Annotated in this window: 46 protein-coding genes (2 of these 46 running past the window's edge); 25 read left to right on the top strand and 21 right to left on the bottom strand. The window is 69.9% G+C overall.

Translation table 11 applies throughout. The annotated features are described in order from the left end of the window. Positions 1-693, top strand: the 3' portion of a protein-coding gene (locus JGU66_13355; GenBank protein MBJ6761756.1) for a GDP-mannose 4,6-dehydratase. The gene continues 243 nt to the left of window position 1, outside the view; the window shows 693 of its 936 coding nt (coding positions 244-936); its start codon lies beyond the left edge, outside the window; the stop codon is at positions 691-693. A gap of 24 nt (positions 694-717) precedes the next feature. Here the strand turns inward: JGU66_13355 and JGU66_13350 are convergent, their stop codons facing one another. Next, positions 718-1,446 (bottom strand): hypothetical protein, encoded by a 729-nt coding sequence (locus tag JGU66_13350; GenBank protein MBJ6761755.1) that lies wholly within the window; start codon positions 1,444-1,446, stop codon positions 718-720. A 113-nt stretch (positions 1,447-1,559) separates the two neighbouring features. Between JGU66_13350 and JGU66_13345 the strand changes: the two genes are divergently transcribed. After that, a complete protein-coding gene (locus tag JGU66_13345) occupies positions 1,560-2,063 on the top strand; it encodes an NADAR family protein (protein ID MBJ6761754.1) in 504 nt (167 codons plus the stop codon). Here the strand turns inward: JGU66_13345 and JGU66_13340 are convergent. Beyond that, positions 2,050-3,147, bottom strand: a complete 1,098-nt coding sequence (locus JGU66_13340; GenBank protein MBJ6761753.1) for a glycosyltransferase family 4 protein — start codon at positions 3,145-3,147, stop codon at positions 2,050-2,052. The two genes, JGU66_13345 and JGU66_13340, sit on opposite strands and share 14 nt — an antisense overlap. A 42-nt stretch (positions 3,148-3,189) precedes the next feature. On the opposite strand from JGU66_13340, the gene JGU66_13335 reads away from it, so the two are divergent. Beyond that, positions 3,190-5,430: a glycosyltransferase family 4 protein gene (locus JGU66_13335; protein ID MBJ6761752.1), complete on the top strand. Its 2,241-nt coding sequence runs from the start codon at positions 3,190-3,192 to the stop codon at positions 5,428-5,430. Then, positions 5,427-6,113 carry a hypothetical protein gene (locus JGU66_13330; protein ID MBJ6761751.1) on the top strand — a complete coding sequence of 229 codons (687 nt, stop codon included), beginning with the start codon at positions 5,427-5,429 and terminating at the stop codon, positions 6,111-6,113. Before JGU66_13335 ends, JGU66_13330 begins: the two co-directional genes overlap by 4 nt. Positions 6,114-6,318: 205 nt before the next feature. Here the strand turns inward: JGU66_13330 and JGU66_13325 are convergent, their stop codons facing one another. Then, positions 6,319-8,214 (bottom strand): hypothetical protein, encoded by a 1,896-nt coding sequence (locus tag JGU66_13325; protein ID MBJ6761750.1) that lies wholly within the window; start codon positions 8,212-8,214, stop codon positions 6,319-6,321. Positions 8,215-8,228: 14 nt separating this feature from the next. Then, the gene (locus tag JGU66_13320; protein MBJ6761749.1) at positions 8,229-8,963 is read right to left on the bottom strand and encodes a class I SAM-dependent methyltransferase; all 735 of its coding nucleotides are present in this window, start codon (positions 8,961-8,963) and stop codon (positions 8,229-8,231) included. Positions 8,964-9,440: 477 nt separating this feature from the next. Here JGU66_13320 and JGU66_13315 point away from each other — a divergent pair, with 477 nt between their 5' ends. Then, positions 9,441-13,220: an FAD-dependent oxidoreductase gene (locus tag JGU66_13315; protein MBJ6761748.1), complete on the top strand. Its 3,780-nt coding sequence runs from the start codon at positions 9,441-9,443 to the stop codon at positions 13,218-13,220. Positions 13,221-13,270: 50 nt separating this feature from the next. Here the strand turns inward: JGU66_13315 and JGU66_13310 are convergent, their stop codons facing one another. Next, on the bottom strand, positions 13,271-13,927 hold the full coding sequence (locus JGU66_13310; GenBank protein MBJ6761747.1) for a hypothetical protein: 657 nt from the start codon (positions 13,925-13,927) through the stop codon (positions 13,271-13,273). A gap of 187 nt (positions 13,928-14,114) precedes the next feature. Here JGU66_13310 and JGU66_13305 point away from each other — a divergent pair, with 187 nt between their 5' ends. After that, positions 14,115-14,669, top strand: a complete 555-nt coding sequence (locus JGU66_13305; GenBank protein MBJ6761746.1) for a histidine phosphatase family protein — start codon at positions 14,115-14,117, stop codon at positions 14,667-14,669. Positions 14,670-14,685: 16 nt separating this feature from the next. Then, on the top strand, positions 14,686-15,018 hold the full coding sequence (gene cyaY, locus JGU66_13300) for an iron donor protein CyaY (protein ID MBJ6761745.1): 333 nt from the start codon (positions 14,686-14,688) through the stop codon (positions 15,016-15,018). Here cyaY and JGU66_13295 read toward each other — a convergent pair. From JGU66_13295 to secA, 6 genes are all read right to left on the bottom strand, one after another. Then, entirely contained in the window at positions 15,006-15,941 is a 936-nt protein-coding gene (locus JGU66_13295) for a diguanylate cyclase (GenBank protein ID MBJ6761744.1), read from the bottom strand. The genes cyaY and JGU66_13295 overlap by 13 nt on opposite strands. Next, entirely contained in the window at positions 15,941-16,498 is a 558-nt protein-coding gene (gene frr / locus JGU66_13290) for a ribosome recycling factor (protein MBJ6761743.1), read from the bottom strand. Before frr ends, JGU66_13295 begins: the two co-directional genes overlap by 1 nt. Before the next feature lie 27 nt (positions 16,499-16,525). Beyond that, positions 16,526-17,269 (bottom strand): UMP kinase, encoded by a 744-nt coding sequence (locus JGU66_13285; protein MBJ6761742.1) that lies wholly within the window; start codon positions 17,267-17,269, stop codon positions 16,526-16,528. 187 nt (positions 17,270-17,456) lie between these two features. Continuing rightward, positions 17,457-18,110, bottom strand: coding sequence for a translation elongation factor Ts (gene tsf / locus JGU66_13280; protein MBJ6761741.1), 654 nt, complete (start codon positions 18,108-18,110; stop codon positions 17,457-17,459). Positions 18,111-18,272: 162 nt separating this feature from the next. Further along, positions 18,273-19,229, bottom strand: coding sequence for a 30S ribosomal protein S2 (gene rpsB / locus JGU66_13275; protein MBJ6761740.1), 957 nt, complete (start codon positions 19,227-19,229; stop codon positions 18,273-18,275). Between the two features lie 368 nt (positions 19,230-19,597). Beyond that, entirely contained in the window at positions 19,598-22,423 is a 2,826-nt protein-coding gene (gene secA, locus JGU66_13270; GenBank protein MBJ6761739.1) for a preprotein translocase subunit SecA, read from the bottom strand. A gap of 329 nt (positions 22,424-22,752) precedes the next feature. Between secA and rlmM the strand changes: the two genes are divergently transcribed. Next, positions 22,753-23,772, top strand: a complete 1,020-nt coding sequence (rlmM, locus tag JGU66_13265; GenBank protein MBJ6761738.1) for a 23S rRNA (cytidine(2498)-2'-O)-methyltransferase RlmM — start codon at positions 22,753-22,755, stop codon at positions 23,770-23,772. A gap of 42 nt (positions 23,773-23,814) precedes the next feature. Further along, positions 23,815-24,513, top strand: coding sequence for a GGDEF domain-containing protein (locus JGU66_13260; GenBank protein MBJ6761737.1), 699 nt, complete (start codon positions 23,815-23,817; stop codon positions 24,511-24,513). Between the two features lie 59 nt (positions 24,514-24,572). Here the strand turns inward: JGU66_13260 and JGU66_13255 are convergent, their stop codons facing one another. The 4 genes from JGU66_13255 to JGU66_13240 all read right to left on the bottom strand — a co-directional run bounded on the left by JGU66_13255 (position 24,573) and on the right by JGU66_13240 (position 31,781). Beyond that, positions 24,573-25,487, bottom strand: coding sequence for a M23 family metallopeptidase (locus tag JGU66_13255; protein MBJ6761736.1), 915 nt, complete (start codon positions 25,485-25,487; stop codon positions 24,573-24,575). A gap of 228 nt (positions 25,488-25,715) precedes the next feature. Next, positions 25,716-26,513 carry a Stp1/IreP family PP2C-type Ser/Thr phosphatase gene (locus tag JGU66_13250; protein ID MBJ6761735.1) on the bottom strand — a complete coding sequence of 266 codons (798 nt, stop codon included), beginning with the start codon at positions 26,511-26,513 and terminating at the stop codon, positions 25,716-25,718. Positions 26,514-26,617: 104 nt separating this feature from the next. Beyond that, entirely contained in the window at positions 26,618-28,354 is a 1,737-nt protein-coding gene (gene recN / locus JGU66_13245; protein MBJ6761734.1) for a DNA repair protein RecN, read from the bottom strand. A 154-nt stretch (positions 28,355-28,508) separates the two neighbouring features. Further along, positions 28,509-31,781, bottom strand: a complete 3,273-nt coding sequence (locus JGU66_13240; GenBank protein ID MBJ6761733.1) for a DEAD/DEAH box helicase family protein — start codon at positions 31,779-31,781, stop codon at positions 28,509-28,511. Positions 31,782-32,124: 343 nt separating this feature from the next. Between JGU66_13240 and JGU66_13235 the strand changes: the two genes are divergently transcribed. The 13 genes from JGU66_13235 to JGU66_13175 all read left to right on the top strand — a co-directional run bounded on the left by JGU66_13235 (position 32,125) and on the right by JGU66_13175 (position 48,153). Next, positions 32,125-32,667, top strand: a complete 543-nt coding sequence (locus JGU66_13235) for an adenine phosphoribosyltransferase (GenBank protein ID MBJ6761732.1) — start codon at positions 32,125-32,127, stop codon at positions 32,665-32,667. A gap of 91 nt (positions 32,668-32,758) precedes the next feature. After that, positions 32,759-33,589 (top strand): alpha/beta hydrolase, encoded by an 831-nt coding sequence (locus JGU66_13230; protein MBJ6761731.1) that lies wholly within the window; start codon positions 32,759-32,761, stop codon positions 33,587-33,589. A gap of 79 nt (positions 33,590-33,668) precedes the next feature. Continuing rightward, positions 33,669-34,277 carry a TetR family transcriptional regulator gene (locus tag JGU66_13225; protein ID MBJ6761730.1) on the top strand — a complete coding sequence of 203 codons (609 nt, stop codon included), beginning with the start codon at positions 33,669-33,671 and terminating at the stop codon, positions 34,275-34,277. Continuing rightward, entirely contained in the window at positions 34,274-35,488 is a 1,215-nt protein-coding gene (locus tag JGU66_13220) for an MFS transporter (protein MBJ6761729.1), read from the top strand. Before JGU66_13225 ends, JGU66_13220 begins: the two co-directional genes overlap by 4 nt. Further along, positions 35,485-35,982 carry a pantetheine-phosphate adenylyltransferase gene (gene coaD / locus JGU66_13215; GenBank protein MBJ6761728.1) on the top strand — a complete coding sequence of 166 codons (498 nt, stop codon included), beginning with the start codon at positions 35,485-35,487 and terminating at the stop codon, positions 35,980-35,982. Before JGU66_13220 ends, coaD begins: the two co-directional genes overlap by 4 nt. Then, entirely contained in the window at positions 35,979-36,725 is a 747-nt protein-coding gene (locus JGU66_13210) for a ribonuclease Z (GenBank protein ID MBJ6761727.1), read from the top strand. The genes coaD and JGU66_13210 overlap by 4 nt, the downstream gene beginning before the upstream one ends. Before the next feature lie 188 nt (positions 36,726-36,913). Further along, complete coding sequence (locus JGU66_13205; GenBank protein MBJ6761726.1) at positions 36,914-38,527, top strand: bifunctional metallophosphatase/5'-nucleotidase; 1,614 nt, start codon at positions 36,914-36,916, stop codon at positions 38,525-38,527. 133 nt (positions 38,528-38,660) lie between these two features. Further along, positions 38,661-38,987 (top strand): hypothetical protein, encoded by a 327-nt coding sequence (locus JGU66_13200; protein ID MBJ6761725.1) that lies wholly within the window; start codon positions 38,661-38,663, stop codon positions 38,985-38,987. 284 nt (positions 38,988-39,271) lie between these two features. Next, on the top strand, positions 39,272-40,465 hold the full coding sequence (locus tag JGU66_13195; protein ID MBJ6761724.1) for a TolC family protein: 1,194 nt from the start codon (positions 39,272-39,274) through the stop codon (positions 40,463-40,465). Continuing rightward, entirely contained in the window at positions 40,462-41,679 is a 1,218-nt protein-coding gene (locus JGU66_13190) for an efflux RND transporter periplasmic adaptor subunit (GenBank protein ID MBJ6761723.1), read from the top strand. Before JGU66_13195 ends, JGU66_13190 begins: the two co-directional genes overlap by 4 nt. 13 nt (positions 41,680-41,692) lie before the next feature. After that, positions 41,693-44,794, top strand: coding sequence for an efflux RND transporter permease subunit (locus tag JGU66_13185; protein ID MBJ6761722.1), 3,102 nt, complete (start codon positions 41,693-41,695; stop codon positions 44,792-44,794). 150 nt (positions 44,795-44,944) lie between these two features. Continuing rightward, complete coding sequence (locus JGU66_13180) at positions 44,945-46,708, top strand: chromosome condensation regulator RCC1 (protein ID MBJ6761721.1); 1,764 nt, start codon at positions 44,945-44,947, stop codon at positions 46,706-46,708. Further along, positions 46,705-48,153: a c-type cytochrome gene (locus tag JGU66_13175; GenBank protein ID MBJ6761720.1), complete on the top strand. Its 1,449-nt coding sequence runs from the start codon at positions 46,705-46,707 to the stop codon at positions 48,151-48,153. Before JGU66_13180 ends, JGU66_13175 begins: the two co-directional genes overlap by 4 nt. On the opposite strand, the gene JGU66_13170 is transcribed toward JGU66_13175, so the two are convergent. Both JGU66_13170 and JGU66_13165 read right to left on the bottom strand, forming a co-directional pair. Further along, entirely contained in the window at positions 48,154-48,930 is a 777-nt protein-coding gene (locus JGU66_13170; GenBank protein MBJ6761719.1) for a YdcF family protein, read from the bottom strand. Between the two features lie 10 nt (positions 48,931-48,940). Next, on the bottom strand, positions 48,941-49,786 hold the full coding sequence (locus JGU66_13165; GenBank protein MBJ6761718.1) for an NAD(+)/NADH kinase: 846 nt from the start codon (positions 49,784-49,786) through the stop codon (positions 48,941-48,943). A 128-nt stretch (positions 49,787-49,914) separates the two neighbouring features. Here JGU66_13165 and JGU66_13160 point away from each other — a divergent pair, with 128 nt between their 5' ends. Beyond that, positions 49,915-51,255, top strand: coding sequence for a replication-associated recombination protein A (locus tag JGU66_13160; protein ID MBJ6761717.1), 1,341 nt, complete (start codon positions 49,915-49,917; stop codon positions 51,253-51,255). A gap of 10 nt (positions 51,256-51,265) precedes the next feature. Here JGU66_13160 and JGU66_13155 read toward each other — a convergent pair whose 3' ends face one another. From JGU66_13155 to JGU66_13145, 3 genes are all read right to left on the bottom strand, one after another. Beyond that, positions 51,266-52,729, bottom strand: a complete 1,464-nt coding sequence (locus JGU66_13155; protein MBJ6761716.1) for a sigma-54-dependent Fis family transcriptional regulator — start codon at positions 52,727-52,729, stop codon at positions 51,266-51,268. Next, positions 52,726-54,306 (bottom strand): response regulator, encoded by a 1,581-nt coding sequence (locus JGU66_13150; GenBank protein ID MBJ6761715.1) that lies wholly within the window; start codon positions 54,304-54,306, stop codon positions 52,726-52,728. Before JGU66_13150 ends, JGU66_13155 begins: the two co-directional genes overlap by 4 nt. A 164-nt stretch (positions 54,307-54,470) precedes the next feature. Continuing rightward, positions 54,471-55,448, bottom strand: coding sequence for a diguanylate cyclase (locus JGU66_13145; GenBank protein ID MBJ6761714.1), 978 nt, complete (start codon positions 55,446-55,448; stop codon positions 54,471-54,473). A gap of 106 nt (positions 55,449-55,554) precedes the next feature. Here JGU66_13145 and JGU66_13140 point away from each other — a divergent pair, with 106 nt between their 5' ends. Both JGU66_13140 and JGU66_13135 read left to right on the top strand, forming a co-directional pair. Then, positions 55,555-56,349, top strand: coding sequence for a glycosyltransferase family 2 protein (locus tag JGU66_13140; GenBank protein MBJ6761713.1), 795 nt, complete (start codon positions 55,555-55,557; stop codon positions 56,347-56,349). Positions 56,350-56,354: 5 nt separating this feature from the next. Continuing rightward, positions 56,355-57,182 carry a ChbG/HpnK family deacetylase gene (locus JGU66_13135; protein ID MBJ6761712.1) on the top strand — a complete coding sequence of 276 codons (828 nt, stop codon included), beginning with the start codon at positions 56,355-56,357 and terminating at the stop codon, positions 57,180-57,182. On the opposite strand, the gene JGU66_13130 is transcribed toward JGU66_13135, so the two are convergent. Continuing rightward, positions 57,175-57,671, bottom strand: the 3' end of a protein-coding gene (locus tag JGU66_13130) for a hypothetical protein (GenBank protein MBJ6761711.1). 631 nt of this gene lie beyond the right edge of the window; the window shows 497 of its 1,128 coding nt (coding positions 632-1,128); the start codon falls outside the window, past its right edge — the gene reads right to left on this strand; its stop codon occupies positions 57,175-57,177. The two genes, JGU66_13135 and JGU66_13130, sit on opposite strands and share 8 nt — an antisense overlap.

Raw genomic sequence — 57,671 nt, 5'->3', positions numbered from 1 at the left:
TCCCGCGTGTTCGCCGTGAACACGCTGGGCGTGGTGCACCTGCTGACCGCCCTGCGCGAGAGCGCGCCCAAGGCCCGCGTGCTGCTGGTGGGCTCGGGCGAGGTGTATGGCCCCGTCCGCGAGGGCACGCGCGCCACCGAGGCCCATCCCCAGGTGCCCCTGAGTCCGTACGCGGCCTCGAAGACGGCGGCGGAGCTGGCCGGCGAGCAGTTCCACCGCAGCTACGGCATGGAGGTGGTGCAGGCCCGGCCCTTCAACCACCTGGGCGCGGGGCAGGACCCCACCTTCGTGGTGCCGTCCTTCGCGGCGCAGATTCGCGCCATCGCGCTGGGCACCGTGGATCCGGTGCTGCGCACGGGCAACCTCGACGCCATCCGCGACTTCTCCCACGTGAAGGACGTGGTGGAGGCGTACCGGGTGCTGCTCACGAGCGGCGTGCCGGGCCAGTCGTACAACATCTGCTCGGGCGAGGGCCGCACCATCCGGAGCCTGCTCGAGGAGATGCTCGTGCTCGCGGGTGTCGACGCGCGCATCGAGTTGGATCCCGCGCGGCTGCGCCCCTCGGACATCCCGAGCCTGGTGGGTGCGCCGGACAAGCTGCGCGCGCTGGGTTGGCGTCCCACGCACACCGTGGCGGATGCGCTCCGCGACGTGCTCGGGCCCAAGGTTCCGCGCGTCGCGCAGCTGGGCTGAGTGAGGCATCTCGCGCTGGGGGCTTCACGCTCCCGGCGCGGCGCGCGCCCAGGCCTCCAAGCGACGGTCGAGCGCGGTGAGGGCCCAGAGGTCGGCGGGATTGTCTGGATGCACCGCCTCCAGCGCGCGCTGGAGGGCGGGACGGGAGCGGACCTCGCCCCACTCCGACAACACCCGCAGCGCCATCAACGACGGGACGCGCTCCAACACCTCCAGCAGCACGTCCACCACCCGCGCGCTGCGCTCGCCCGCCGTCAGCCGCTGCACGGCTTCGTGTCGCTCCTCCGGTGAGGAGTCCGCTCCGCTCACCATCGCCGCCAGCGCGTGGAAGCGCGCCTCCTCCAGCAGGCCGCGAGGCCCAGGAGCGGTCCACGACTCCACCGTCACCCGCGTGCGGCCGAACAGCACGTGCTCGCGGCGCACGCCGTCGTCTCCGAACACATCCAACACGTCTTCAGGCGCGGGAACGCCGCCCTCCAGCACGCCTCGCGCGCATGCGGCCAGCTCGGGCGAGTTGCCCAGCATGTGCACGCGCAGCACCGACGCTTCCGCCTCGGCCATGGGCTGCCGTCGTCCCCACTTGAGGAAGACCTCGGCCAGCCCCGCGCCCTGCACGTACCAGCGATACTCCAGCCACACGGCGCTCGGCCGCAGGGCGAAGCGCGAGTCCGAGGGCTCGTGCAGCCGTGGCGCGCCCTCCGCCATTCCCGCGAAGCAGCGGTCCAACCGGGCTTGGGCATCCTCGAGGCGCATGCGAGTCCGGGCCGCAATCTAGCCCGCTCGCCCGCCCCCAACGCGAGCCTTCGCGTCAGGTCTCGCGTCGCCCGCACGTTCGTGTAAAAATCACACCAACCACGGAGCGCTCCATGGGCGGCAAGGCACGCAAGTTCACGTTCTTCTGGCGAGAGGGCTCGCCGTTCTCTCAGTGGCATCCCTCGCGGTTCGTGGTGGAGGGCAAGACGTACGGCTGCGCGGAGCAGTACATGATGGCGGGCAAGGCGCGGCTCTTTGGTGACGCGGAGCACGAGGCCGCCATCCTGGCGAGCGGCTCTCCCAAGCGACACAAGGCGCTCGGTCGCAAGGTGCGCGGGTTCGACGCCGCGCGCTGGGAGCAGGAGCGCGAGCGAATCGTCTACGAGGGCAACCGCGCGAAGTTCACGCAGGACCCCACGCTGTTGGCGACCCTCCTGAAGACCGCAGGGACGGAGCTTGTCGAGGCCAGTCCGCTGGATCGCATCTGGGGCGTGGGCTTGAGCGAGGAGGATCCCCGCATCCAGGATCCTTCTCGTTGGCGAGGGCTGAACCTCCTGGGCAAGGTCCTCACGCAGCTGCGCGATGACCTGCTCGCGGAAGGCTTCACCGTCCGCTGAGCACGGAGTCGTACAACGCCAGCGTCTGCTCGGCGTTGCGTCGCCACGTGTAGCGGGCCGCGTGCTGGCGCCCCTTCTCTGCCAGCGCGGCCCGCTCCTCGGGAGAATCGAGGAGCCGCGTGAGGGCCAGGGCCAGTCCCTCGGCGTCATCGGGCCGCACCGCGAGGGCCGCGTCGCCGCAGACCTCCGGAAGCGCCCCCGCGTTGGACACGATGGTGGGCGTGCCCAGGTGCATGGCCTCCAGCGGAGGCAGGCCGAAGCCCTCGTAGCGAGACGGGAAGACGAACACCGCGGCGCGGCGCATCAGCTCATAGAACACGGCGTCGGATTGGTAGCCGAGCGCGCGCACGTCCAGCCCCTCCGCGCGCATCCGAGCGATGCGCGACTCCACCCGGCCCGAGCCGAACCAGCTCTGCCCCGCGAGCACGAGCGGGACAGCGCGACCGCGCGCTTGCAGCCGCTCCAGCGCATCCAGCACCAGCTCCACGTTCTTGCGGACATCGAGCGAGCCCGCGTACAGCACGAAGTCCCTGGGCAGCGCGAGCGCTCGGAGGAAGTCCTCGCTGGTGGGGTCCAGCTGGGGCGCCACCACGTGGTCCACGCCGTTGTGCACCACCACGGCCTTGGCCTCGGCCTCCGGGTAGCGTGCGACCAGGTCCTTGCGGGTCCGCTCGCTCACGCACAGGACCCGGTCCGCCAGTGTGAGGCTGCGGCCGAGCCACAGGCGGAACTGCCACCGGAACGCCTTCGACACCGTCTCTGGCATCTGGAGCGGGATCAGATCATGCACGGTGACGACATAGGCCGTGCCCGCAACGCGTGTCAGCGGAAGATTGAAGTTGCCTAGGGCATGGAACAGCGGCGGCGCGGTGCGCTGGAGCACCTGAGGCAGCCGGGCCAGCGTCCACGCGGTGCGGCCCTGCGCGCCCCGGGGCGCCTCCCCGCTCGTCCTCGCCCCCAATCGCTCCACGCGGACGCCCAGGGATTGCAGCGCTTCGCCCAGACAACGCGTGTACAGGCCGATGCCTGTCGTGGGCTCGTCCCAGAGGGTGGCGTCGAGGGCGATGGGTCCGGTGGTGGACACGGAGCCGCCTCATACCACGGGCGTGTGATAGGCAGGGCGGACATGGCAGTCCACCAGTTGATACCGAGCTTCGTCCCCGGCGACGCCACCGGACAGGCCGCGTTGCACCTTCAGCTGCTGCTCCGCCGGCTGGGCCACTTCGGCGAGCTGTACGCCGATGAGGTGGGCTCCGGGCTGGAGGGCCTCGCGCGCCCTGCCTCCGACCTGCGTCCCCAGGCGGACGACCTCGTGCTCTACCACCACGGCATCGCCTCCGCGCTGAGTGGACGGCTGATGCACCTGCCGTGCAGGCGCGGGCTCGTCTTCCACAACATCAGCCCCGAGCGCTTCTACGGCGGAACGCCCCTGGCGAATGCCCTGCGCGCGGGCCGCGCCCAGCTGGCCGCCATGGCGCCCTTCGTGGACGTGGCGCTCGGCGTCTCCGACTACAACGCCGCCGAGCTGCGCGCCGCCGGCTACCGCAACGTCCACACCGTCCCGCTCTTCATCGAGCCCCAGCGCTTCTCCACCACCTGCGCGGATCCGCGCATGACGGGCCAGTTGGCGGGAGCCGGCCCGGTGATGCTGTCCGTCAGCCGCGTGGCGCCGCACAAGCGCTTCGAGGACCTCATCGCGCTGCACCGCGAGCTGCTGCGCCTGCGGCCCCGCGCGCGACTGCTGATGGTGGGCGGCTACGAGCCCGGCAGCCGCTACTTCAAGTCGCTCCAGCGCGAGGCCCGAGGCCTCACGGGGGTGCACTTCCTCGGGCGCCTGTCGCATCCCGAGCTGGTGGCGGCCTACCGCTCCGCGTCCGTCTTCGTCTCCATGAGCGAGCACGAGGGCTTTGGCGTGCCGCTGCTGGAGGCGATGGCCGCCGAGGTGCCCGTGCTCGCCTACGGCGCCGCGGCCGTGCCCGAGACGATGGGCGGCGCGGGCATCACCTTCGACCAGAAGCGCTTCGCGTTCCTCGCCGAGCTGGTGCTGGACCTGAGCGAGGACCTGGCCCTGCGCGACGCCGTGCTCGCCGGACAGGCGCGGAGGCTGCGGCACTTCTCCGCCGAGTCCGCGCAACAAGCGCTGGCGCAAGCCCTGGCGGATCCGACCGCGCCCGCCCGCCGGGCCCGCCCCCGTGCCCCGGTCCGTCGCCCGCGCGTGGCGGTGGTGGTGCAGCGCTACGGCGAGGTGACAGGAGGCGCCGAGCGCCACGCCGCGCAGGTGGCCGAGCACCTCTCCGCGCACTGGGACGTCACGGTCCTCACCACGTGCGCGAAGAACCACCTCACCTGGGAGAACGTCTTCGCGCCCGGGCCGGACCGCGTGGACCGCATCAAGGTCCTGCGCTTCCCCGTGACGCGCGTGCGGCACATCCGCCCGTTCAACCACCTGTCGCGGCAGGTGTTCGACCGGCACAACGAGCGGCTGCGCGAGGAGCAATGGGTCGCCGAGCAAGGCCCGCTGTGTCCGGGGCTATTGAGCCACCTGGCGCACTCGCGCGGGGCCTACGACGGCTACCTCTTCTTCACGTACCTCTACGCGCCGACGGCGTGGGGCCTGCCGCTGGTCGCGGACCGCGCCATGCTCGTCCCCACCGCGCATGACGAGCCGCCGCTGCGCTTCGGCGCATACTCGGACACGTTCGAGCGCCCCCGGGTGCTCATGTGCAACACGCCCGAGGAGATCTCCCTCATCGAGCGCTTCTATCCCGGGCACGCACGCGCGCGCGTGGTGGGCGTGGGCGTGGACGCGCCTCCGTCCGACAGCGCCCGCTTCCGCGAGAAGCACGGCGTGCATCGCGAGTACCTGCTCTACGTGGGACGGCTGGAGCCGGGAAAGGGCATCCCCGAGCTGCTCTCGTACTACCGCACCCTGCGGGCACGGTACGCGGATGCGCCGGACCTCGTGCTGGCGGGCGAGGCGAACATGGAGCTGTCGGGCGAGGGCGTGCGCCACCTGGGCCGCATCGACGAGCAGGACAAGCACGATGCGCTCGCGGGCGCGCTCGCGGTGGTGGTGCCGTCGCGGTACGAGAGCCTCTCGCTGCTCACGCTGGAGGCCTTCGGTCAGGGCACGCCCGTGCTGGTGAATGGGCGCTCGGATGTGTTGGTGGGCCAGGTCGAGCGCAGCGGCGCGGGGCGGGCGTACATGGACCTCGCGTCGTTCATCGAGGGGCTTCGAGAGGTCGGCAGCGAGCGTGGGCCCATGAGCAAGAAGGGGCGCACGTACGCGAAGCGACATGGGTGGCCGCAGGTGGTGGCGGCGTATCGGGAAGAGATGAATCGCATCCTCGAGGAGAAGCACCGATGAAGCTGCTGGGACGAGACATTCCCGCGCGCGAGCTGATTGCCCGCATCGAGGAGCGACTGCGCACGCGCGGCCTCCCCACCTCCGAATCGGTGGCGGTGCCCGTGGAGGGCGTGGAGCCGCCCGTGGATCCGCTGTCGTTCAACCTGCACTCGCTGGAGGAGAACGCGGACGCCACGCGCCCGCTGCCCCTGCACACGCACCGCGGTGGCGTCGGTCAGGTCGTGCTCGTGGCCAAGTGGGCCTTCCGCACCTCGTGCCAGGTGTTCATCAACGAGGCGTTCGGCCGTCAGCGCGTCTTCAACGGCGTCGTGCGCGACTCCTACGCGCAGCTCTCCGCGGAGGTCATCCGCCTGCGCCGCGAGGTCGAGGAGCTGCGAGCACAAGCCGCCATGCATCCGCCCGCGGGCACCTCGCGGATGACCGCGCCTTCGCGCGCACCCGAGTCAGAGGTCCGCGCGCCCGCGAGTCCTTCGCGCACGGGCTCACACCCTCGCGCCCCCGAGACCGCGCGCACGTCCGCCCCCGCGCACCCTCCCGAATCCGCCGCGCTCACGACCTCGGGCCCGAGCGGACACAGCCCGACCCACCGCCCTCCCGCGAACGAGCCGGCGAAGCGCACCGACGAGCGCCAGGTTCGAGCACGCGGCAGCGCCAAGCGCTCGCGCCGCCCCAAGCAAACGTGACAGCCCCTCATCGAGGTGCAGCGCTCCGCACCTCGCTCCAGGCCCCTCCACACGAGTCCCCCCACGCCGCCTCCAGTCCCACGGCGTGGGGCCCGCACGAAGGAGCGCATCGCCGAGGAGGACGCGGGTGGACCCATCCAGAGCCCCGCCTCGCGCGACGCGGCTCATCGCCCCGTGTGGCGCGACGAAGCGCGCGCCCCTTCGCTCACGGGAAGCGGTACACGGTGACGTAGCCGTCGCTGTGGACCAGCTGGCCACCCAGCTCCTCCACCACGAAGCGGTGCCGCACCGGGTGGAAGTAGTGCGAGACGTACCAGTGGAAGTGGTTCTCCTGGAGGTACGCACGCATCTGCGCGCGCTCCTCGTCGGAGACGGGTCCGAAGGCGCCGTTGAGCCCCTCGAGCGCCTGGAAGAGGCGCTGGTTCAACATGGCCGCCTCGCGCACCGGCAACCGCGACAGCCGCGCGAAGGACACCGGCTTGCCATGGAAGATCTGCTCCCATTGGCCCACCACGTGGTCGGTGAAGACCGCGGAGGGCATGGGGTCATCGTGAATCTGCTGGAAGACCGGCGGCAGGTTCGGCAGCGGCGGCATGGGCAGCGGCTGGCCGCGGTACTCCAGGCTCGGCACGGCGACGAGCGCCAGCGCGGCCAGGGCTCCCGGAGCAGCCTGTCCCGAGCGCCGTCCCACCCACTCGCCCAGATAGACGGCCGCGAAGGACGCGAGCACCGCCAGCGACAGCGTGGTGAGCAACTCGAAGCGCACCGGCATGCCGCCTCGCGAGAACAACGGCACCACGTGCTTGAAGACCACGTAGGGCATCGGAATCGCCACCCGCAGCGGCTGCCCGAACGCGGTGAGCGGCGTGGCGACAGACAGCGCGGTGGCCAATCCCAGCACCACCAACACGTCCCGGCGCCACACCCGCTCGCGCCACGCGGGCAGGAGCGCCACCAACCCCGTGAGCATGATGAGCAGCACCACGGGCGACAGGTGGTCCTCGCCGCCAATGTTGAGCACGGTGCCCATGGACAGCGCCGCGAACCCCAGGCCCATCCCCGCCCAGCGGCGACCGTCTGGCACGCCTCGCCAGAGCGCGAACACCGCCAACAGCGGCGTCACCCAGCCGAGGAACGTCCCGGCCTCCTCGCGGTTGCTCGCCATCTTCGCGCGCACGATTCCCATCGAGAAATCGCGCAGGGCCGCCGGGAGATCCGGCAGCCACGCGGACAGCGAATCCGGAACGAAGAACGCGTACAGGTCCGTGTAGTAGTCGGAGTCGCCGTGATGGATTTGCAGCGGCGCGGGGAAGGCATGCAGCAGCAGCGGCACCACGGGTGGCACGCACGCGAGCCCCGCCGCGAGCCCCGCCCACAGCGCGCGCCGCACGAGCGGATCCCTCCACGACTCCAGCGACAACAGCGGCCCGCGCCGCCAGCGCTCGGCCACCACCCAGAGGAACGAGAACAGCGCGCTGTAGAGCAGGTAGTAGTAGTCGCACAGCAGGACGTACAGCGCCGTCAGCGCCAGCCCCACCAGCCACCGCCGGCGGCCCTCATCCAACCAGCGGAAGAAGAAGTACAGGTAGAGGGGGATGCCCTCCAGCGCCACCAGGTTCAGGTGCGCCATCGCGTGGCTCAGGTGGTAGCGCGAGAAGTCGAAGACGCACGCCCCCACGAGCGCCGCCGCCGCGGACACCCACGGCCCGTGGCCCGCGCGCTCCAGCAGGTAGCGCACGAGCAACCACGTCGTGTAGCCCGTCAGCACGAACGAGCCGAACAGCACCAGGTTGTACGCCGTCTCCACCGGAACGAAGGGCAGCAGCACCGCGCCCCACAGCGTCTTCGCCGGCGCGAGCGTGTGCCAGTACAGCTCGGCCCCCAGCGGCCAGTGCAGCATCGGCGCGAAGAAGGGGTTGTGCCCCTCGGACACCACCTGGCGCATCCACCAGAGGTGCCACATGTTCATGTAGACGTCCTCGCGCCCTCCCACGACGTGGCCGCGCAGGTTCGCGACCAACGGCCAGGTGTGGAACGCGGACAGCACGCCGAACGCCAGCAGCACCACGGGGTGCAACAACCGACGCAGCAGAGGAGACATGGAGGTCGAAGAACTCAGAAGGGCCGCTCGGCGGCCATCAACATGTTGTCGCCCAGGTTGAACGGGATGGACCACTCGCCCGGCATCCCGCGCCGCACCAACTCCAGCACTGGCGCGGCGGGCCGGAAGCTCGCGGACACCTTCCGCAGCAGATAGTCCGCCGAGATGATGTGCGTGTACGTCCGGACGTCCGTCACCCGGAAGCCCACCTCTTCCAGCATCATCGCGAGCGTGCGCCGGTCGAAATAGAAGAGGTGCATGTCCATCAGCCACGGCCACTGGCCGCCCAGCATCCGGGCCACCAGGCTGCCCACGTCGATGGTGGACAAGTAGACGCGGCCACCCGGGCGCACCAACTGGAAGGCGGCGGCCAGCTCCTCGCGCGGATCTGCGAAGTGCTCCACCACGTCCCACAGCGTCACGACGTCATAGGTCGTTCCGCGCGTGGCCAACTCCTTGAGCGGCACGCCGTGCACGGTGAAGCCCAGCTGGCGCGCATGCCCCGCGGCCCAGCGCGACAGCTCCAACCCCTCGGGACGGAAGCCGCCCTCGCGCGCCACATCCAGGAAGTAGCCGCAGTAGGCCCCCACGTCGAGCAGGCTCCGGTCCTGGGCCGACCCCAGCTCCTTCAGCACGCGGCGGAAGGTGCGGTAGCGGTTGTCCTTCTCCGCCACGTAGAGCGGATCCTCCACGTCCTGGTACGCCTGGAGCAGCGCCTGCGCCGAGCGCATGGGCCACTGGAACAACATGCCGCAGTCCTCGCACCCCCAGATGGGCGGGTGGTGCCGATGACCAAAGGACGTGCAGTTGTAGGCCGCGGCCCCATCCGGCCCCGCGCCCCCTCGCGCCGAGTGGCGCAGCTTCAGCCGCCCGCCCCGACACAGGTAACAGGCATCGGGGACAGGAGCCAGGTGGAGCTCCGAGGAGCGGCGGGCTGCGGGATCCGTCATGGGCGGCGAACCGTATCCGCAAGGTCGGGCCGTCTCAACACGGCGTTTACAGGGAAGCCGTGACCCTTAGCCGCCGGGGGCGCTACTGAACGGACGCCCCGCCGGGCCGCGCGCGGTGGGAGGGCCTGGCGCGTCGGTTGACGCACTCCGCCCTCCAGCCAGGCAGATTGCTCCCATCACCCCCGGTGACGAGCCCGCTTGCTTTCCGGGCGGCTCGCCGCGAAATAGGCCCCGTCCTGGAGCCGTTGTCCACGGTTCCTCTTCTCCTTCAGTGACATGCGCGCCTTGACCGACCTGCAAACCGATACCGGCCCTTCCCTCACCCTGGGCATGCCGGGCTTCACGTTCGAAGACCTGTACCGTCCGCGCGGCCTGCGGCGGCTCATGGAGCGCTTCGACGCGCAGCTCGCCGAGGCTGAGCCCGACCTCTTCCAAACCTTCGACGCCTACCGCCAGTCCGGAGGCACCAGCCTCTCCGGTCCGCAAGAGGCGGACGTGCTCGTGCGCGTGGCGCGCCACGTCTCGCGCTTCATCAGCCAGCTCTTCCGCATCGAGACCGAGTCCCAGCGACTGGCCGGGCACCTGCGCGGCGAGCTGCCCCTCTTCGACTTCAAGCGCGAGTTCATCACCCGCCGCGTCTTCAAGAAGGGCGCCCCCGAGCGCCCGTCGCTGTCCGAGTTCCCCTCGCTCGACGCGCGCATGCGCCTGCTCATGCAGCTGGGCTTCCCGGACGCACTCGCGCACGGGGACCTGGAGCGAGGACTCGCCGAGTCCATCCTCACGCTGCTCGATCTGGAGCGCCTCTTCGCCGGCAGCCTCCCGCCCGAGTCCCAGCCCCGCGCCGAGTCCCTCCGCGCCCGCTGGACCACGCTGCGCACCGCGCTCCTGTCCACGCCCGAGGGGCGCGACAGCTTCGGCTCCAGCCTCGTCTCCAAGGGCGATGACGCGGCGGAGCTGCTCGCCGTGCGCGCGCTCGTGTCGCTGGCGGACCGGTGGACCTACGCGCGGGCCCTGCACCCGGAGACGAAGGACGTCTTCCACTCGTGGCCCACGCACCGGCTGCCCAAGCCGCTGGTGTTCGATCAGCTCGTCCAGCTCCAGCGTCCGGACGCCGAGCTGCCGGAGAAGACCGAGGGCCTGGAGCACCACCTGCGCCACCGCGACGGCTTCAAGCTCACGGACCGCCGAGGCACCCAGCGCGACGTGATGAGCGAGGTGGACTACTGCGTCATCTGTCACGAGCGCCAGAAGGACTCGTGCTCCACGGGCTTCCCCGCCAAGGATCCGGTGGCCGAGGGCCACACGTACAAGAAGAACCCGCTCGGCATCCCGCTCACCGGCTGCCCGCTCGACGAGCGCATCTCCGAGGCGCACCTGCTCAAGCGTGAGGGCGACTCGCTGGGCGCGCTCGCGATGATCACCCTGGACAACCCCATGTGTCCGGGGACTGGCCACCGCATCTGCAATGACTGCATGAAGGCGTGCATCTTCCAGAAGCAGGAGCCGGTGAACATCCCGCTGGCGGAGACGGGCGCGCTCACGGACGTGCTCGACCTGCCGTGGGGCTTTGAAATCTACGGACTGCTGACGCGCTGGAACCCGCTCAACATCCGCCGGCCGTACGCGCTGCCCTACGTGGGCCGCAACGTGCTGGTGGTGGGCCTGGGCCCCGCGGGCTACACGCTGTCGCACTACCTGCTCAACGAGGGCTTCGCCGTCACCGGCATCGACGGCCTCAAGGTCGAGCCGTTCCCCGATGAGCTGGTGGGTCGCGGCGGCCAGGGACTCCAGCCCATCCGCGACTGGCGGGCGCTGACGCGGGAGCTGGACGAGCGCGTGCTGGAGGGCTTCGGTGGCGTGTCCGAGTACGGAATCACCGTGCGCTGGGACAAGAACTTCCTCACGCTCATCCACCTCACGCTGGCGCGGCGCGAGGGCTTCCGCATCTACGGCGGCACGCGCTTTGGCGGCACGCTCACCATCGACGACGCGTGGTCGCTGGGGTTCGATCACATCGCCATCGCGGCCGGCGCGGGGCGCCCCACCATCATCGGGATGAAGAACAACCTCATCCGGGGCATCCGCAAGGCGAGCGACTTCCTCATGGCGCTGCAGCTCACTGGCGCGTTCAAGAAGGACTCGCTGGCCAACCTCCAGGTGCAGCTGCCGGCCATCGTCATCGGCGGCGGACTCACCGGCGTCGACACCGCCACCGAGCTGATGGCGTACTACCCGGTGCAGGTGGAGAAGGCGCTCGACCGGCACGAGAAGCTCGCGGCGGACCTGGGCGAGGACGCCATCCTCGCGAAGCTGGACGCCGAGGAGCGCGCCACCTACCAGACCTTCCTGGAGCACGGCCGCGCGGTGCGCGCCGAGCGGCAGCGCGCGAAGGAAGAGGGCCGCACGCCGGACTTCATCAAGCTCGTGCGCGCCTGGGGCGGCGTGAGCCTGGTGTATCGCCGCGGCCTCACCGAGTCCCCCGCCTACCGCCTCAACCACGAGGAGGTCTCCAAGGCGCTGGAGGAAGGCATCCGCTTCATCGAGCGCATGAGCCCGGTGGAGGCGCTGCCGGACGCCACGGGCGCGGTGCGCGCGCTGCGCTTCGAGCGCATGGTGACGGTGGACGGCAAGCTCAAGGGCAGCGGCCAGTTCTTCGAGATGCCCGCCCGCACGGTGTGCGTCGCCGCGGGCACCTCGCCCAACGTCACGTACGAGAAGGAGTACCCGGGCACCTTCCAGCTCGACTCCTCCGGTGACTACTTCCAGGGCCACGCCCTGAAGGAGACCGCCGAGGGCTTCGCGCTCGAGTCCATCGAAGCCGCCGAGGACATGTCCGCGCGCGTGGGCTTCTTCACCTCGTACCAGAAGGACGGGCGCTTCATCAGCTTCTACGGCGACAACCACCCGACGTACGCGGGCAACGTGGTGAAGGCCATGGCCAGCGCGAAGGATGGTCACCCGGAAGTCGCGCGCCTGTTCGCGCGGGACGTGGCCGCCCTGGACGTCCGCGACGAGCTGGACGAGGCCCGCCGCGAGGAGCGCCGCGCCGCGCACTTCGCGAAGCTGGACGAGGCGCTGCTCGCCACGGTGGTCGCGGTCAACCGCCTGACGCCCACCATCGTCGAGGTCGTGGTGAAGGCGCCGTTCGCGGCGAGCCACTTCGAGCCCGGCCAGTTCTACCGGCTGCAGAACTTCGAGCGGAACGCGCCGGTGGTGGATGGCATCCGCCTCACCATGGAGGGCCTGGCGCTCACCGGGGCCTGGGTGGACAAGGAGCGCGGGCTGATGGGCACCATCGTGTTGGAGATGGGCTCATCCTCGCGCCTGTGCGCCGCGCTCAAGCCCGGCGAGCCGGTGGTGCTCATGGGCCCCACGGGCGCGCCCACGGAGATCGGCCGCAACGAGACCGTCGTCCTGGTGGGCGGAGGCCTGGGCAACGCGGTGCTCTTCTCCATCGCGCGCTCGCTCAAGGCCGCGGGCTGCCGCGTCGTGTACTTCGCCGGCTATCGGCTGAAGGCGGACTCGTTCAAGCACGAGGAGATCGAGGCCGGCACGGACCAGGTCATCTGGTCGGTGGACTCCGGCGAGCCGCTTCCCGCGCGACGGCCGCAGGACGCGTCCTTCCAGGGCAACGTGGTGCAGGCCATGGTCGCCTACGCGCAAGGGAAGCTGGGCGTGGCGCCCGTCGTCTCGCTGAGCGACGTGGACCGCATCATCGCCATCGGCTCGGACCGGATGATGCGCGCGGTGGCCGAGGCGCGGCACGGCGTGCTGCAGCCGTACCTCAAGCCGGGCCACGAGGCGATCGGCTCCATCAACTCGCCGATGCAGTGCATGATGAAGGAGATCTGCGCCCAGTGCCTCCAGAAGCACGTGGATCCGACCACGGGCAAGGAGACGTGGGTGTTCTCTTGCTACAACCAGGACCAGCGCCTGGACCACGTCGACTTCGTCAACCTCAACCAGCGCCTGCGCGGCAACACCGTCCTGGAGAAGGTCGCGGACACGTTCCTCGCGCGACTGCTCAAGACCGCGCCGCACCTCAAGCGCGTCTGAGGACCCGCCAGGTCGCCCGGGCCTTCAACGCCCGGGCGGCCCACCGGCCTTCAGCGCCGGAGTCCAGCAAACGCCTTGAGCATGTCCTGGTAGTTCTTCGTGAGGTCCTCTTCACGCGCGAGCACCGCATCCACGCTCGCGTCGCCAAACTGGGCCCGGACCTGCGGCAGCTTCTGGAACGTCTCCACCTGACGCCGCATGGCCTCCACTTGCGGCGCGAGCTGCGAGCGCTGCTCTTGCGGCAGCCGGGCCTGGAGCGCCTCCAACTTCTTGAGTTCCTCCTCGAACTGAAGCGTGCGCCCCATCTGCCGCTGGCTGATGACGGCGGTGACGATCTCCGCGATGCCGTTGACGTCGTCCTCGCTCAGCCCCGCGGCCTGTCGCGCCTCGACCTCCGCCTTGGCCTTGCGCTCGATGAGCTTGAGTCCGGCGCGCGCCTCGCCCGTGCCCGCGTCCATGAGCGAGCCCATGTCCTGCAGGCCGCGCATCAACGAGCCGTACACCTCCAGCATCCGGCGCTGATACCCCACGTAGGCGTCCAGCTTCTGGGGAGTCACCGCATAGGGGCGGGGCTCCTCGGACTCGCCCGGCGTGGTCGGACGCGACGCCGTGCCTGCTTCAGCGGCCTGGGACTCGCTCGCCCGTTCGTCCTTCTTACAAGCCGAGAAGGCCAGTGCCCCCAGCAACAACCACGACACCTTGCGCATGCGTTCTCCTCCGGTCCGCGCCGGGGGAGATGAAGTATATGCTCCCGACCTCGCGCGCGAGCGCCGGTGCTCGAACCCCGCTAGAAGAGAGGCTCTTCCGGGCACTGAACAATCGCAGCATTCCCTTTGACCAACCCGCCTGCGGTCGTGTACGAACCGCGGTCCTGTCGAGAGCAGTGGAGGGACTTTGAGGATTTTCCTGGTGAGGCACGGCGATGCGGACGCAGAGATCCCCGAGGGTCTCGGCGACGAGGCGCGCGCGCTGACCGCGAAGTCCCGCGCCAACACCGCGCTGCATTTCGCGGCGCTGGCGGAGCGGATGGGGCCCATCGGGCTCATCCTCACCAGCCCGTTGGTGCGGGCGGTGCAGACGGCGCAGATCCTCTCCACCGCGACCCGCCACGAGGGCCTCCTGCGCGTGCACCGGTGCCTCCTGCCGGACATGCCGGTGGGCGCCGTGGAGCCCGTCATCCTCGAGCACGCGGATCAGAACATCGTGCTCGTGGGGCACCAGCCGTCCATGGGCGCGCTCGCCGCGCACCTCCTGGGGATGCAGTCGTTCCCCAAGCCGGTGAACCCGGGCACCGTCATCGCCATGGAGCGTCCGGAGACGCCCATCGATGACGACGCGATGCCGGCCATCAACGACAAGCAGGGCGAGAACGCGAACGCGGCCGCGCAGCAGCTCAAGTTCCTGTTCTACGCGGCCCCGGGTCAGCAAGTCCTCGACGTCATCCAGTGACGTCGCGAGCGCGGCCATGATGGACGAAGCCCGCTTCAATCAGCTCACCGCCGCCGTCTTCAAGCGCATCATCGCCGCGGCGGACACCTTGGATCCGGACGTGCTCGAAGCCGAGAGCACCGGGGACATGGTGACGCTGACCTCTCGCTCGCGTGAGAAGTGCATCATCAACACGCAGCGCGCGGTGCGGCAGCTCTGGGTCGCCGGGATGAGCCAGGGCATCCACTTCGACTACGACGAGGCCACCCGCACCTGGAAGGATGACAAGGGGCGCGGGCTGGAGCTGCTGTCCTTCGTCGCGGAAGCAGTGAAGTCCCTCACCGGGCAGGACCTCCCCTACCCCGCCTGAGCCACTCCCGTCGCGCCGGCGGTCGCTTCCACGCGGTCGCCTCCCGCGGCCTGCGCGCGCCGCAGCGCCTCGCCGGCCTCCTTGAGCATCCCGCCAAAGCTGACGCCCTGTCCCTGCGAGGGCGAGGCCTTGGTCATGGTGGGCTCGGACACCGCCACCCCCACGGACGCACTCACGCCCGGCAGCGAGCGCAGCGACTTCACCTTCGCGCGCAGCCGCTCGGCGACCACCAGTGCGCCCGTGCGAGGCGTGTGCGGGAGGAAGATGCCGAAGCGGCCATCCGCGAAGGGCACCGCCACGTCGATGTCGCGCACGCCCGCGATGAGCAGGCCCAGCACCTCGCCCAGCACCGCGGTGCGCTCCGCGAGCGGAAGCGCGGCCACGCGCGTGGAGAAGGCATCCAGTTCCACCACCAGCAACGCGATGGGATAGCGGTAGCGGCGGCTGCGCTTCACCTCCAGCAGCAGCAATCGCTTGAGGAACTCGAAGTCCGCGGACGCTGACGCTGCAGCCGCGGTCGGCAGCGGCGCGGCTGGCGCGGGGGCTGGCTTCCGGCGTGCCTCGACGAGCTTCGACAGCAACCTCACGCACCCGAGGAGATTGCCACGCTTGAGTGGCCCCACCAGGCACGCGTCCGCGCCCACGGAGGCGGCCCGCTCATCCGCGTGCTCCTCATCGGGCGGATACAGCAGGAGCACGGGCACATCCGAGCCCTGATCCCGCAGGCTGCGGCAGAGCGCCTCGCCGTCCCAGCCCCCCGTGGCCGAGGCCACGACGAGGGACGGAGGAGGCTGCGCCAACGCGTGGCGCAGCGCCTCCTCGAGGCTGGCCGCGGTGGTGACTTCCTGCGCGGCAACATCCAGGAAGCGCCGCAGCGCCCCCGCCACGGGAGCGGAAGGTTCGGCCAGGAGGACGGAGGCCATCAAACCGACATGATCTCCTTCTCCTTCGCGGCGACGATCTGATCGACCTGAGCGATGCCAGCGTCCGTCTGCTTCTGCACGCTCTCGGTGATGCGCTTGTGGTCGTCCTCGGTGATCTTCTTGTCCTTCAGCTGCGTCTTGAGGGACTCGTTCGCGTCGCGGCGGACGTTGCGGATGGCGACCTTGTGGTCCTCACCCTTCGTCTTCACCTGCTTGGCGATGTCCTTGCGGCGCTCCTCGGTGAGCGGCGGGAAGGGCAGGCGGATCATCTCCCCGTCGTTCATGGGGTTGATGCCCAGGTTCGCCTCGCGCAGGGCCTTCTCGATCTCCTTGAGGAGGTTCTTCTCCCACGGCTTGATGACGATGAGCCGGGGCTCGGGCGCGTTGACGCTGGCCACGCCGGACAGCGGCGTGGGGGTGCCGTAGTAGTCCACCCGGACGCCATCCAGGATGGCGGTGCTGGCCCGGCCCGTGCGCACCTTGGACAGCTCGCGGCGGAGGTCCTCCAGCGACTTGTCGATGCGGCCCTTCAGTTCGGCGACGACGTCTCCGTTCATTGCATTCTCCTCAGCACCGATTTGGGTTCAGGCCCAGGCCGTCTCGGCCGCGCCCACCACCGTACCAATCTCGCCATTGCCCAGCACCGCGCGCTGGATGTTTCCCCGCGTGGTGAGGTCGAACACGATGATGGGCAGCTTGTTGTCCATGCACAGCGAGATGGCGGTGGAATCCATCACGTTCAGATTCTGCCGGAGGACATCCATGTACGTCAGCGTCTTGTAGCGGCGCGCCGTCGGCTCCTTCTTCGGATCCGCGCTGTAGACGCCATCCACCTTGGTGGCCTTGAGGATGATCTGCGCGTTGATTTCCATCGCGCGCAGCGACGCGGCCGTGTCGGTGGTGAAGTAGGGGTTGCCCGTGCCCGCGGCGAAGATGACCACGCGGCCCTTCTCCAGGTGCCGCACCGCGCGCCGGCGGATGTAGGGCTCGGAGATCTGCTCCATCTTGATGGCGGACTGGACTCGCGTGTGCAGCCCCTGCTTCTCCAGGGCGTCCTGCATGGCCATGGAGTTGATGCAGGTGGCGAGCATGCCCATGTAGTCGGCGCTCGCGCGGTCCATGCCCTCCGTGGCGCCGGCCACGCCTCGGAAGATGTTGCCGCCGCCAATGACGACGGCCAGCTCCACTCCCGCTCGCGACAGTTCCGCGATCTCCTCCGCGATGCGAAGGAGCGTGGGCGGATGGATGCCGTACTTCCCCTCACCCATCAGGGCTTCACCCGAGAGCTTGAGGAGGACGCGCTTGTAGGGAAGGGTCGTGTCTGGCATGCGCGACCGCTTGTATCGCCCGGCCCGCGCCCAATCAACGATGGAGTCTCCCCCGCCACCCACATCGTTGGCTGTCTTGCGCCTGGGGTCCAGCAGCCCCCTGGAACAGCGAAGGCCGCGAGCCCCCGCTCCCTGAAAGGGAGCCGGCGCACGCGGCCCTCGGCACGACGACGGGTGAGACGGGCGCTTAGGCCTGGCCCAGCGTCTTGGCGACCTCGGCGGCCAGGTCGTCCTTCTTCTTCTCGATGCCCTCACCCACCTCGTAGCGGGTGAAGCGGCGCACGGAGACCTTCTCGCCAATCTTGGCCGCGCGCTCGGTGATCATGTCACCGACCTTCTTCTTGTCGTCCTTCACCCAGAGCTGATCCACCAGGCAGACGAGCTCGTAGTACTTCTCCATCTTGCCCACGAGGATCTTCTCCAGCATCGCCTCGGGCTTGCCCTGCTGCTTGAGCAGCTCGCGCTGGATCTCCTTCTCCTTCTCCATCGCGGCGGCGGGGACTTCCTCGCGGCGGACGTACTTGGGGTTGGCCGCGGCGATCTGCATCGCCACGTCCTTCACCAGGTCCTGGAAGTCGTCGTTGCGGGCAACGAAGTCCGTCTCACAGTTGACCTCCACGAGGACGCCGATGCGGCCACTGTGGATGTAGCTGCCAATGAGACCCTCGGCCGCCACGCGGCCTTCCTTGCCGGCGGCGCGGGAGATGCCCTTCTTGCGAAGCCACTCCTCCGCCTTGGTGAAGTCGCCGCCCGTCTCGGCGAGCGCCTTCTTGCAGTCCATCATGCCCGCGCCGGTCCGCTCGCGGAGCTCCTTCACCATCTGGGCGCTGACCTCGGCCATGTTCTTCTCCAGCCTCCGCGGTGCCACGACGCCATGCGCCATGCGCGGAGCAATCAGGTTCAAGACGACTGATACGGAACGAAAAATGGAGACGGCCAGGCAGCAGGCCCTCGCGGTTGCCGCCCGGCCGACTCCGGGAACTTCAGGTGGAGAGGGGGACGATTACTCGCCGCCCTGACCGCCCTCACCCTCGGTGGCCACGGGCTCGGCCGCAACCGGCGCGCCCTTCATCTCCACGAGCGGACCCCGGCGGTCGCCGCCACGGTCACCGCCGCGGCGATCGCGGTCACCACCCCGGCGCGGACCCCGACGGTCGTCGCGGTCGCGGCGGTCATCACGGCCCTCGCGCTCCTCCTGCTCGTCGCGCTCGGCGGCGCCAGAGGCGCGGTAGCGGGCGCCACCCTCGAGGCAGGCGTCGGCGATCTTCGAGGTGAAGAGCTTGATGGAGCGGATGGCGTCGTCGTTGCCCGGGATGACGAAGTCGATGCCGTCCGGGTCGCAGTTCGTGTCCACCAGGCCGATGACCGGGATACCCAGGCGGGTGGCCTCGTGGATGGCGATGTGCTCCTTCTTCGGGTCGATAACGAAGACGCAGCGGGGCAGCTTCGACATCTCCTTCACGCCGCCCAGGTTCTTCTCGAGCTTCTCGCGCTCACGGTCCAGCGCGGCGACCTCCTTCTTGGGGAGGCGCTCGAAGGTCCCGTCCTCGGCCATCTTCTCCAGGGTCTTCAGCCGGTCGATGCCCTGCTTGATGGTCTTGAAGTTGGTCAGCGTGCCACCCAGCCAACGGCTGGTGACGAAGAACTGACCGGCGCGCAGCGCCTCCTCGCGGATGACGTCCTGCGCCTGCTTCTTCGTCCCGACGAACAGCACCGAGCCACCGCGCGCCGTGATGTCCGCCACGAAGCGGAAGGCCGCCCGGGCCATCGTCACGGTCTTCTGCAGGTCGATGATGTAGATGCCGTTGCGGGCACCGAAGATGTACGGCTTCATCTTCGGGTTCCAGCGCTTCGTCTGGTGGCCGAAGTGAACGCCGGCCTCCAGGAGCTGCCGCATCGTGATGCCGCTCGCGGCGGCCATGGCCTGCGCCTGGGTCTGCGTATCCTGCGTCGTTTCCATGTGTCTACGCTCCGGTTGTTCCGCCACGCCCGAGTGAATCCGGCCGTCGCTCCGAGAAGGAGGCTCCACCCCGAAAGGTGGTGCCTCACCCGCGAGAGCACCGGTGGCCGGTACGTGCGTGTGTGAAGTAGGTACCGCTTGTTGGTCCTGGGGCTTGCGCCCCACCCCGATCCTCCAGGGCGCGGGGTCCTTAACAGAACCCTCACATGGGGCGCAAGCTTCGCAAGCCCCCACGTCCGGGCACGGACGCCCCACCCTGCCCGGCGGCTCCGCTTCCAGCCAAGTCCGCCATCTGGAAGACAACCGGCGCGGCCTCCACTCCCTGGAAGGAGGGCGACCGCGCCGGAAACTGCTTCACCACGAGTCCGCTAGACGCTGGCCTCGGCGGCGCCGTGGCACTTCTTGTACTTCCGGCCACTGCCGCAGGGGCAGGGGTCGTTGCGGCCCACGCGCGGCCCGTCGGCCTTGGCGGCGGCCGGGCGAGCAGCGGCAGCGACGCTCGCCTCGTCCAGACGGCCCTCGGCGTCGCCGCGGCCCTCCACGGCCTTCTTCTGCTGCTGGGCCAACTGCTTCTGGATGCGGGCAGCCTCCTCGGCCGCGCTCGACGCCGAGCGGGCCTGCACCCGCATCATCTGGCTGACGAACTGGGTCTTGATGGCCCCGAGCATCTGGATGAAGCCCTCGTAGCCTTCCTTCTTGTACTCCTGCTTCGGGTCCTTCTGGCCGTAGCCGCGCAGGCCGATGCCCTGGCGCAGGTGGTCCATGGCCAGCAGGTGGTCCTTCCAGAGCTGATCGATGGTGGCCAGGTAGCGGTACTGCAGGAAGCGCATGAAGTCCTCGCCGAACTCCTTCTCGCGCTCGACGAAGATCTTCTCGGCCGCCTGGTAGATCTGCTCCTGGAGTTCCTCGCGGTTGCCCGTGCCGCCGAATTCCATCTCCAGGTTGAAGGACTCCTTCACGGCGTTCTGGAGCGACACGACGTCCCAGCTGTCCGAGCTGCGCGTGGGCGCGTAGGTGTCCGTCAGTGAGACGATGACGTCCTCCACCGCGTCGAGCACCAACTCGCGGAAGTCCGCCCAGCTCACCGTGCGCTCCGAGCGCGACTTGACCCGCGTCTTGGGGTCCTCCTCGTACTCGACCAGCGGCATGCCCGCGCCCGCCGCGAGCACCTGACGCCGCAGCTTGTAGATGGTGCGGCGCTGCTGGTTCATCACGTCGTCGTACTCGAGCAGGTTCTTGCGGATGTCGAAGTTGTGGCCCTCGACCCGCTTCTGCGCGCTCTCGATGGCCCGCGACAGCCAGATGTGCTCGATGACCTCGCCCTCTTCCATGCCCAGGCGCTCCATGAGGCCCTGGATGCGCTCGGACCCGAAGATGCGCATCAGGTCGTCCTCGAGCGACAGGAAGAAGCGACTGGCGCCCGGATCACCCTGGCGACCCGCGCGGCCGCGCAGCTGGTTGTCGATGCGGCGCGACTCGTGGCGCTCGGTGCCGATGATGAACAAGCCACCGGCCGACATCACCTCGGCGCGCTCCGCCTTGGTCTGCTCCTCGAACTTCTGCTTCGTCTCCGCGAAGGTCTTCTCCCAGTCCGCCAGCGCCTGCTGGTAGCCGGTGAGGTCCAACGCCTGGCCCTCCACGGGCTGCGGCATCTCGGGGGGCGCGCCCATGGCGGCCTTCGCCATGATCTCGGCGTTGCCGCCCAGGAGGATGTCCGTTCCGCGGCCGGCCATGTTCGTGGAGATGGTCACCGCGCCCTTGCGGCCCGCCTGCGCCACGATGTCCGCCTCGCGCTGGTGCGCCTTGGCGTTGAGGACGTTGTGCGGCACGCCCCGCTTCTTGAGGAAGTTGGCCACCACCTCGCTCTTGGCGATGGACACCGTGCCCACGAGCACCGGCTGGCCCGCCTTGTGGAGCTCCTCGATCTGCTCGGCGACCGCCTCGAACTTCTCGCGCTCGGTCTTGTAGACCACGTCCTGCTGATCCTGCCGGACCAGGCCCCGGTTGGTCGGGATGACGCGCACGTCGAGGTTGTAGATTTTGGCGAACTCCTCGGCCTCCGTATCCGCGGTGCCCGTCATGCCGGACAGCTTGGAGTACATGCGGAAGTAGTTCTGGAACGAGACCGTGGCGAGCGTCTGGTTCTCGTTCTCGATCTTCACGCCCTCCTTGGCCTCGATGGCCTGGTGCAGACCGTCCGACCAGCGCCGGCCCGGCATGAGGCGGCCGGTGAACTCGTCGACGATCATCACCTCGCCGTCCTTCACCACGTAGTCCTTGTCGCGCTTGTAGAGCGTGTGCGCGCGCAGGGCCTGCTCCACGTGGTGGAGCGTCTCGATCTCACCGGGGTCGTACAGGTTGCCGACGCTCAGGCGCTTCTGGAGCTTCTCGATGCCGTCGTCCGTGAGCGCCACCGCGCGGTGCTTCTCATCCAGGGTGTAGTCCTGGTCCGGGACGAGGCCGGGGATGACCTGATCCACCCGGTAGTACTTGTCCGTGCTGTCCTCAGTGGGGCCCGAGATGATGAGCGGCGTGCGGGCCTCGTCGATGAGGATGGAGTCCACCTCGTCCACGATGGCGTAGTTCAGCTCGCGCTGGACGTAGTCCTGCAAGCGGAACTTCATGTTGTCGCGCAGGTAGTCGAAGCCGAACTCGTTGTTCTGCCCGTAGGTGATGTCCGCGCGGTACGACTCTTGGCGCTGCTTGTCGTTCAGCTCGTGCAGCACGCAGCCCGTCGTCATGCCCAGGAAGCGGTAGACGCGGCCCATCCACTCGGCGTCGCGGCGGGCGAGGTAGTCGTTGACCGTCACGACGTGCACGCCGCGGCCCGACAGCGCGTTGAGGTAGCTGGGCAGCGTGGCGGTGAGCGTCTTGCCTTCACCGGTGCGCATTTCCGCGATGCAGCCCTCGTGCAGGAACATGCCGCCGATGAGCTGAACGTCGTAGTGGCGCTGGCCGATGACGCGCCGGGCAGCCTCGCGCGTGAGCGCGAACGCCTCGAACATCGTGTCGTCCAGGGAGCGGCCGTTCTGGATTTCCTGCTTCATCCGGGCCGTCTCGCGAGGGAAGTCCTCGTCCGAAAGGGCCTTCATCCGGCTCTCGAGCTCGTTGACCCGGATGACCTTCGCCCGGGCCTTCTTGAGCTCGCGCTCATTCTTGGTACCGATGAGCTTCTTCAGCGTCCATTCAATCATGCGTTCGACTCTCTCACCGGTGAATCCACGGAGGACGGCGGCGAGTGAAGGGAAGTCCCAGGAGATGTAAGGGAGAACCGGATGTAAACCATCAGAACCACGGGCGTCCCCCAAAAACTCCACTCGGCTGGCCGCCCAGTACGCGGCGGCACAGAGTAAAGCGGAACCGAGCGCACGCAATGTCCCCTCACAGAAATCAACGCCGCCGGTCGGACCGGCCATCTGCCCCCCGCCCCTCTCGAGGCCCCGCTGGCCGACCTCCGGCCGCCCGAGCCCCAGTCCCCCCGCCCGCAGCCCCCTCCATCCCACCTCGGGCGCGGATGCCCGCCATGCCCCCACACCTCCTGGCGCCTCGCCCGGGCCGGTGGCTGTGGACGTGCCGAGCAGGCTTCGAGGCGCATCTCTACGAGGAGCTGGCCTGGGCCGGCGTGCAGCCCCGGCTGCTGGGCGAGGCCCTGGTGGAGAGCGACGGCGCCCCCGGGTTGAAGCCCGCGTTCGCGCGCGCGGGGCACCGGGTGGTGACCCCGCTGCTGGAGGGGACTCCCGAGGCCGTGGCGCAAGCGGCGGCGCGGGCCGTGGCCGCGCTGTCCACCCGAGGGCCGTGGGTGGTGCAGGCCTTCACGCCGGACACCCCTCGGGGCAACACCCAGGCGGCCCGGGCGGAGGCCTTGGAGGCGGCCGTGCGGGCGCAGCTCCCAGCGGATCGGCTACTGGATGACGAGCAGCGCGCGCGGGAGGCGGGCGCCCTGCTGGTGGGGCTTTGCGTGGCACCCGAGGGCGTCGTGGTGGGCGCCGTGGCCGCGAGCGAGGCGCTGTCGCTGGCTCCGGGCGGACGGCGGCGAATGAAGCGCGCGGGGGAGTCTCCGTCTCGCGCGGCAATGAAGCTGGAGGAGGCTCTGGATGGGCTGGCCTTCGAGCCCGGCCGAGGCGACGTCTGCGTGGACCTGGGCGCCGCGCCCGGCGGGTGGACGCAGCGGCTCGTTTCCCGAGGCGCGCGCGTGGTGGCGGTGGATCCGGCGAAGCTCATGCCGGAGCTGACCTCGCACCCGCGCGTGCGGCACATGCAGGAGAGCGCCTTCGCCTACGCCCCGGAGGAGCCGGTGGACTGGCTCTTCTGCGACATGGCGTGGCGTCCCCTGGAGGTGGCTCAGCTCTTGGCCAAGTGGGGGCGCCGCGGGTGGGCGCACCATCTGGTGGCCAACATCAAGCTGCCCATGAAGGACAAGAACCCCCTGCTGATGCGCGTGCGCCACACGCTCGCGGGGGAGGGCGGCTGGGAGGGCATCTTGGTCCGGCAGCTCTACCACGACCGCGACGAGGTGACCGTCACCGCGCACCGCATGCGCTGAGCCCCTGCGCTTCGACTCCCGCCGCGATAGAGAGGCCCCACGATGCCCTACCCGCTCGACGACGCCAGCGCCACGGCGCTCATCTCCCTCTTCCCCCGCTCCGTGCGGCCCGGCCGTCCCCAAGAGTCGGTGCAGGCCGCGGCCGCGGAGCTCATCACCGCCGAGCAACAGCGGCGGGGTCAGCCGGATCCGCGCACGGGCGCCTTCCATGTGCTCGCGCTCACCCAGGGCGCGCTCCTCAAGGAGGAGTTCGACCTGTCCACCCACGCCCACCATGATGGGTGGCGCGTGGGCGCGGTCATCGCCGATGTCCGAGAGCTGATCCGCTTCAACGCGAAGTTCGGCTTCCCCGCCGGCGACGCGCTGCTCGCGGCCACCGCGCGCTCACTCGCGGCGCAGTACCCGGGAGCCAAGGTGGTCCGCGTCCAGCCAGATGCCTTCGCGGCCCTCCTCGTCCCCACCTCACAGCTCACGGTGGACGCGTCCATGGGGGCGACCACGCGCGAGCGCCTCATCCAGGACGCGCGCAAGGCCCTGCCCGAAGGGGCCTCCGCCGAGGACGCGCCGGACTACACCGTGGCGCTCCTGGAGCTGACCGTGGATCAGCCCTCGCACTGGCAGGTGCTGGGGCCGCTGCTCTGGGGCGAGTTGGAGCGGGCCTACGTCATGGAGCGCTCGGGGCGAGCCCAGGGGCTCCAGCACCGGCGCATCCACTTGGACGCCTTCATCCCGCCCGCGTAAGGCCCGAGGGACGGGGGCCCGGCGCGCGACTCCCGCGCGCCCGGGATGCCACAGGAGGACTACTCCTCCAGGATGAACTTGCGCGGGTTCTGCGGGATGCCGTTCACGCGGACTTCGTAGTGCAGGTGGGGACCCGTGGAGCGGCCCGTGTTGCCCACCGCCGCGATCAGCGCGCCGCGCTTCACGCGGTCGCCGGCCTTCACCATCAGCTTGGACAGGTGGCCGTAGCGCGTCTTGATGCCATAGCCGTGGTCGATGACGATGACGTTGCCATACCCGCCCTCGAGGCCCGCGAACACCACCGTGCCATCCGACGGCGCGTGCACTTCCTTGCCGTGCTCCGCCGCGATGTCGAGGCCCGCGTGCATCACGCGATCCGCCGTGTACGGATCCAACCGCTGACCGAAGTCACTGGTCACCCAACCCCGCGCGGGCCAGACGGACGGAGTGGAGGCCAGCATCGACTTCTGGTCCTGGAAGTAGGCCTGCAGCTCCTGGAGGCTCTGCTCCTGCCGCGTGGCCTCCGCGCTCAACCGGTCCAACCGCCCCATCATCGCCTTGGGCGTTTCGGTGGTGGTGAGCTGCGTGAACTGCGTGTCCGTGGCCTGCGCCGTGCCCGCCTCGGGCTCGGTGGGGCCCATGGCCAGATTGCGCTGAGGGTCTGACAGGAGCGTGACGGCGCGCAGCTTCTGGTCGAACCGCTCCACCCGGTCCAGCGTGGAGCCGATGTGCTCGATGCGCTCCCGCACGGACTTCAGCTGGGAGCGGAGCGTGAGGTTCTCATCCCGGAGGATGCGGTTCTCGGACGCGTCCGCCGCCACCTGGAAGTAGTGGATGCTTCCCGCGACTCCCAGGCCCACCACCAGCATCACGCCCATGGCCACCTGCGTGAGCCAGGAGCGCTGGATGGTGTAGCGCTTCACCGGAGCGTCGTGATCCGGGATCACCATCAGGGTGAAGGACTTTTTCGCCACGGACAGCTCCCTGTGAGTCTCTACTCCGCGTGGGACATCAGCCGCGAGAAGCTATGTCGCTCTCCTCGCGCGCAACACCTCCCCCCACCGCACCACCCCGAGCGCTTCGTCGCCCCATCGGCATTTTGCCGATGGTGGAAACGTTTGGGCAGCTACCATCCGTGTTCCGAGAGTGTCAAGGTCAACAGACCCGGGGGAGGTCCCCAGGGACATGTGACTGACGGAGTTTCACGCCGCCACGCGCACGACGATGACGGTGATGTTGTCGTCTCCGCCGCGCTCGTTGGCCAACTCGATGAGGCGCTTGGGGGCGTCATCCAACGAGGCGGACTGCGCGACGACCTCGTGAATCTCCCTGTCCTCCAACATGTTCGCCAACCCGTCGGAGCACAGCAGGAAGACGTCGCCGGGCTCGGACACCAGGCCCATGACGTCCACCTGCACCTCCTCCTCGAATCCGACGGAGCGGGTGATGATGTTCTTGTACCGGGAGTGCTTCGCCTCCTCGGGGGTAATCATCCCAGCCTTGATCTGCTCATTGACCAGCGAGTGGTCCTCGCTGATCTGCTGGATGAGGTCCCCACGGACGAGGTAGGCGCGACTGTCGCCCACGTGCGCGAAGAAGGCGTGGCCGTCACGGACCACCAAGGAGATGACGGTGGTGCCCATGCCGGACAGCCGCGCGTCCTCCTGAGCCGTCGTGAAGATGGCCAGACACGCCTTCTCCACGGCGGTGCGCAGCGACTCGGGGATGGGCGAGTCCTGGAGGTTGGGGACCGTGATGAACGGGTTGTCCTTGCTCTCTCTGGCGCGCCGCAGCTCTTTGTCGATGGTCTCGACGGCGATGCGCGACGCGGTGCCACCACCCGCGTGCCCACCCATGCCGTCCGCCACGACGTAGAGCTGAAGCTCATCGTCAATGAGGAAGCTGTCCTCGTTGTGCGTGCGCTTGCGCCCGACGTCCGTCAGGCCTGCGGAGATCACTTTATGATGGGGGGCCGCGGTCTGCCCTGCGGTGCTGGACACACCCGGGATGCTATGTGAGCCATCCTAATGGGGCAAGGACGCGAAACAGCTTGCGGGCCCCTGAACGACTTTTTCTGGAAGTCCGTTCATACCCCCCTCCCAGGTCAGGCGGTCCGACGCAGACGTCCCCGAGGTCCTCCCTCGGGTCCTGTCTCGCGTCGCGCGCGCGGAGGCAGGGCGCGATGCGCCGAGCGGACCAGGGCCTCGGCGGCGCCCATCGCCTCGCGCGTCACCTCCATGCCCGACATCATCCGCGCCAGCTCCCGCGTGCGCTCGGCCCCCGCCGCCAGCGGGACGACCTCGGACACGGTGCGCTCGCCCTTGAGCCCCTTGCGGATGAGCAGGTGCGCGTCCGCGTAGGCCGCCACCTGGGGCAAGTGGGTGATGCAGAGCACCTGCCGGTGAGAGCCCACCTCGCGAATCATCCGGCCCACCACGTCCGCGATGGCGCCGCTCACGCCCGCATCCGCCTCGTCCAGGACGTAGCAGCCGCACCCGTCGCTGTCCGCCAGCGCCCGCTTGAGGGCCAGGAGCAGACGGCTCGCCTCACCGCCCGACGCCACCCGAGCCAAGGGCCGCGGCGGCTCCCCTGGGTTGGCGCTGAAGAAGAACTCCACGTCGTCCATGCCGTCCGGACGGAGCGCCGTCCCGGGCGTCACCCGCACCTCGAAGGCGGCCTTGCCCATGGCCAGTCCACCCAGCCCGTCGCGCACCTGGGCGGAGAAGCGCACCGCGCTCGCCGCGCGGGCCTTGGACAGCAACACCGCGGCCTTGCGCGCCCGGTCCTCCACCCGACGCCGCTCGTCCGACAGCTCCTCCAGGACCTCCGAGCGATTCTCCAGCGTGCCCAGCTCCGCCTCCAGCTCGCTCCGCTTCTTGAGCACGCCGTCCAGGGCCACGCCGTGCTTGCGGCACAGCCGCTTGAGCGCGTCCAGCCGCTCCTCCACGTCCGCCAGCCGCGATGGATCCGACTCCAGGCCTCCGCTGTAGCGGTTGAGGCGGCGCTGCGCCTCCTCCAACTCCGACAGCGCCGTGCTCAGCGACTGGGCCACCGGAGCGAGCGCGGCGTCGCACTTCACCGCCTCGTGCACCAGCCCCAGCGCGCGCCCCACCGTCTCCACGGCCGAGTGCTCCTCGCCGGACACCAACAACTCCGCCTCGGCCGACAGCCGCTTGAGCTTCTCCGCGCCTCCCAGTCGGCGGCGCTCGGCGTCCAGGGCCACGTCCTCGCCGGCCTCCGGCTCCAACCGGGTGATTTCATCGAGTTGGAAGCGCAGGAACTCCACGCGCTCGCGCACCTTGGCCTCGTCCCCGCCGAGCGCTTCCATGCGCGCATCCACCTCGCGCAGGTTCGCGTGCTCCAGCAGGTACGCCGCGAGCGGCTCCTCCAGCTTGCCGTAGCGATCCAAGAGGACGCGGTGCAGCCCCGCGTCGAAGAGGCTGACGTGCTCGTGCTGCCCGGCGATGTCCACCATTCCCCGGGTGAGCTTCGCCAACATGCCCACGGTCACCAGGCCACCGTTGACGTAGCACTTGCCCCGGCCCGAGCGCCCGAGGACGCGGCGGACCAGCACCTCTTCTCCGAGGTCTGGCATCCCCAGTTCCTCCAGGCGCGCGGCCAACGCGGGCGTGCGGGCGAAGACGCCCTCCACCGCCGCGTCCTCACACCCGGCCCGGATGACGTCCGCATCCGCGCGGCCCCCGAGCAGCAGGCCCAGTGCATCCACGAGGATGGACTTGCCCGCCCCTGTCTCACCCGTGAGGACAGTGAGGCCGGCTCCGAACGCCACCTCCACCTCCTCGATCACCGCCACGTTCGAAATGCGAAGCCCCAGCAGCACGAGCGCCCTCCGTGGTCCAAAACGACGGCCCTGGCACTGAACACCCTAACAGGTCCCTCTGACACTGCACAGGCGTTCGGGTGTGGGGCTGGACGGGAAGGCGGGGGGGAGGTCGGGCTCCGTCGAGAGCCCGACCCTCCTTGCGCCTACTTGCTTACACTTCGGTGAACAGTTCCTGGATGTCCTGCTCGGTGAGGCTGCGGCCGGCTTCGTCTCCGTCCCCGCCGAGTACCCCCGCCGCCAGGTCGCGCTTGCGACGCTGGAGGCTGAGGATCTTCTCCTCCACGGTGCCGCGGGTAATCAGCTTGTAGCTGATGACGGCGCGCGTCTGACCGATGCGGTGGGTACGGTCCGTGGCCTGGTCCTCGACGGCGGGGTTCCACCACGGGTCGAAGTGGATGACGTAGTCGGCGGCCGTGAGGTTGAGGCCGGTGCCGCCCGCCTTGAGGCTGATGAAGAACAGGGGCGGTCCGTCCGGCCGGTTGTACTCGTCCACCTTGCCCATGCGGTCCTTGGTGCGACCGTCCAGGTAGAGGTAGCGCAGGCCGCGCTTGTCCGCCTCGCCCTTCAACAGCTCCAGCATCTCCGTGAACTGGCTGAAGACGAGCGCGCGATGGCCCTCGGCCACCAGGTCCTCCACCAGTTGGAGGAAGCGCTCCAGCTTCGCGCTCGACGGCATCAGCGTGCCGGGGGGCAGCTTCAGCAGGCGCGGATCACAGCACACCTGCCGCAGCCGCATCAGCGCGGCGAGGATGGAGACGCGGCTGCGCTTGAAGCCCACCTTCTCGATGGACTCGTTCACCTTGCGGCGGCTCTCCTCCAGCACCTCGCGGTAGAGCGCGGCCTGGCCCGGCTCCATCTCGCACCACGCGACGCTCTCCGTCTTGGGCGGCAGGTCCTTGGCCACCTCCGTCTTCAGACGGCGCAGGATGAAGGGCTGGATGCGGCGGCGCAGCCGGTCCTTCACGCCCGGATCGTTGGCCACCTGGATGGGCTGCTCGTACCGGTCGCTGAAGCCCTCCGCGCTGCCGAGGAAGCCCGGCATGAGGAAGTCGAAGATGCTCCACAGCTCCGACAGCCGGTTCTCCAGCGGCGTACCCGTGAGGGCCAGACGCGTCTCGCTGGGCAGCGCCTTGCAGGCCTGCGCGGTGGCGCTGTCCGCGTTCTTGATGTTCTGGGCCTCGTCCAGGACGACGTAGCGGAAGCCCACCTGGGAGAGCTGCTCCAGGTCGCGGCGCACCAGGGCGTAGGAGGTGAGGACCAGGTCCATGCCCTTGAGGTCCTCGGCGCGCTCCTTGCGGTCCTGCCCGTGCCACACCATGCACTTGAGGCCTGGTGTGAAGCGCTCCGCCTCGCGCTCCCAGTTGGCGAGCACGCTGGTGGGCGCGACCACGAGCGACGGCTTCTTGCCCTCCTCGTTGGACACCTTCTGCATGAGGCTGAGCGACTGGACCGTCTTACCCAGACCCATGTCGTCCGCGAGGATGCCGGACAGGCCGTGGCGACGCAGGAACCAGAGCCAGGACAGGCCAGACTCCTGATAGTGGCGCAGCGTGGCGTTGAGTCCCTCGGGCACCCCGACCTTGGGCACGCCCGCCGACTCGCGCAGCGCGAGCATGGCCTGACGGGCCTTGACCTCGACCTCGGTGAACTCGCCCAGGTCGGCCAGCAGGTCCAACGCGACGGCCTGATGCAGCGGCAGCCGCGTGCGGGTGCGGCCCGGCATGGCGCCCGCCTCCTCCAGGATGTCGGCCACGCGCTTGATTTCCGCGACGTCCGCCTCCGCGAAGGAGCCGTCCTTCAGGGGCACGAAGCGCCGGCCCGAGTCGAGCCACATGCGCACCGCGCCCAGGTCCACCGCCTGGTCGTCCGTGACGAACTCGGCATCCAGGTCGAACCACTGCACGCCGCTCATGCCCACGCGGATGCGCGGCTTGAGCTTGGGGCGCAGACGCACCTTGGGCGCCTGCACGCCGAAGCGCTCCCAGTCCTCGGGGAGCCCGGCCAGACCTCGCGCCCAGAACTCCAGCGCGATGTCACCGGTCGCCTCGAAGGCGTGACCCGGCACGTCGTAGCGCAGCCCCATGTCCAAGAGCAGCTTGCCGGCGGCGCGCTCCAGGTCCTCCCGGCGACGGTAGAGCTTGCGGCTCTCGGCGCCCACGCCGCTGGCGTAGCCCAGATGCGTGGCCGTGGGAGACACCGCCACCGTCGTCTGGCCATAGCGCGCGGCGAGCTGCACGCGGGCGCGCTCGGCGGCGCCCTCCAGCGTCAGCACGAAGTGAGGCTCCACCCCTTCGTCCACGTCGATGTCGTCCGCCTTCAGCGACATCCGGAAGCGCGGCAGGTGCGCGGCGAAGAACGTCAGCACCCGGTCCAGCTGCGCGGCCGGGAACGCCATGGTGGGCTCCAAGAGCCACTTGCGCAGCAGGCGCGGCGGGAAGTCCGGCTCCACCGGGTGCAGGTTCTGCCCCTGGACCACCCACGTGCGGCGACCCGCCAGCAGGATGACGTCCTTCAGGGGAAGGCTCGTCGCGTCCGGGAAGAGCAGCTCGATGCGCGCGGTGGCGCCATCCGGACGGGACTCCAGATGGATTTGAGGCCGCACCGGCGTGTCCATGAAGAGGAGCGCCGTGCCGCGGTAGATGACCCGCCGCTCCTTCAGGAGGTCCAGCACCTCGACCAGGTCCTCGTCGGACAAGACGATGCGCGAGTCGTAGCGGTGCTCGTGCCGCGACAGCGCCATGAAGATGCGCTCGTCCGCGGGCGCGATGCGCGAGCCGGCCTGCAGCAAGCGCTTCACATGGACCGGGCCCTTGGCCTGGGCGTCCTGACGGCGCACGTCCAGCACCCAGTGCCGGCCGTTGGACACTCCCGTCCCCGAGTTGGCGGGCGCGAGGCGGTACAGGAACTCGTAGTCCGGCAGGGACGACAGCCCCAGCCAGCTCTCGACTTTCGCGAGCGCTGGCAGCGTCACCGGATCCATCCCGGGTGGCAGGGCGGCGGGGTCTTCGCCCTCGGCCTCCATCACCTCCTCGGGCTCGGGGGACGGCTCCGGCTCGGGGGGCGGCGGGGGCGCGGGAGCGCGCGGGGCCGGCGGTGGGGGCGGACGGAATCGCGCGGCGTAGATCAACGCCACGGCGACGACGTGCTCGCAGTGAGGCCCGGAGGTGTTCCACACAGGGCAAGTGCAGGTGGACGTGGCTTTACCGTCCCCCACGTTCAAGATGACTTCGTAGCGCTCGCCGGTGGTGCCGGCGACTTGGGCGCGAATGCGATCGCCCTCGCGCTGCAGGCCGAAGACGCGGCGAGACTCCGCCACCTCACGGCCTTTCTTGAAGGTGATGGGCAGGCACTCGGCCTTGAGGGCGCGAAGCCAGATCCCGTCCTGCGGGGAGAGAGCGTCTCGGATGTCGGCGGTGGTTTGCACGGCTGGCAAGGCCCCAGACTCCTTGGCCGGGGGAACCGCCTCGCTTACCACAGCGATGGCGGCCCCGCGCGCTGGAAAAAACGATGCGTCGGCCAGCAGATGCGGTCCGCCGACTCGAAGCTGTGAGACCATCAACGCACGCCATGTCCCGGTCCCGTCCCCGCTTCGTTCGCCACCGCGCGCTCCCGCCCCGGGCCCTCCTGCTGGCCCGCGGACCGGCGCTCGCCGGGCCTCTCGGCCAAGGACGCACTCTCAGTGCGAATCCGCGCCGCGTGGCGAACGTCTCCTGGGGCGGGCGGGCGGACAGGCGCCCGCTTCATTTCGCGACTCCGGAGCTTCATCCATGAACGCCACCGCCGACCTGACGCTCGTCTCCGACTTGAAGGCCATCCTTCGCGACGTGCCGGACTTCCCCAAGCCGGGCATCACCTTCAAGGACATCACGCCCATGCTGGCGGACCCTCGCCTGTTCGGCCGGGTCATCCATGCGATGTGCGCGCCCTTCCGAGGCCAGCGCATCACCAAGGTGGTGGGCGTGGAGGCGCGCGGCTTCCTGCTGGGCGCCCCGATGGCGCTCGCGCTCGACGCGGGCTTCGTGCCCGCGCGCAAGCCCGGCAAGCTGCCCCACCGCTCCATCGTCGAGCGCTACTCGCTGGAGTACGGCGCGGACGGCGTGGAGATGCACGAGGACGCCATCCTCCAGGGCGAGCGCATCCTCGTGGTGGATGACGTGCTGGCCACCGGAGGCACCGCCGAGGCGACCGCGAGACTCGTCTCGCGGCTGGGCGGAGAGCTGGTGGGCTTCAGCTTCCTCATCACGCTCGACTTCCTGGAGGGGCCGCGCCGCCTGGGCATGGAGAAGGTGAAGACGCTGCTGTCCTTCTAGCCGTCCGCGCGCCGCGCCGTCCGCTCGCGCATGCCTGCCGGACGGCGCGTCCCCAGATGAATCGGGACGACCTTGCGCGAGGGGAACGGTCATGCCCGAGGTGCTCTCCAGCGGCGGTGCACGCCTGCGCTTCGATGACGTAGGACACGGCGAGCCCGCCCTGCTCCTCCTCCCTGCCTGGTGCACCACCCGGGCGGTCTTCCAGCCCCTCGTCCCGCTCGCCTCCGCGCACCGCCGCCTGCTCTGCATGGACCTGCGCGGGCACGGTGACTCCGAGCAGGTGGTCCCCGACTTCGACAACGGCACCGTCCTCGAGGACCTGCGCGTGCTGCTCGACGCGAGCGGCGCCCAGCAGGTGGTGCCCGTGGCGCTGTCGCATGCGGGCTGGTGGGCCCTGGAGCTGCGCAGACGACTGGGGCCGGAGCGCATCCCCAAGCTGGTGCTGCTCGACTGGCTCGTCACGACCCCTCCCGCGCGCTTCCACTCCGCGCTACGCGAGCTGATGACCGACCGATGGACCGCCGCGCGCGAAGGGCTGTTCCGCCTGTGGACCGAGGGCGTCGAGCGCCCCGAGGTCCTCCGCTACGTGCGCGACGTCATGGGCGCGTTCGGAGAAGAGATGTGGGCCCGCGCCGCGCGGGAGATTGGCGCCGCCTACGCGCAGGAGACCTCTCCCCTGCGCATGCTGGCCACGTTGGGTCCAGACGTGGAGGCCCTGCACCTGTACGCGCAGCCCGATGACGCCGACTACCTCACGGCCCAGGTCGCCTTCGGCGCCGAGCACCCCGGCTTCCACGTCCTGAAGCTGCCCGCGCGCAGCCACTTCCCCACGCTCGAAGTGCCCGAGTTGGTGGACGCGGGCATCCAGGCGCTCATCACCGCCCGCCAGACGCCCCTGAGCATCGGCGTGCCGCCCCACTGACCGCCGCGTCCCGAGCCCACGTTGACGGCCCGGCGGGCCTCGTTTATAAGTTGGTCACACAACCAATAAACGAGACCTCATGCCTCGCCCGACCAACACCGAGGAGCGCCGACAGCAAATCGTCACCGGACTGCTGCGCGTGATGGCGGAGCGCGGCTACGAGCGGGCCTCGGTGAACGAAATCGCGAAGGCGGCGGGGCTCAGCGCGGGCCTGGTGCACTATCACTTCAAGGACAAGCAGGAGATCCTCCTGACGCTGGTGGCACAGCTCGCGGAGACGGCTCGCGCACGCGTGGCACGGCGGCTCGCGAAGGCACGGCCCGGGGATGAGCGCGCGCGGGTGGAGGCCTTCATCGAGGGCTTCCTCGCGACGGGCGCGGACGCGGATCCCGCGGCGGTGGCGGGCTGGGTGACCATCAGCGCGGAGGCCATCCGCCAGCCCGAGGTGCGCGCGGTCTACGAGGACGTGGTGCGAGCGGACCTCGCGCAGTTGGAGTCCCTGGTCGCCGCAATCACCGGGAAGCGACGCGCGCGCGCGGTGGCGGCGGGGTTGTTCGCCGCGGTGCAGGGCTACTTCGTGCTGGCCGCGAGCGCACCGGACCTGGTGCCCGCGGGCTCCGCGGCGGGGACCGTGAAGCGAATGGCGGCGGGGCTGCTCGACGCCGCGACCGAGAAGGAGGACGCATGAAGACGCCCGCGAAGTTGGGGCTGCTCTCCAGCCTCTATCTGTCCCAAGGACTGCCGTACGGATTCTTCACCCAGGCCCTGCCCGTGCTGCTGCGCAAGCAGGGGCTGTCGCTGCCGGAGATTGGGCTGACGCACCTGCTCGCGCTGCCGTGGGCGCTCAAGTTCCTCTACTCGCCCCTCTTCGACCGATACGGCTCGACGCGGATGGGGCGGCGGCGGGGCTACATCCTGCCGCTGCAACTGCTGACGGTGGGTGTGATGCTCGCGCTCGGGCTTCCCGAGGGCGGCGTGAGCATGCGGTGGATTCTCGCGGCGGTGCTCGGCACCAACCTGTTGGCCGCCACACAGGACGTGGCCACGGACGGGCTCGCGGTGGAGCTGCTCACGCCCGCGGAGCGCGGCTGGGGTAATGGCATCCAGGTCGCGGGCTACCGACTCGGCATGATTGTGGGCGGCGGCGCGATGCTCCTCGTGTTCGACGCGGCGGGGTGGCGCGCGCCGTTCCTGGGGATGGGTGCGCTGTTGCTCGCGGCCACGGTGCCCATCGCGCTGTTCCGTGAGCCGCCTTCCGAGCCGCCGCCACGCGCCGCGCCGGGCCTGCGCTGGTGGCTGAAGCGTCCGGGAGCCGCCGCATGGGTGGCGCTGCTCGTGCTCTACAAGGCGGGCGAGTCGCTGGCCACGGGCATGCTCCGCACGTTCCTGGTGGACTCGGGACTGTCGCTCTCGGACATCGGGTGGATGCTCGGTGGCGTGGGGTTCTCCGCGGGACTGCTCGGGGCACTGGGCGGTGGCGCGCTCGTGGCGCGGCTGGGACGTCGGCGCGCGCTGCTCCTCTTCGGCACGACCCAGGCCGTCGCCGTCGGGCTCTACGCGGCGGTGGCGTGGCGTGGCGCGCCCCTTCCGCTGCTCACCGCCGCGTGTGGACTGGAGCATCTGGCCAGCGGCATGGCCACCGCCGCGCTCTTCACCGCGATGATGGACGTGTGCCGGCCCGACCACGCCGCCACCGACTACACCGTGCAGGCCTCGCTCGTGGTGGTGGCCACGGGCGGCGCGGCGGCGCTGAGTGGCTTCGGTGCGCAGGCGCTCGGCTATCCGCTGCACTTCATGCTCTCCGCCGGGCTGTGCGCCTTGGCCGCGGCCTATGTGGCCGTCGCCTTCCCCGCGGACTTGGACTCGGAACCCGCTGCGCTCACCGAGGTCTCGTCATGACCATCGCCCTGTACGCCGGAAGCTTCGACCCCGTCACCGCCGGGCACCTGTCCGTCATCCGTCAGGCGGTGCGGCTCTTCGCGCATGTCGTCGTCGTGGTGGCCGTCAATCCGGCCAAGCACACGCTGCTCTCTGCCGAGGAGCGTGTGGCGCTGGTGCGCGAGGCCGTCACGCTGCACCCCAACGTCAGCGTGATGCACACCGAGGGACTCATCGTGGATCTCGCCCGAGCCATGGGCGCCACGGTGCTGTTGCGCGGCGTGCGCGGCGCCACCGATGCGCAGTTCGAGACGGAGCTGGCCCAGCACAACCGCGCGCTCGCCCCCGAGCTGTCCACCCTCTTCCTCCCCGCCGAGGCGCACCTGGCCGAGGTCAGCAGCAGCGCGCTCAAGGCCCGGCTCGCGCGCGGCGAGGATGTCTCCCCCCACTGCCCACCCGCCGTCCTCGCGAAGCTGCGCGAGCGACTGGCCGCGACCGCTCCGAGCACACCATGAGCCTCTCCTTCATTCCCCTGGGCGTCGGCGATGCCTTCTCCGCGCTGCACTACTCGTCCTGCCTCGCGGTGGAAGCAGAGGGACAGGTGCTGCTGGTGGACTGTCCGCACCCCATCCGCAAGATGATGCGCGAGGCCTCGCTCTCCACGGGCATGCCGCTGGACGCGGATCGCGTCAGCGCCGTGGCCCTCACGCACCTGCACGCGGACCACTCCTCGGGCCTGGAGAGCCTGGGCTACTTCTCCTTCTTCGTCCTGAAGCGGAAGCTGGAGCTGCTCGCGCACCCGAGCATCACCCGACGACTCTGGGAGGGACACCTCGCGGCGGGCATGGAGTGCCTCATCGAGGAGCGCGGCGCGAGCCCCAACGCGAAGCACTTCGAGGACTACTTCTCCCCTACCCCGCTGAGTGTGGAGCACGCGGTGCAACACGGGCCCTTCCGCCTCGAGTGCCGCTTCACCTACCACCACGTCCCCACCACGGCGTTCCGCATCCACGCGGGAGGCCGGTGCCTGGGCTACAGCGCCGACACCGCCTTCGACGAAGGGCTCATCCAGTGGCTCGCCGAGGCGGACCTCGTGGTGCACGAGACGAACTACGGCGTCCACACGCCCTACGAGAAGCTCGCGGCGCTGCCCGCGGACTTGCGCGCGCGCATGCGACTCATCCACTACCCCGACACGTTCGACCTCGCCGCGAGCAACATCGAACCCCTCGAGCAGGGTCGCCGATACACCGTCTGACCCACAGGGCGGGAGCCGCTGCATCGCGTCATCCTTGCGATGAGTCCGCGCCCGCCCCCCATCCATCCGGCCAGGAAGGCCATCACTCCGGTCAATGCACCGCGCGGCGTGCTCGCCTTCGACGAACGAGTGCGCTAGTCCCGACCCCGTTGGCGCCGTCGCGGCGCCCCTGGAGTGGATGCCTGGACATGACGAAGACCACCGCGCCGACTCGCAATGCCTGGACGCTGCTCCTGTCCTGCGCGCTGGCCCTCGTCCTGACCGCCCGTCCCGCCGAGGGCGCGCCTCCCGCCTCGCCACCATCGGGCACCGTGCGGCTCACGCTGCTGCACCTCAATGACGTGTACCAGTTCCAGCCGCTGGCCAATGGGCGCGGTGGGCTGGCCCGCGTGGCCACGCTGCGCGCGCAGGCGCTCAAGCAGTCGCCGAATGTCCTGACGCTGCTCGCGGGCGACACGCTGTCGCCGTCCGTCGAGTCCTCCGCGGAGATCCACGGCGAGGCGCTCAAGGGCCGGCAGATGGTGGATGCGTGGAACGCGCTCGGCATCGACTACGCGGTGGTGGGCAACCACGAGTTCGACTTCGGCGACGACGTGCTGCGCGCGCGCATCCACGAGTCGCACTTCACGTGGCTGGGCGCCAACGTGGTGGACGCGACCACGGGACAGACGTTCGCGGGCCTCAAGCCCTGGGACCTCCGAGAGGTCGGCGGCGTGCGCGTGGGCATCTTCGGCGTGGTGCTGCCCGAGACGCAGGGCGCCTCCAAGGCGGGCCCCACCACGCAGTTCAAGCCCTTCTGCGAGGCGGCCCAGCGCGCGGTGGCGGACGTGCGCGCGGCGGGCGCCCAGGTGGTGATCGCACTGACGCACCTGGAGGACACGGAGGACCGCGAGCTGGCGCGCTGCGTGCGCGTGGACGCCATCATCGGCGGGCACAGCCACGAGCGCATGGAAGAGACCGTCGAGGGCACGCCCATCTACAAGCTGGATGAGGACGCCATGGACCTGGGCGAACTCACCCTCGACGTGGACTCGGCGACGGGCGCCGTGAAGCGTCATGCGTGGAAGGCCACGCCCATCACCGCGCGGCTCCCCGAGGCTCCGGCCTTCACCCAGGCGATGAAGGGCTACGCGCCGCTGTTGAAGGAGCTGGCGCAACGCGTGGGGCGCTCACCGGTGCCGCTGGACGCGCGCAGCGTGGAGAACCGCCTGGGCGAGACGAACCTGGGCTCCTTCGTGGCGGATGCATTTCGCGCGGCCACGGGCGCGGACGTGGCGCTGTGCAACGGCGGCGCCATCCGCGCGGACCGCGTGCTGCCCGCGGGACCGCTCACGCGACGCGAGCTCTACTCCCTGCTGCCCTATCGCAACGACCTGGTCGTGGTGGACGTGAGTGGCGCCACGCTTCGCGCCGTGCTGGAGAACGGCGTGAGCCTCAGCGGCAAGCCCAAGCCACCGGGGCGATTCCCGCAGGTGTCGGGCCTGCGCTTCGCCTACGACCTGGACAAGCCCGCGGGCGAGCGCGTGACGCGCGTCGAGGTGGGGGGAAAGCCGCTCGACCCCACGGCCACCTATCGCCTCGCCACGCTGAGCTTCCTGACCGCGGGCAATGACGGCTACACGATGCTCAAGGGCCTCCCCACGCGTCCGGGCACTCCGAGCGGCGCGACGCCCTGGGACGTGCTCGCCACGGCCCTGCGCACCGGGCGCCCCGCGCCGCGCGCGAAACCCGACGGGCGCATCCAGCACACTGGCGGTCCCGCGCAGGACGCCGCGCACACGCCCGCCCCGCCCATGAAGTAGGAAGCAGTCTGGCGGACCCTCGCGCCCGCGCCTCGCGACCACGGCAATCAGGGAGGCAGCAACGCAACCTGTCTGACATTGGGCAGGGCCCGGTTGCGGCCCCGCGGGTCGTGCGCTAAGGACATGGGCAGTGCTGCGCGTCCTCCTCGTCATCGTGCTGGTCCTCGGCCTCGTGCCTCCCCTCGGGGAAGCCGTCGAGATGGCCGTGCACTTCGCGACGACTGGCCACCTGGCGCACTTCCAGGCCGGTGAGAAGGATTTGGACGCGGGCAATCGGGAGCATGGCTGCGGAACCGTGGCCCACCACTGCTCCTGCTGTGTCAGTCAGTCGATGCTTCCCTCGGGGACCGCCCAGACGGTGCTCCTGCCCATCCAGACGGGCGAGCCCATCCGAGGCGCCGAGCTGAAGGTCGCTACGGGAATGCCTCAGCGGCTGTTGCGCCCGCCCATAGCGGCGTAGCGCGCGCCCTCACCGTCATGACTCGCGTCCATCGTGGCCACCCGCTCGTCCGGGCTGGGTCGCGCTGGCGTTGCGCGAGCCATGGACTCGCTGCGCGCGCGAAAGCCTGACGCTTCCCAACGCGGCGGCCCCACGTCCATGCAAGGCATTGGACGTGGAGCCTCCCTGGTACCTTCTCGCAGTCCTCGCGAAGGCCGTCACCGGTGCGTCCGGGGCGGCGTCGCGGAGGCACGTCCATGTCTCGCTTCCGATTCACCGTCGCACGCAAACCCTGGCTCCCCTTCATGGTGGGCCTCTTGTCGATGCCCGCGCTGGCGCAACGCGCGCTCACCACCGAAGCCGCGGTGGCGCTCGCGCTGGAGCACAGCCCTCGCTTGATTCCCGCCCGCGCGGAGGTGGAGGAGGCCCGCGCGCGCGTGCAAGGCGCCGGGCTCCTCTTCCAACAGAACCCCGAGCTGACCGTGGCCGCGGGCCCCCGGCTGCGTCCCGAAGGGGACAGCACGGATGTGTCGCTCGGCCTCAGTCAGCGGATTGAACTGCCCGGCCAGCGCAGCGCCCGTCGTGACGCGGCGGGCGCGCGGCTCTCCGCCAGTGAGGCGCGTTGGGAGGCCCTCCAGGTCGACCTCGCCGCCGAGGCGCGTGAGGCGCACGCGCTGGCGCTCGCGGCCCAGGAGGAGACTCGGCTGGCGGAGGAAGGCCGGGCTCTTGCGGAAGAGGCCCTCCACGCCGCGCGGGAGCGGCAAGCCGCGGGGGCGGCGTCGAGCATCGAGGTCAACACCGCGCGCGTGGAGCAAGGCCGCGCCGCTCGGGAGTACGCGCTCGCGGTGCAGCGACGCGATGTGGCGCTCGCGCAGCTCCGGCTCCTGCTGGGACTGGAGCCCGTCGAGACGCTGGACCTGGTGAACACGCCCACGAAGCCCGAGCCGGTGCCACCGCTCGCCTCGCTCGTGGACACCGCCCTTGCCCGTCGCGCGGAGGTACGTGCCGCGCGCTCCGGGCTCACCGCTGCCCGTGCGGAGGTCACGCTGGCCAGAAGAGAGGCCCTGCCCAGTCCACGCCTCGGCGCGAGCTACGGCCGAGAAGAGGGCGCCACCATCATCCAGGGCACGCTCGCCATCGACCTGCCCCTCTTCCAACGCAACCAGGAGGCACGCGGAGCCAGCGCCGCGCGCGCCACCGCGGCGGACAGCACCGTGCGCGCGGTCGAGCAGCAAGTGCGCTCCGAGGTGACGCTCGCCCGCCAACGCTACGAATCCGCGAGCGCCGCCACCGCGACCTACAGCGATGAGGTGCTCGCCGCCGTCCAACAGAACCTGGAGTTGATCAACGAGGCCTACCGCGCGGGCAAGGTGGACTTCCTGGAGCTGCTCATCATCCGCCGGGAGTCCCTGGACACCCGACGCGGAGCCATCGAAGCGCGACGGGAGCTGGCCGTCGCTGACGCACGCCTGAAGCAGTCCCTGGGGAGCATTCCATGAAGCGCCTGTCCTGGATGTGGCTCACGACGTTGCTGCTCTCCCTCCCTGGCTGCGAGCGCCGCGAAGAAGCGCCCCCCGCGCCCACCTCGACCGCCGAGGCCAAGGCCGCCGAGCCAGGGGCGAAGCCCACCGAGCATGAGGAGGTCATCACCCTGGCCCCCGAGGCCCTGAAGAACGCGAAGCTGGAGCGTGCTCGCGCCGAGCATCGGCCCCTGCGTCGCGGACTGAATGCCACGGCGCGGCTCGCGTTCCTGCCCAAGTCCGTCGCGCAGGTGGCGGCGCGCGTGCCTGGGCGACTCGCGAGCATCGAGGTCAACCTCGGGCAGAAGGTGAAGAAGGGCGAGGTGCTCGGCTACCTGGAGAGCCCGGAGCTGGGCCAGGCCCGAGCGGACTACTTGTCCTCGGCGACCAAGTCCCGCGTGGCCGAGGAGAACTTCCGCCGCGAGCAGGAACTCTTGCGCAAGGGCATCTCGTCCGAGCGCGAGGCACGGCAGGCCGAGGCCGAGTTCTCCACCGCGCGCGCGGACATGAACGCGGCGGAGGGGCGACTGCACGCGCTTGGACTCAATGACGCGGAGATTCGCGCGCTCAAGGCCGATGAGCACTACAGCTCGCGATTCCCCGCGCGCAGCCCGCTCGACGGCACGGTGGTGGAGATGACCGGCGCGGTGGGCGCGAGCGTGGAGGCCTCCACGCCGCTGTTCACCGTGGCGGACCCCAGTCACCTCTGGGGCCTGCTGGACGTGTTCGAGTCCCAGCTCGCCAGCGTGCACACCGGTCAGCGCGTGGTGCTCACCGTCGCCGCGTTGGGCGAGCGGCGCTTCGAGGGCCGAGTGGACTCCATCGGCGACATCGTGGACGAGAAGACGCGGACCGTTCCCGTGCGCGTCACCGTCTCCAACGAGGACGGCGCGCTGAAGTCCGGCATGTTCGCCCAGGCGGAGGTGCTCACCACCGAGGCCGCGAGCGTGGACCCAAGCCCCGCCCGGCTCGTCATCCCTCGCGAGGCCGTGCAGGAGCAGGGCGACGCGCGCGTCGTCTTCGTGCCACTCGGCGAGGGCCGGTTCAGGCCAGTGCCCGTGAAGCTGGGGGCCCGCACGGCCCAGGAGGTGGAGGTCCTCTCGGGGCTCGACGCGGGCGCCGAGGTCATCACCCAGGGCGCGTTCATCCTCAAGTCCGAGCTCTCCAAGGAGAGCCTGGGCGAGTCCGACTGAGAGCGAGACGCCCATGCTTGCCTCCCTCATCCGGTTCTCCATCCGGAATCGCTTCCTCGTCTTCGTCCTCACCGCGGTCCTCATTGGCCTGGGCCTGCATGCCCTGAGCAAGCTGCCCATCGACGCAGTTCCAGACGTCACCAACGTCCAGGTGCAGGTGCTCACGTCCTCGCCGGGCCTGGGGCCCGTGGAGGTGGAGAAGTTCGTCACCGTGCCCGTGGAGACCGCCATGAGCGGCCTGCCGGACACGGAGGAGATCCGCTCGGTCTCCAAGTTCGGTCTGTCGGTGGTGACCGTCGTCTTCCATGACGACGTGGACATCTACTTCGCGCGCCAGCTCGTGCAGGAGCGGCTGTCCGCCGCGAAGGAGAGCATCCCCGAGGGCTACGGCACGCCCGAGATGGGCCCCATCTCCAGCGGGCTCGGAGAGATCTACCAGTTCGAGGTGCGGGGCGATGGCACGAGCCCCATGGAGCTGCGCTCCATCCTCGAGTGGCAGATTTCGCCCCGCCTGCGCGGCGTCCCCGGCGTCGTGGAGGTGAACGCCTTTGGCGGCGAGCTGAAGACGTACGAGGTGCAGGTGGACCCCGCGCGGCTGGCCGCACATGGCCTGTCCTTGCAGGAGGTCTTCACCGCGCTGGAGGCGAACAACGCCAACGCGGGCGGCGCCTCCATCTCTCGCGCGCAAGAGCAGGTCCTCATCCGCGCGGAGGGCATCGTCGAGTCGCTGGAGGACATCGGCAACATCGTCGTCGCCACGTCGCCGCACGGCACGCCCGTCTTCATCCGCAACGTGGCCGAGGTGAAGTTCGCGCCGCAGGTCCGCCAGGGCGCCGTCACCCGCGACGGCCGAGGCGAGGTCGTCACCGGCATCGTGATGATGCTCATCGGGCAGAACTCACGCGAGGTGGTCAACAACGTGAAGGCCACGGTGGAGGCCATCCGCCCCACGCTCCCGCCGGGCGTCACGCTGGAGACGTTCTATGACCGCACGGACCTGGTGCGCAAAACCATCCACACGGTGGCCAAGAACCTCATCGAGGGCGGCGTGCTGGTGGTGGTGGTGCTCTTCCTGATGCTGCGCAACCTGCGCGCGGGCCTCATCGTCGCGAGCACCATCCCCCTGTGCATGTTGACGGCCTTCATCGGGATGCGAGCGCTCGGCATCAGCGGCAACCTCATGAGCCTGGGCGCCATCGACTTCGGGCTCATCGTGGACGGCGCGCTCATCATCATCGAGAACGCCGTGCGCCACATCGCGGAGAAGAACCACCAACTCGGCCGTCCACTGACGCGCGCCGAGCGCGACGAGGTGACGTACCAGAGCGCTGTCGAGATGGTCCGCCCGGCCTCGTTCGGCGTGGGCATCATCGCCGTCGTCTACCTGCCCATCCTCAGCCTCACGGGCATCGAGGGGAAGATGTTCCGCCCCATGGCCATCACCGTCATCTGCGCGCTGGCCGGGGCCTTCCTGCTGTCCCTCACGCTCGTGCCCGCGCTGGCGTCGATGGTGCTGCCCACGTACGTCCGCGAGCAGGAGAGCCCCATCGTCGTCTGGGCTCGCAAGCTGTACGCGCCCGCGCTGGAGCGGTGCCTCACGCATCGCAAGGCGGTGATGGGCGCCGCGGTGGGCGTGCTCGCCGCGAGCCTCGCCGTCGTCCCGTTCCTGGGCGCGGAGTTCATCCCGAGGCTCGATGAGGGTGCGCTCGCGCTCCAGGCGTGGCGCATGCCGTCCGTGTCGCTGGAGGAGTCCGTGCGCCAGACGACGCTCATCGAACAGGTGCTGCGGCGCTTCCCCGAAGTCGAAACCGTGGTGTCGCGCACGGGCCGCGCGGAGATCGCCACCGACCCCATGGGCGTGGAGATCTCCGACATCCTCGTGATGCTCAAGCCCCACGACACGTGGACCACCGCCAAGGACCGCGAGGCGCTCATCGCCGCCTTCGACACAGCCCTGCGCGGCGCGGTGCCCGGCAGCGTGTTCAGCTACTCGCAGCCCATCGAGCTGCGCGTCAGCGAACTCATCTCCGGCGTACGCTCGGACCTCGCGGTGAAGCTCTATGGTGAAGACCTGGACGTGCTGAAGAAGACGGGTGACCGCATCGTCGCGGCGCTCGCTCGTGTCCCGGGCTCGGCGGATGTGAAGGCCGAGCAGGTCGCGGGATTGCCCGTGGCGCGCATCCAGGTGGACCGACAGGCCATCGCTCGCTACGGCATCAACACGCGCCAGGTGCTCGACACCATCGAGGCCATCGGTGGGCGCGCGGTGGGCACCGTGCTCGAAGGCCAGAAGCGCTTCACCCTCCAGGTGCGCTTCGCTCCTGGAGCGCGCGCGACGGTGGAGTCCCTGGGCTCGCTCAAGGTGTCCAACGGGAGCGGCCAGGGCATCCCCCTGTCCGAGCTGGTCCGCGTGGTGGAAGAGGAAGGCCCCGCGCAGGTGAGCCGCGAGAACATCCAGCGGCGCATCACCATCGAGGGCAACGTGCGCGGACGAGACCTCCAGGGCTTCGCCGCCGAGGCGCAGGCCGTGGTCGCGCGCGAGGTGCCGCTGCCACCGGGCTACTGGCTCGAGTGGGGCGGCCAGTTCGAGAACCTCCAGTCCGCGACGCAGCGACTGGCCATCGTGGTGCCGCTCACCCTCTTCCTCATCTTCGTGCTGCTGTACGGGACGTTCGGAGCGGGCAAGCCCGCGGCGCTCATCTTCCTCAACATCCCGTTCGCCGTGACGGGCGGCGTCCTGGCGCTGCTCGTGCGCGGCATGCCGCTGTCCATCTCCGCCGCCGTGGGCTTCATCGCCCTCTTCGGCGTGGCGGTGCTCAACGGACTCGTGCTCGTCAGCTGCATGCGGCAGCTCCGCCATGAGGGCCGCACCGCCCTTGCTGCCGCGCGCGAAGCCGCCCACCTGCGCCTGCGCCCTGTCCTCACCACCGCGCTCGTCGCCAGCCTGGGCTTCATTCCCATGGCGCTCGCGTCCGGTGCGGGCGCCGAGGTGCAGAAGCCCCTGGCCACCGTCGTCATCGGCGGGCTCCTCAGCTCCACGCTGCTGACGTTGCTCGTGCTGCCCACGCTCTACGCGGCGTTGGATCCGGATCGCGTCGAGACACCCCCCGCGTAGCCACCCGCGCGGGGAATTCCGGGAGCGCGCCGCGGGGCCCACCGCCGGCGCGCTCCCCCTCTTGCATCACGCCCCACCCACGCGGTATTCCCTGCGCGCCTTTCGATTTTGCAAATCACTATCATTTTCAACTTCAACACCGGGCTCCCCATGAAGTGCTGCCGTATCCTGCCGTCGCTGCTGCTGCTGTTGCTCGCGGCATGCGGCTCGGAGGACTCCTCGTCGACTCCTGGCATCTCCGCGCCGCCGTACATCGCGGTGCTGTCGTCCGTGTCCGGCACCCTCACGCAGCCCACCGTCACCGTGACGGGCTACGTGCAGGCGGGCAATCCGGTGGAGTCCATCGAGGCGCGGCTCGACGAGGGTGAAGCGCTGCCCGTCGAATGGGACAAGGCGGAGGGCCACACGCCGAGCTTCCGCGTGCAGGTGGCGCTCCCGCTCGGGGACAGCACGCTGCGGCTGGATGCCGTGGATCAGGCCGGCGGGCACAGCTCACGCTCGCTGCGGCTGCATCGCGAGGAGCCGCCCGACACGACGGCGCCGTCCGTCCGGTTGGTGACGCCCGAGCCGGACCAGGCCCTCACGGTGCGCCGCGTGCGCGTGCAGGCCATCGCGACGGATGACAAGGCCGTGGCGCAGGTGTCCTTCACGCTCAACGGCGCCGCGGCGCAGCCCGTGACGGGACTCGGCGCGGATGGCGCCCTCGCCTTCGACGTGACGCCGCATCCCGGCGTCAACACGTTGGTGGTGCAGGCCACCGATCCGAGCGGCAACGCCGGCACGGCCACGGTGACGTTCCACTTCGGCAGCCTCACCTCGGCGGGCGGCCTGCACACGGGCGTGGTGCGCGCGGGCACGCTGTACACGTGGGGTCGCAACAACAAGGGGCAGCTCGGCCTGGGCGCGTCGGTGACGACGGATCAGTCCGGTCCCCACGCCGTGCCGACGCTCACGCACGTGGCCGCCATCGCGTTCAACCAGAACCACTCGCTGGCCATTGATGACGCGGGCGCGGTGTGGACGTGGGGAGAGAACGCGAACGGCCAGCTCGGACTCGGCGCGCCTCCCGCCGTCGAGGGCGGTACGCGGACGCCGGACGTGACTCCGCGCTCGGAGCCCACGCGGGTGGCGGTGGCAGGCGCGGTGGCCGGAGTGCTCGGCTACCGGCACACCCTGGTGCTGATGGAGGACGGCACCGTGCGCGCGTTCGGCGACAACAGCAACGGCCAGCTCGGAGACGGCACGGTGACGTCGCGCGACTACCCGGTCGCGGTCGTCGGGCTCACGGACGTGGTGAAGCTGGCGGCCGGCTCGCAGCACTCGGTGGCGCTCCAGGCGGATGGCACCGTGTGGACCTGGGGCCGCAACACCTACGGAACGCTGGGGCTCGGCGCCGCGGACGCCGTCAATCACCCGACTCCCGAGAAGGTCCCCGGCGTGGAGAACGTGGTGGACATCGCCACGGGCCGCGACCACGTCCTCGCCGTTCACGCGGATGGAACGGTGTCCGCGTGGGGCCTGGATTCCGCGGGACAGCTCGGCACGGGTGCCATCAGCGCGGAGAAGCAGAGCGCCGTCCCCGTGAAGGTGAAGGGAATGACGGACGCGCGCGCCGTCTGGGCCAACGGGCTGTTTGGATTCGTGCGCCGGGCGGATGGCACGCTGATGGGCTGGGGGCAGAACGGCAACGGTCAGCTCGGCCTCAGCGACACGAAGGACAAGGGCACCCCCACTCCGTCGGCCCCGGGGCTCGGCCGCATCGCCTCGCTGGGACTGGGCGCCACCCACGTCATCAGCATGCGCGGCGACAACTCCGTCTACGTCTGGGGCTGGAACTCGAAGGGGTCGCTGGGCCGCACGGACCTTCTGGAGAACTGGTCCTTCCCGGATCCGCTCCAGGTGGTGCTGCCGTGAGCCGCGCCGCCCGGCTCGGGCTGCTCGCCCTGCTCGCGCTGGGCGGCTGCGGTGAGACGAAGGACACGCGGCCCACGGAGCCGCCCACCACCCAACCGCCCGTCACGCCCGAGCCTCCCGCCCGCCACGACGTGGTGGAGGAAGGCGAGGAGCGACCCGGAGGCACCACCAGCGTGGCCGACTCGAGCGCGAGCGCCTTCACGCGACCCGCCGCGAACCTCACGCTGGAGCGCCGCACCGAGTTCCTGGTGGGCGAGGCCCTCTTCGAAGCGGACTGGATGGCCGCACCGGGTGCTCGCGCGGACCGTGATGGACTGGGTCCCCTCTTCCACTCCGTCTCGTGCGTCGCGTGCCATCTCGGTCATGGCCGAGGCCGCGCACCCGCGGTGGGCGAGGTGGCCGACACGCTGCTCGTGCGCCTGTCAGTGCCCGGGCGCGACGCACACGGCGCTCCCGTTCCCGAGCCCACGTACGGAGACCAGCTCCAGCCGCGAGCCATCCCCGGCGTGCCCGCGGAGGGCCAGGTGCGCGCCCGCTGGACCGAGGTGTCCGGCACGTTCACCGATGGCACGGCCTACGCGCTGACCCATCCAGAGTTCCTGTTGCAGGGGCTGGCCCACGGGCCGATGTCGCCGGACCTGCGCACCTCCGCGCGCGTGGCGCAGCCCATGATTGGCCTGGGCCTGCTCGCAGCGGTGACCGAGACGGACCTGCTGTCCTGGGCAGACGCCGACGATGCGAATGGCGATGGCATCTCCGGTCGGCCGAACCGCGTCTGGAATCGGCGGCTCGGCGCCACGGTGGTGGGGCGCTTCGGGTGGAAGGCCAATCAGCCGGACCTGGAGCACCAGAACGCGGGCGCGCTCCTGGGTGACCTCGGGCTGACGTCTCCGTTGCTGCCCACCGAGAACTGCATGCCGGGGCAGGCTGCGTGTCAGGCCCAACCATCGGGAGGCGCGCCCGAGGTGAACGCGCGACAGGCCGCGGCGCTCGACTTCTTCAGCCACACCCTGGCCACGCCCACGCGCTCGGGCGTGGATGCGCCGGCGGTGCTGCGAGGCAAAGGCCTGTTCCATGAATTGGGCTGCGCGAAGTGCCACCGGCCCTCGTACGTGACCGGGACACTGGAGGGATACCCGGAGCTGTCTGGCCAGCGCATCTGGCCGTACTCGGACCTGTTGCTGCACGACCTGGGCGAGGGGCTCGCGGACGGACGCGAAGACTTCGAAGCCACGGGCCGCGAGTGGCGCACCCCGCCGCTGTGGGGCGTGGGCCGAACCCGCATGGTGAGTGGCCACACGCGCTTCCTGCACGACGGCCGCGCGCGCTCGCTCACCGAGGCCATCCTCTGGCACGGAGGAGAAGCAGCGCCCGCGCAAGCGCGCTTCCGCGCACTGTCCGAGGACGCACGCGCCGCGGTGGTCACCTTCCTCGAGTCGCTCTAGTCAGGGCGCGGTCCACCCGCGCACGCGGTACACCCAGCGCCCGGCCAGCTCTCGCAGCACATCCGTGCTCTGGCTGAGCGCGCCCGCGCGCGGCAACCAGCTCATGCGCGACAGCGGCGTATTCGAGGCGCGCACGTCCACCACGAGCGTGTCCGGGTGCAGCCCCACCGCGGCGAAGCAGCCGGCCGCGCGAGGCATGTGCGCGGCGCTCGTCACCAGGAGCAGCGAGCGCCAGCCCCGCTCACGGATGATGCGCGCGGACTCCAAGGCGTTCTCGCGCGTGTTGCGGCTCCGGCCCTCGGTGATGATGCGCTCGGGCGCGATGCCCCATTCCTGGAGCTGCTTCGCGAGCACGTCCGCCTCCACCACCGCCTCCGGGCGCGGATCCAACGAGCCACCGGACAGCAGCACCTGCCGCGCCCTGCCCGCGCGCAGCAACTCGAAGCCGCGCAGCACGCGCTCCACGGCCGCGTTGTACTCGGGCTGCCCCGTGCGCTCGGAGGCCGAGGGGTCCAACCCACCGCCCAGGACGATGACCGCGTCGTAGACGACCTCCTCGCGCCAGGTGCTCACCGCGCTCGCCTCGGTGGCGCGCGTAAGCCATGCGGACACGGGCTCGGACGAGAAGGCCAGCAGCACCGCGAGCCCTAGGCCCAACAACACCCGCGAGCCCCGGGGCCAGCGGCGCGCGAGCACCGTGCCCGCCACGAGGCCCACGAGCGCCCACGTCAGCGGCGCGAGGAGCAGGTCCAGCACCTTCGACAGGAAGAGGAACATCGCCCGACGGTCAGCGCTCTCCCCAGTGGAGCTTCTGCCGGAGGATGGTGAAGTAGGCCACGCGCGGGTTGCGCACCAGGTTCACGCGGTTGGACGAGCGCACCACCTCGATGCAGTCCCCGCCTTGCAGCGAGTGGCCCGTCTGCCCATCCAACGTGAGGTAGGTGTCCGCCGTCTCGCTGCGCAGCGTGATGCGGATGACGCGGTCCGCGGGGACGACAATCGAGCGCTGCGTGAGCGCGTGCGAGCAGATGGGCGACAGCACCGTGCAGTCCACCGAGGGATGGACGATGGGCCCCCCCGCCGACAGCGAGTACGCGGTGGAGCCCGTGGGCGTCGCGAGGATGACGCCGTCCGCCTTGTACGTGGTGATGGGCACCCCATCGATGGACGTCTCGTGGTCCGCGATGCGCGCCAGGGCGCCCTTGTTGATGACGATGTCGTTGAGCACCTCGTCCTCGACGAGCACCTTGCCCTCGCGCAGGAGCCGGCACGACAGCTTCATGCGCGAGTCCGTCTGGAAGCGCCCCTCCAGCACCTCGGACAGCGTAGAGAACAGCTCCTCGACCGGAATCTCGGTCATGAAGCCCAGGCTGCCCAGGTTGACGCCCAGGATGGGGACGCCTCGCCCCGAGAGCATGCGCGCTGCGTAGATGAGCGTGCCATCTCCGCCGAGCACCACCACCAGGTCCGAGCGGGTGGCCAGCTCCCGGTCCGTCACCCGCGGCCAGCCCAGCGTCTGCGCCAGGGTCCGGTCCGCCAGGACGGTCAGGTGGGGGTAGCGCTCGCGGATCTGCACCGCCAGCGCCACGGCCTCGGGTTTATCCCTCTTCGCGACAATTGCCAGGGTCTGCACGCGGCCCCCTTTCTAATCCAGGCGGCTGGCCGGGCGCTCACCGGAAATGCGAGCTGCCCGCCCCCGGACATCTGGCGGTGCGCGAACCGGGGATTTTCCCGGGCGGGACGCTAGGGTGGGCCCTCGACATGGACCTCTTCGAACACGCGGGCCTCAAGGAGCAGGCCGCCCAGGCCCCGCTCGCCGAGCGCATGCGGCCCACCACCCTGGCCGAGTTTCTGGGCCAGGAGCACCTCACGGGCGAGGGGCGCTTCCTGCGCCGGGCGCTGGAGCAGGACCGGGTGCCCAGCCTCATCCTCTGGGGCCCCCCGGGGACTGGAAAGACGACGCTCGCACAGCTCGTGGCCCGCAGCACGGGCGCCGCGTTCGAGGCGCTGTCCGCCGTGCTCGCGGGCGTGAAGGACATCCGCGAGACGGTGGCGCGCGCGCAGGAGCGCTGGAAGATGAACCGGCAGCGCACCTTCCTGTTCATCGACGAGATCCACCGCTTCAACAAGGCCCAGCAGGACGCGCTGTTGCCCCACGTGGAGAAGGGCACGGTGACGCTCATCGGCGCCACCACGGAGAACCCCTCGTTCGAGGTGAACGCCGCGCTCCTCTCCCGCGCGCGCGTCGTCACGTTGCGAGGGCTCGAAGAGGACGAGCTGGTATCGCTGCTGCGCCGCGCGGTGGGAGACCCACGGGGGCTCGCGGGCAAGGTGCAGGTGGATGACGAGGCGCTGGCCTTCATCGCGGAGGCGGCGGGCGGCGACGCACGCAAGGCGCTCACCGCGCTGGAGGTGGCCGCGGCCTACGGGGGCGCGCAGGTGGACCGCAAGGCCGCCGAGGAGTCGCTCCAGCAGAAGATGCTGCTCTACGACAAGGGCGGCGAGGAGCACTACAACGTCGTCAGCGCCTTCATCAAATCCATGCGCGGCAGCGACGTGGACGCGGCGCTCTACTGGATGACGCGCATGCTGGAGGCGGGCGAGGACCCCGTCTTCATCTTCCGCCGCATGGTCATCTTCGCGTCGGAGGACGTGGGAAACGCGGACCCTCGCGCCTTGAGCGTGGCGGTGGACGCGCTGCGAGCCTTCCAGTTGATGGGCCTGCCCGAGGGCACCCTGCCCCTCACCCAGGCCGTCACGTACCTGGCGCTGGCGCCCAAGTCGAACGCGGTGATTACCGCCTACGCCGCCGCGCGCGCCGCCGTCACGCAGGAGGGCGCGCTGCCCGTGCCCATGCACCTGCGCAACGCGCCCACCAAGCTGATGAAGTCGCTGGGCTACGGCGGCGGCTATAAGTACCCGCACAACTTCGAGGGCCACTACGTCCCCGAGAACTACCTGCCCGAGGCCCTGCGCTCGCGGCACTTCTACAACCCCTCGCAGAACGGCTTCGAACGAGAGCTGTCCGAGCGCTACGAGGACATCCAGCGCCAGCTCGCTGCCCGTCGCGTGACGGAGAGCGAGCCGGGCGAGGACGGGTGAGCCCCAGGCGCTACGACGCCGCCTCCAGCGCGGTGTCGTCGCTGCCCTCGGGCCCCTTGGGACGCGGCTTCATGGAGCGGCCCGCCACCTCGTACTGCTTGAGCAGGCGGCGGAAGTTGGAGCGGTCCACCCCGGCCGCGCGCGCGGCGCTGGACACGTTGTGGTTGTTCTTCTCCAGGAGCGCGGAGAGGTAGCGCCGCTCGAAGGCGCGCATGGCCAGCCGCTTGGCCTGGGCATACGGCAGGTGGGCCAGGCTGAACACCTCCACCGCCGAGTCCGCCTGCGGCGCCGCCTGGAAGCCGGGCGGCAGGTCCTCCACGTCGATGAAGTCGTTGGCGGTGAGGACCACCGCGCGCTCGATGACGTTCTCCAGCTCGCGCACGTTGCCCGTCCACCGGTTGCAGGTGAGGGCCTCCATGGCGCGCGGGCTGATGCCCGTGACCTTCTTGTCCGCCTTGGCCGTGTAGAGCTTGAGGAAGTGGTGCGCCAGCAGCGGCACGTCCTCGGGGCGGTCGCGCAGGGGCGGCAGGTCGATGGTGATGACGTTGAGCCGGTAGAACAGGTCCTCGCGGAACTTGCCCTGCTCCTTGGCGCGAGAGAGGTCCACGTGCGTGGCGGCGATGACGCGCACGTCCACCTTCACGGGCTCGTTGGCGCCCACGCGCTTGACCTCGCCCTCTTGCAACACGCGCAGCAATCGCACCTGGGTGGCGGGAGGCACGTCGCCAATTTCATCCAGGAAGATGGTGCCGCCGTCGGCCGCCTCGAAGAGGCCCTTCTTGTTGCCGGTGGCGCCCGTGAAGCTGCCCTTCACGTGGCCGAACAGCTCGCTTTCCAGCAGCGTCTCGGTGAGGGCCGAACAGTTCACCGCGACGAACGGCTTGTCGCGCCGGGCGCTGCGGTAGTGGATGGCGCGCGCCACCAGCTCCTTGCCGGTGCCGCTCTCACCTTGGATGAGCACCGTGGCCGTGGAGTGGCTCACCGTCTCCACCAGCTTGAACACGGCGCGCATCTGCGACGACTGGCCGATGAGGTCCTCGAACTGGCTGCGGACCGTGAGGGCCTCCTCCAGCGCGCGGGTGCGGTCCTTGAGCGCCTTGCGCTCGGCCGCCTTGGCCACCGTGAGGCTCACCTCGTCGATGTTCTCGAAGGGCTTGGTGAGGTAGTCGTAGGCCCCGGCCTTCACGGCCTCCACCGCGGTCTCCACCGTGGCGAAGGCGGTCATCATGATGACCTCCACGTCCGGGCGGTCCGCCTTGATGGCGCGCAAGAGGTCCATGCCGGACAGGTGCGGCATCTTGATGTCGAGCACGACCACGTCGATGGTCGGGTCCTTGGCCGCCGTCAGCCCCTCCACCGCGTCATCGATGGCCACGACCGGGTGGCCCTCTCGCTGGAGAATCTGCGTGACGGCCTTGAGGACGACGGAGTCGTCATCCACCACGAGGACTTTGGCGCGCTTGATTTGGGTCACGGCAACCTCTCGAGCTGCAGGGGAATAGGCAGGAAGACGGTGAAGCGAGAACCCGAGCCGGGCTGGGTATCCACGTGGAAGCTCCCCCCGTGGTCCTGGACGATGCGGTAGGCGATGGACAGGCCCAGGCCCGTGCCCTCGCCAGGGGGCTTGGTGGTGAAGGACGGCTCGAAGATGCGCGGCAGGTAGCGCTCCTCGATGCCCGAGCCGGTGTCCGACACCGCGAAGAAGCACCGGTCGCCGTCGCGACCCGTCTCCAGCGTCAGCTTCCCCTCGGGCGTCGGCAGCGCCTGCAAGCCGTTCTGCAGCAGGTTGAGCACCACCTGCGCGAGCTGGCCGGGGTCGCCGTACACCTTGGGCAACCCCTCCATGAGCCCCAGGGACAGCTCCACCTTGGGCGTGGACTTGAGCTGCGCGCGGAAGAGCACCGCCGCGTCCTCCACGCACTTGGACACGTCGAACAGGCGACGGTCCTCCACGCGGCTGTGGCGGCTGAACTTCAGCAGGCTTTCCACGATGCGCTTGCAGCGCAGCGCGCTCTCCTCGATGAGCTTGAGCGACTCGAGGTCCGAGTCGACACGGCCCGCGTCGCGCGACATGAGCTGCGCGAAGGCGAGGATGCCTCCCAGCGGGTTGTTGATTTCGTGCGCCACGCCGCCCGCGAGCTGCCCCACTGCCGCCATCTTCTCGGTCTCAATAAGCCGGCGGGTGATGGCCTGCTCCTCGGTGACGTCGCGGTACGTGCACACCGCGCGGTCATCTCCCGCGAAGGGATAGGCGGCCACCACGTAGGTGCGCCCCGCCTGCTGGACCTCGCCGCGCGCGCCCTTGCCGCTTTCCATGGCCGCGGGCAGCGGACAGCCCACGCACGGCTCGTCACGGCCGAAGAGATAGCGATGGCAGGGCGTATCGGAGGGAATCTCCTCGATGGAGCGGTGCGCCACCTGCGCGTAGGCCACGTTGGCGCGGCGCACGGCGAAGTCGCGCGTGCGCACCACCGCCAGCGGCGTCTCCATGCAGTCGAACGACAGCTCCCACTCGCGCTTGGCCAGGCTGAGCATGCGCGTGCGCTGCGCGACGCGCTCTTCCAGGTCCGCGTTGAGGCGCTTGAGCTCCGCGTTCTGCTCCTGCGTCACGCGGTACAGCCGCTCGTTCTCCGCTTGGAGCGCGTACTGCTCGAACGCGCTCTTCACCGTGAGCACCAGGTGGCTGTCGTTCCACGGCTTGGAGATGAAGCGGAAGATCTCCGAGCGGTTGATGGCCTCCTCGATGGCCTGCTGATCCGCCTGCCCGGTGAGCATGATGCGCTGGGCGCGCGGCTCCTGCTGCTTCACGCGGGTGAGGAACTCCACCCCGTTCATCCCCGGCATCCGGAAGTCCGAGATGACGACCTCCGGGTGGAACCGCTCGAGCAACCGCAGCCCCTGCTCCGCGTCCGTCGCCGTCTCGATGTCCCAGTCACCGCGACGCAGCACGCGGCGGATGGACTTGAGGATGTTCTCCTCGTCGTCCACGAGCAGCAGTCTCCCGCGAGGGACTGCTTCCTGTGCGTGCACCTGTGCCACCTGAGGCCCCATGGACTTTCCGACGCCTGACTTTTGCAATGCCCCTGCCAACCCTGGAAGCACGCGAAGTCCCTGGAATCACACCCGTTTTTCGGGGTGTGACAATTAGCGTCAGGGTCAATCCAAACCCACCCGGCACTGAGGGGTCAAATCAGACTCAGGGTTAATGACCCAGGTCAGCTGCTCTGCGAGGTGGGGGGCGCGAAGAGGGAGAGCTGGGGGTGCAGGCAGATGCGGTCGCGGCCCTCGCGCTTGGCTCGGTAGAGGGCCTCGTCGGAGGTGAGCAGGAGCTGCTCGGGCGAGAGCACGGTGCGGTGGGGGAAGCCGGAGACGCCCAGGGAGGCCGTCACGCGCAGGGTCCGCTCGGGCCCGAGCTGGAGTTCGCTCAGCTCCTGGCGGACCCGCTCGGCCACGGTGAGGGCGCCTGTCACGTGCGTGCGGGGCAGCAGCACGGCGAACTCCTCGCCGCCGTAGCGGGCCACGAGGTCCGTCTCACGCACGCTGCGCTGGAGGGCGGCGGCCACCTCGCGCAGCACGTCGTCGCCGGTGCCGTGGCCATAGCGGTCGTTCACCGCCTTGAAGTGGTCCAGGTCCAGGAGGATGAGCGACAGCGCGTCGTCGTAGCGCTGGGCCCGACGGAACTCCTCGCGCACCCGCTCCTGGAAGTAGCGGTGGTTGTGCACCTGGGTCAGCCCATCTGTCACCGACAGGTGTCGCAGCTCCCCCACCTGCGAGGCCAGGGCCTCCATCCGAGCATGTGCGTGCAGGCCCCGCAGCAGCCGAGCGAGCAGCTCATCCTCATCCCATGGGGTCAAAACGACCTCAGCCCCTTTGTGGAGGGCGGCCAGCCACGCGGCGCGGGCCTCGGCGGGCGCGAGCACGAGCACGGGCGGCGTCCGCTCCGCCTCCGCGGCGCCCAACCTGTCGAGCAGGGCCACGCCCGCCGAGGGAGCGCTGGCGCTCAGGCACAGCACCACGCCATCCACCTCGCGCGCCAGACGCAAGACTTCGGGGCCCGTGCGCGCCACGCGCAGCGCGAAGTCCTCGGGGCCCAGCGCGCGCGCCAGCTTGGGGAGTACGGCCTGGGAATCGTCGACCACCAGCAGGGAGTAGGGCCTGGATTTCACAGTGTCACCGTAAAATGGTGACTCCATGGTAGCACGAGTGTTGACTGGAGAGCGAGTCCCGGTTTGCGTTCCTCGGGAAGGCTCTGCTAGCGAGCGCCGTTCAGAGCCGCACACACGCCGCGAGGTCTCCCTGGTGGGCAAGTACCCGAGCATCAGCCTCTTTTTTCCCGCGTGGAATGAAGAGGATTACGTCGAGCGAGCCGTCGAACGCGCCCTGGAGGCGCTGGCGCGACTGACCGACGACTACGAAGTCATCATCGTCAACGACGCATCCACGGATCGGACGCAGGAAATCTGTGACGCGCTGGCCGCGAAGCATCCGCAGGTCCGCGTCATCACGCATCCGGAGAACCTGAAGCTGGGCGGCGCGATGCGCACCGGCTTCTCGTCGTCGACGAAGGACATCATCGCCTACTCCGACATCGACCTGCCGTGGGACATGCGCGAGCTGGAGCGCGCGCTGCATCTCATGGAGTACCTGGAGGCGGACATGATCTGCGCCTTCCGGTTCGACCGCACGAGCGAGGGTCCCAAGCGGATCATCTACTCGTTCGTCTACAACATGCTCATCCGCTCCTTGTTCGACATCCAGATCAAGGACGTGAACTTCAGCTTCAAGGTGATGCACCGCCGCGTGCTGGAGTCCATCGAGCTCAAGAGCCAGGGCTCGTTCATCGACGCCGAGCTGGTGGTGAAGGCCATCCGCAAGGGCTTCCGCGTGTTCCAGATGGGCGTGGACTACTTCCCGCGCACGCGTGGCATCTCCACGCTGGCCTCGCCCTCGGTCATCGTGAAGATGGTGAAGGAGCTGGTGCGGCTGTACCCGGAGACGCGCACCCCGACGGCGCCGCAGCAGCCGGTGCGCCTGCCGCCGACGGTGGCCGCCCTGCGCACGCCGCCCGCCCCGGGCCGAGCCGCGCGCGGCTGAGCCCCATGGCCCGCACCCGCCTCATCGTCAACGCGGATGACCTCGGCCTGCATCCCTCACTGGATGCAGGCATCCTGAAGGCGCACCGCGAAGGCATCGTCACCAGCGCCACGCTCTTGTCCACCGGGCCCACCGCGCCCGAGGCGGCGCGACAGGCCCGTGAGCAGGGGCTGGCGGTGGGCGTGCATCTGGCGCTGTCCACGCGCCTGCCCTCGGCCGCCTCCGACGTGCCCACGGTGGCGCCTCAAGGACGGCTGCGGCAGAGCTGGGCCACGTTCGCGCGCGCCTGGCTCACCGGACAGGTTCAGCGCGACGAGCTGGAGCGAGAGCTGTCTGCTCAAGTGTCCCGGGCTCGCGCGCTGGGCGTGGACGTGGATCATCTGGATGGGCATCAACACCTGCACGTGCTGCCCGGCGTGCGCGCCATCGTCGAGGCGTTGGCGGAGCGCGAGCGACTGCCGCTGCGGTGGCCCGACGCGATGCCCCGCCTCGGCTGGCTGCGCGCGCCCGGCCCGGCGTTGAAGACGACCGTGCTCGCGGTGCTCGCGCGCACGGCGCCCCTGGCCTCACCGAACCTGCGCCGTGTCAGCGCGGGCGGCGTGTTCGAGGCAGGCCGGTTGGATGAGCCCGCGCTGCTCGCGGTGCTGGATTCACTGCCGGCCGGGGACTTCGAGCTGGGGTGTCACCCCGGCGATGGCACGCCACACGTACCGGAAGACCCGGCGTGGACGTATGGATGGGAGGCGGAGCTGGCCGCGCTCACCAGCCCCCGCGTGCGCGAGCGGCTGCGCGAGCGCGACGTGGCGCTCAGCACCTACCGCGCGCTCACGTGACGTAGGCCCCGGCTCCGAACGCCCCCGCGAGCACCACCATCAACGCCGCGCTGAACGCGAGCACGGCGCGGTGCACGCGGGGTCGCTCACGCAGGAGCATGGCCAACGTGAGGAACAGCGGGAAGGCCGCGAGCAGGTAGCGCCCCATGCTCATGAAGTCCTTGGTGGCCATCGCCGGCATCCCCACGATGGCCAGCGTGAAGAGCCCATAGCCCCAGCCCAGCCGCTTGAAGGTGGGCCACACCAGCGCGAACGCGCCCACCGTCACGAGCGCGTGCCCCGTCAGGCGCCAGAACACCGGCAGGCGCATGTGCCAGCCGTAGCCCTGGAACCATCGCAGCTTGAGCCACGTGCGCCAGCCCGGCTGTTGGTCCCACCCTGGGGAGCCCTGCGTCTTCACGAAGGCGAAGGGCTCGCCGAACGCGCGCCACTGGTAGAGCACGTACAAGATGAAGCCCGTGGCGGCGAGCACCGGGAGCAGGTCCCACA

The organism is Myxococcaceae bacterium JPH2 (assembly GCA_016458225.1).
GTDB lineage: Bacteria > Myxococcota > Myxococcia > Myxococcales > Myxococcaceae > Citreicoccus.
This window is presented reverse-complemented; position numbering and strand designations above follow the sequence as displayed.

Bases quoted from the DNA above. Each gene is read 5' to 3' on its own strand.
- tsf (MBJ6761741.1), bottom strand. From the start codon at position 18,110: ATGGCCGAGGTCAGCGCCCAGATGGTGAAGGAGCTCCGCGAGCGGACC.
- JGU66_13225 (MBJ6761730.1), top strand. From the start codon at position 33,669: ATGCCTCGCCCGACCAACACCGAGGAGCGCCGACAGCAAATCGTCACC.
- JGU66_13350 (MBJ6761755.1), bottom strand. From the start codon at position 1,446: ATGCGCCTCGAGGATGCCCAAGCCCGGTTGGACCGCTGCTTCGCGGGA.
- JGU66_13235 (MBJ6761732.1), top strand. From the start codon at position 32,125: ATGAACGCCACCGCCGACCTGACGCTCGTCTCCGACTTGAAGGCCATC.
- JGU66_13190 (MBJ6761723.1), top strand. From the start codon at position 40,462: ATGAAGCGCCTGTCCTGGATGTGGCTCACGACGTTGCTGCTCTCCCTC.
- rpsB (MBJ6761740.1), bottom strand. From the start codon at position 19,229: ATGGAAACGACGCAGGATACGCAGACCCAGGCGCAGGCCATGGCCGCC.
- JGU66_13330 (MBJ6761751.1), top strand. From the start codon at position 5,427: ATGAAGCTGCTGGGACGAGACATTCCCGCGCGCGAGCTGATTGCCCGC.
- JGU66_13315 (MBJ6761748.1), top strand. From the start codon at position 9,441: ATGCGCGCCTTGACCGACCTGCAAACCGATACCGGCCCTTCCCTCACC.
- JGU66_13335 (MBJ6761752.1), top strand. From the start codon at position 3,190: ATGGCAGTCCACCAGTTGATACCGAGCTTCGTCCCCGGCGACGCCACC.
- frr (MBJ6761743.1), bottom strand. From the start codon at position 16,498: ATGAACGGAGACGTCGTCGCCGAACTGAAGGGCCGCATCGACAAGTCG.
- JGU66_13285 (MBJ6761742.1), bottom strand. From the start codon at position 17,269: ATGCCAGACACGACCCTTCCCTACAAGCGCGTCCTCCTCAAGCTCTCG.
- JGU66_13170 (MBJ6761719.1), bottom strand. From the start codon at position 48,930: ATGTTCCTCTTCCTGTCGAAGGTGCTGGACCTGCTCCTCGCGCCGCTG.
- JGU66_13260 (MBJ6761737.1), top strand. From the start codon at position 23,815: ATGCCCTACCCGCTCGACGACGCCAGCGCCACGGCGCTCATCTCCCTC.
- JGU66_13145 (MBJ6761714.1), bottom strand. From the start codon at position 55,448: ATGGAGTCACCATTTTACGGTGACACTGTGAAATCCAGGCCCTACTCC.
- rlmM (MBJ6761738.1), top strand. From the start codon at position 22,753: ATGCCCCCACACCTCCTGGCGCCTCGCCCGGGCCGGTGGCTGTGGACG.
- JGU66_13295 (MBJ6761744.1), bottom strand. From the start codon at position 15,941: ATGGCCTCCGTCCTCCTGGCCGAACCTTCCGCTCCCGTGGCGGGGGCG.
- JGU66_13210 (MBJ6761727.1), top strand. From the start codon at position 35,979: ATGAGCCTCTCCTTCATTCCCCTGGGCGTCGGCGATGCCTTCTCCGCG.
- JGU66_13135 (MBJ6761712.1), top strand. From the start codon at position 56,355: ATGGCCCGCACCCGCCTCATCGTCAACGCGGATGACCTCGGCCTGCAT.
- JGU66_13185 (MBJ6761722.1), top strand. From the start codon at position 41,693: ATGCTTGCCTCCCTCATCCGGTTCTCCATCCGGAATCGCTTCCTCGTC.
- JGU66_13345 (MBJ6761754.1), top strand. From the start codon at position 1,560: ATGGGCGGCAAGGCACGCAAGTTCACGTTCTTCTGGCGAGAGGGCTCG.
- JGU66_13160 (MBJ6761717.1), top strand. From the start codon at position 49,915: ATGGACCTCTTCGAACACGCGGGCCTCAAGGAGCAGGCCGCCCAGGCC.
- JGU66_13320 (MBJ6761749.1), bottom strand. From the start codon at position 8,963: ATGTTGTTCCAGTGGCCCATGCGCTCGGCGCAGGCGCTGCTCCAGGCG.
- coaD (MBJ6761728.1), top strand. From the start codon at position 35,485: ATGACCATCGCCCTGTACGCCGGAAGCTTCGACCCCGTCACCGCCGGG.
- JGU66_13220 (MBJ6761729.1), top strand. From the start codon at position 34,274: ATGAAGACGCCCGCGAAGTTGGGGCTGCTCTCCAGCCTCTATCTGTCC.
- JGU66_13310 (MBJ6761747.1), bottom strand. From the start codon at position 13,927: ATGCGCAAGGTGTCGTGGTTGTTGCTGGGGGCACTGGCCTTCTCGGCT.
- JGU66_13150 (MBJ6761715.1), bottom strand. From the start codon at position 54,306: ATGGGGCCTCAGGTGGCACAGGTGCACGCACAGGAAGCAGTCCCTCGC.
- JGU66_13195 (MBJ6761724.1), top strand. From the start codon at position 39,272: ATGGTGGGCCTCTTGTCGATGCCCGCGCTGGCGCAACGCGCGCTCACC.
- JGU66_13205 (MBJ6761726.1), top strand. From the start codon at position 36,914: ATGACGAAGACCACCGCGCCGACTCGCAATGCCTGGACGCTGCTCCTG.
- JGU66_13230 (MBJ6761731.1), top strand. From the start codon at position 32,759: ATGCCCGAGGTGCTCTCCAGCGGCGGTGCACGCCTGCGCTTCGATGAC.
- JGU66_13180 (MBJ6761721.1), top strand. From the start codon at position 44,945: ATGAAGTGCTGCCGTATCCTGCCGTCGCTGCTGCTGCTGTTGCTCGCG.
- secA (MBJ6761739.1), bottom strand. From the start codon at position 22,423: ATGATTGAATGGACGCTGAAGAAGCTCATCGGTACCAAGAATGAGCGC.
- cyaY (MBJ6761745.1), top strand. From the start codon at position 14,686: ATGATGGACGAAGCCCGCTTCAATCAGCTCACCGCCGCCGTCTTCAAG.
- JGU66_13325 (MBJ6761750.1), bottom strand. From the start codon at position 8,214: ATGTCTCCTCTGCTGCGTCGGTTGTTGCACCCCGTGGTGCTGCTGGCG.